The organism is Deinococcus cellulosilyticus NBRC 106333 = KACC 11606 (assembly GCF_007990775.1).
Lineage (GTDB): Bacteria > Deinococcota > Deinococci > Deinococcales > Deinococcaceae > Deinococcus_C > Deinococcus_C cellulosilyticus.
On record NZ_BJXB01000004.1, the window covers coordinates 1 to 56647 of the forward strand.

The 56647-nt window shown below is 57.1% G+C and carries 58 protein-coding genes (1 of these 58 cut by a window edge); 24 read left to right on the forward strand and 34 right to left on the reverse strand.

What is annotated here, in order from left to right; genetic code table 11:
- Positions 1-262: 262 nt before the first annotated feature.
- The 7 genes from trxA to DC3_RS05425 all read left to right on the forward strand — a co-directional run bounded on the left by trxA (position 263) and on the right by DC3_RS05425 (position 3957).
- A complete protein-coding gene (gene trxA, locus DC3_RS05395) occupies positions 263-640 on the forward strand; it encodes a thioredoxin (RefSeq protein ID WP_146882924.1) in 378 nt (125 codons plus the stop codon).
- A 309-nt stretch (positions 641-949) separates the two neighbouring features.
- Positions 950-1312, forward strand: a complete 363-nt coding sequence (locus tag DC3_RS05400) for a hypothetical protein (protein WP_146882925.1) — start codon at positions 950-952, stop codon at positions 1310-1312.
- On the forward strand, positions 1305-1577 hold the full coding sequence (locus DC3_RS30125; protein WP_371863431.1) for an SMI1/KNR4 family protein: 273 nt from the start codon (positions 1305-1307) through the stop codon (positions 1575-1577). Before DC3_RS05400 ends, DC3_RS30125 begins: the two co-directional genes overlap by 8 nt.
- Before the next feature lie 57 nt (positions 1578-1634).
- A complete protein-coding gene (locus DC3_RS05410; RefSeq protein ID WP_146882926.1) occupies positions 1635-1874 on the forward strand; it encodes an antitoxin in 240 nt (79 codons plus the stop codon).
- Positions 1871-2272 (forward strand): type II toxin-antitoxin system tRNA(fMet)-specific endonuclease VapC, encoded by a 402-nt coding sequence (gene vapC / locus DC3_RS05415; RefSeq protein WP_222594699.1) that lies wholly within the window; start codon positions 1871-1873, stop codon positions 2270-2272. Before DC3_RS05410 ends, vapC begins: the two co-directional genes overlap by 4 nt.
- A 324-nt stretch (positions 2273-2596) precedes the next feature.
- The gene (locus DC3_RS05420; RefSeq protein ID WP_146882927.1) at positions 2597-2899 is read left to right on the forward strand and encodes a hypothetical protein; all 303 of its coding nucleotides are present in this window, start codon (positions 2597-2599) and stop codon (positions 2897-2899) included.
- A gap of 239 nt (positions 2900-3138) precedes the next feature.
- On the forward strand, positions 3139-3957 hold the full coding sequence (locus tag DC3_RS05425; protein ID WP_146882928.1) for a hypothetical protein: 819 nt from the start codon (positions 3139-3141) through the stop codon (positions 3955-3957).
- 596 nt (positions 3958-4553) lie between these two features.
- Here the strand turns inward: DC3_RS05425 and DC3_RS05430 are convergent.
- From DC3_RS05430 to DC3_RS05440, 3 genes are read right to left on the reverse strand one after another with little or no spacing between them, the layout of a single operon-like run.
- Positions 4554-5294, reverse strand: a complete 741-nt coding sequence (locus tag DC3_RS05430; RefSeq protein ID WP_146882929.1) for an SMI1/KNR4 family protein — start codon at positions 5292-5294, stop codon at positions 4554-4556.
- 60 nt (positions 5295-5354) lie between these two features.
- Positions 5355-5627 carry a hypothetical protein gene (locus DC3_RS05435; RefSeq protein ID WP_146882930.1) on the reverse strand — a complete coding sequence of 91 codons (273 nt, stop codon included), beginning with the start codon at positions 5625-5627 and terminating at the stop codon, positions 5355-5357.
- Positions 5624-5989, reverse strand: coding sequence for a hypothetical protein (locus DC3_RS05440; protein ID WP_146882931.1), 366 nt, complete (start codon positions 5987-5989; stop codon positions 5624-5626). The genes DC3_RS05435 and DC3_RS05440 overlap by 4 nt, the downstream gene beginning before the upstream one ends.
- A gap of 264 nt (positions 5990-6253) precedes the next feature.
- Between DC3_RS05440 and DC3_RS05445 the strand changes: the two genes are divergently transcribed.
- The 3 genes from DC3_RS05445 (at position 6254) to DC3_RS29690 (ending at position 13287) form a co-directional block, all read left to right on the forward strand.
- A complete protein-coding gene (locus DC3_RS05445; RefSeq protein WP_222594700.1) occupies positions 6254-7666 on the forward strand; it encodes an MFS transporter in 1413 nt (470 codons plus the stop codon).
- 164 nt (positions 7667-7830) lie between these two features.
- Positions 7831-9165, forward strand: coding sequence for an RICIN domain-containing protein (locus DC3_RS05450; RefSeq protein ID WP_186815841.1), 1335 nt, complete (start codon positions 7831-7833; stop codon positions 9163-9165).
- A 588-nt stretch (positions 9166-9753) separates the two neighbouring features.
- Positions 9754-13287, forward strand: coding sequence for a DEAD/DEAH box helicase (locus tag DC3_RS29690; RefSeq protein WP_146882934.1), 3534 nt, complete (start codon positions 9754-9756; stop codon positions 13285-13287).
- A 40-nt stretch (positions 13288-13327) separates the two neighbouring features.
- On the opposite strand, the gene DC3_RS05460 is transcribed toward DC3_RS29690, so the two are convergent.
- The 5 genes from DC3_RS05460 to DC3_RS28970 all read right to left on the reverse strand — a co-directional run bounded on the left by DC3_RS05460 (position 13328) and on the right by DC3_RS28970 (position 16415).
- On the reverse strand, positions 13328-13795 hold the full coding sequence (locus tag DC3_RS05460) for a nuclear transport factor 2 family protein (RefSeq protein ID WP_186815842.1): 468 nt from the start codon (positions 13793-13795) through the stop codon (positions 13328-13330).
- A gap of 201 nt (positions 13796-13996) precedes the next feature.
- Positions 13997-14788, reverse strand: a complete 792-nt coding sequence (locus tag DC3_RS05465) for a MerR family transcriptional regulator (RefSeq protein ID WP_146882936.1) — start codon at positions 14786-14788, stop codon at positions 13997-13999.
- A gap of 58 nt (positions 14789-14846) precedes the next feature.
- Complete coding sequence (locus DC3_RS05470; protein WP_246130561.1) at positions 14847-15266, reverse strand: Rrf2 family transcriptional regulator; 420 nt, start codon at positions 15264-15266, stop codon at positions 14847-14849.
- Positions 15267-15831: 565 nt separating this feature from the next.
- On the reverse strand, positions 15832-16197 hold the full coding sequence (locus DC3_RS05475) for a hypothetical protein (protein ID WP_222594701.1): 366 nt from the start codon (positions 16195-16197) through the stop codon (positions 15832-15834).
- Between the two features lie 77 nt (positions 16198-16274).
- Positions 16275-16415 carry a hypothetical protein gene (locus tag DC3_RS28970; RefSeq protein ID WP_186815843.1) on the reverse strand — a complete coding sequence of 47 codons (141 nt, stop codon included), beginning with the start codon at positions 16413-16415 and terminating at the stop codon, positions 16275-16277.
- A gap of 431 nt (positions 16416-16846) precedes the next feature.
- Here DC3_RS28970 and DC3_RS05480 point away from each other — a divergent pair, with 431 nt between their 5' ends.
- Entirely contained in the window at positions 16847-18064 is a 1218-nt protein-coding gene (locus DC3_RS05480; protein ID WP_186815844.1) for an ROK family protein, read from the forward strand.
- Between the two features lie 130 nt (positions 18065-18194).
- Here the strand turns inward: DC3_RS05480 and DC3_RS05485 are convergent, their stop codons facing one another.
- The 9 genes from DC3_RS05485 to DC3_RS05525 form a co-directional block, all read right to left on the reverse strand.
- Positions 18195-21683 (reverse strand): glycosyl hydrolase, encoded by a 3489-nt coding sequence (locus tag DC3_RS05485; RefSeq protein WP_246130562.1) that lies wholly within the window; start codon positions 21681-21683, stop codon positions 18195-18197.
- Between the two features lie 73 nt (positions 21684-21756).
- The gene (locus DC3_RS05490) at positions 21757-22761 is read right to left on the reverse strand and encodes a LacI family DNA-binding transcriptional regulator (RefSeq protein WP_146882939.1); all 1005 of its coding nucleotides are present in this window, start codon (positions 22759-22761) and stop codon (positions 21757-21759) included.
- A 520-nt stretch (positions 22762-23281) separates the two neighbouring features.
- The gene (locus DC3_RS05495; protein ID WP_146882940.1) at positions 23282-24559 is read right to left on the reverse strand and encodes a glycosyltransferase; all 1278 of its coding nucleotides are present in this window, start codon (positions 24557-24559) and stop codon (positions 23282-23284) included.
- A gap of 11 nt (positions 24560-24570) precedes the next feature.
- Complete coding sequence (locus DC3_RS05500) at positions 24571-25200, reverse strand: TetR/AcrR family transcriptional regulator (RefSeq protein ID WP_186815845.1); 630 nt, start codon at positions 25198-25200, stop codon at positions 24571-24573.
- A 128-nt stretch (positions 25201-25328) separates the two neighbouring features.
- The gene (locus DC3_RS05505; RefSeq protein ID WP_146882942.1) at positions 25329-25976 is read right to left on the reverse strand and encodes a phosphoribosyltransferase; all 648 of its coding nucleotides are present in this window, start codon (positions 25974-25976) and stop codon (positions 25329-25331) included.
- Positions 25977-26067: 91 nt separating this feature from the next.
- A complete protein-coding gene (locus tag DC3_RS05510) occupies positions 26068-27138 on the reverse strand; it encodes an NAD(P)-dependent alcohol dehydrogenase (RefSeq protein WP_146882943.1) in 1071 nt (356 codons plus the stop codon).
- 249 nt (positions 27139-27387) lie between these two features.
- Positions 27388-28404: a competence protein CoiA family protein gene (locus DC3_RS05515; RefSeq protein WP_146882944.1), complete on the reverse strand. Its 1017-nt coding sequence runs from the start codon at positions 28402-28404 to the stop codon at positions 27388-27390.
- A complete protein-coding gene (locus DC3_RS05520; RefSeq protein WP_146882945.1) occupies positions 28404-29975 on the reverse strand; it encodes a UvrD-helicase domain-containing protein in 1572 nt (523 codons plus the stop codon). Before DC3_RS05520 ends, DC3_RS05515 begins: the two co-directional genes overlap by 1 nt.
- Positions 29976-30052: 77 nt before the next feature.
- A complete protein-coding gene (locus tag DC3_RS05525) occupies positions 30053-30397 on the reverse strand; it encodes a hypothetical protein (protein ID WP_146882946.1) in 345 nt (114 codons plus the stop codon).
- Between the two features lie 162 nt (positions 30398-30559).
- Here DC3_RS05525 and DC3_RS28975 point away from each other — a divergent pair, with 162 nt between their 5' ends.
- On the forward strand, positions 30560-30715 hold the full coding sequence (locus tag DC3_RS28975) for a hypothetical protein (protein WP_186815847.1): 156 nt from the start codon (positions 30560-30562) through the stop codon (positions 30713-30715).
- Between the two features lie 104 nt (positions 30716-30819).
- Here the strand turns inward: DC3_RS28975 and DC3_RS05530 are convergent, their stop codons facing one another.
- The 4 genes from DC3_RS05530 to DC3_RS05540 are packed head-to-tail and all read right to left on the reverse strand — an operon-like array spanning position 30820 to position 32009.
- A complete protein-coding gene (locus DC3_RS05530) occupies positions 30820-31152 on the reverse strand; it encodes a YnfA family protein (RefSeq protein ID WP_146882947.1) in 333 nt (110 codons plus the stop codon).
- 28 nt (positions 31153-31180) lie between these two features.
- Positions 31181-31435, reverse strand: a complete 255-nt coding sequence (locus DC3_RS05535) for a hypothetical protein (RefSeq protein WP_146882948.1) — start codon at positions 31433-31435, stop codon at positions 31181-31183.
- Entirely contained in the window at positions 31428-31574 is a 147-nt protein-coding gene (locus DC3_RS28980) for a hypothetical protein (RefSeq protein ID WP_186815848.1), read from the reverse strand. Before DC3_RS28980 ends, DC3_RS05535 begins: the two co-directional genes overlap by 8 nt.
- Before the next feature lie 33 nt (positions 31575-31607).
- Positions 31608-32009, reverse strand: coding sequence for a MerR family transcriptional regulator (locus DC3_RS05540; protein WP_146882949.1), 402 nt, complete (start codon positions 32007-32009; stop codon positions 31608-31610).
- 140 nt (positions 32010-32149) lie between these two features.
- On the opposite strand from DC3_RS05540, the gene DC3_RS05545 reads away from it, so the two are divergent.
- Complete coding sequence (locus tag DC3_RS05545) at positions 32150-33151, forward strand: serine hydrolase domain-containing protein (RefSeq protein ID WP_146882950.1); 1002 nt, start codon at positions 32150-32152, stop codon at positions 33149-33151.
- 109 nt (positions 33152-33260) lie between these two features.
- A complete protein-coding gene (locus DC3_RS05550) occupies positions 33261-33944 on the forward strand; it encodes an HAD family hydrolase (protein WP_146882951.1) in 684 nt (227 codons plus the stop codon).
- Here DC3_RS05550 and DC3_RS05555 read toward each other — a convergent pair.
- The 4 genes from DC3_RS05555 to DC3_RS05570 all read right to left on the reverse strand — a co-directional run bounded on the left by DC3_RS05555 (position 33929) and on the right by DC3_RS05570 (position 38500).
- The gene (locus tag DC3_RS05555) at positions 33929-35956 is read right to left on the reverse strand and encodes a PAS domain-containing sensor histidine kinase (RefSeq protein ID WP_146882952.1); all 2028 of its coding nucleotides are present in this window, start codon (positions 35954-35956) and stop codon (positions 33929-33931) included. The genes DC3_RS05550 and DC3_RS05555 overlap by 16 nt on opposite strands.
- A gap of 130 nt (positions 35957-36086) precedes the next feature.
- Positions 36087-37085, reverse strand: coding sequence for a hypothetical protein (locus DC3_RS05560; protein WP_146882953.1), 999 nt, complete (start codon positions 37083-37085; stop codon positions 36087-36089).
- A gap of 121 nt (positions 37086-37206) precedes the next feature.
- A complete protein-coding gene (locus DC3_RS05565) occupies positions 37207-38016 on the reverse strand; it encodes an alpha/beta fold hydrolase (protein WP_146882954.1) in 810 nt (269 codons plus the stop codon).
- A 61-nt stretch (positions 38017-38077) separates the two neighbouring features.
- The gene (locus DC3_RS05570) at positions 38078-38500 is read right to left on the reverse strand and encodes a MarR family winged helix-turn-helix transcriptional regulator (protein WP_146882955.1); all 423 of its coding nucleotides are present in this window, start codon (positions 38498-38500) and stop codon (positions 38078-38080) included.
- Positions 38501-38689: 189 nt separating this feature from the next.
- On the opposite strand from DC3_RS05570, the gene DC3_RS05575 reads away from it, so the two are divergent.
- Positions 38690-39931 carry a PQQ-dependent sugar dehydrogenase gene (locus tag DC3_RS05575; protein ID WP_146882956.1) on the forward strand — a complete coding sequence of 414 codons (1242 nt, stop codon included), beginning with the start codon at positions 38690-38692 and terminating at the stop codon, positions 39929-39931.
- On the forward strand, positions 39928-41319 hold the full coding sequence (locus DC3_RS05580; RefSeq protein ID WP_146882957.1) for a superoxide dismutase family protein: 1392 nt from the start codon (positions 39928-39930) through the stop codon (positions 41317-41319). The genes DC3_RS05575 and DC3_RS05580 overlap by 4 nt, the downstream gene beginning before the upstream one ends.
- Before the next feature lie 48 nt (positions 41320-41367).
- On the opposite strand, the gene DC3_RS05585 is transcribed toward DC3_RS05580, so the two are convergent.
- Positions 41368-41838 carry a VOC family protein gene (locus tag DC3_RS05585; protein ID WP_246130564.1) on the reverse strand — a complete coding sequence of 157 codons (471 nt, stop codon included), beginning with the start codon at positions 41836-41838 and terminating at the stop codon, positions 41368-41370.
- Positions 41839-41938: 100 nt separating this feature from the next.
- Here DC3_RS05585 and DC3_RS05590 point away from each other — a divergent pair, with 100 nt between their 5' ends.
- The gene (locus DC3_RS05590; RefSeq protein WP_146882958.1) at positions 41939-42685 is read left to right on the forward strand and encodes an APH(3') family aminoglycoside O-phosphotransferase; all 747 of its coding nucleotides are present in this window, start codon (positions 41939-41941) and stop codon (positions 42683-42685) included.
- 4 nt (positions 42686-42689) lie between these two features.
- Here the strand turns inward: DC3_RS05590 and DC3_RS05595 are convergent, their stop codons facing one another.
- The 5 genes from DC3_RS05595 to DC3_RS05615 all read right to left on the reverse strand — a co-directional run bounded on the left by DC3_RS05595 (position 42690) and on the right by DC3_RS05615 (position 48620).
- On the reverse strand, positions 42690-44303 hold the full coding sequence (locus tag DC3_RS05595) for an FAD-dependent oxidoreductase (protein WP_146882959.1): 1614 nt from the start codon (positions 44301-44303) through the stop codon (positions 42690-42692).
- Between the two features lie 175 nt (positions 44304-44478).
- A complete protein-coding gene (locus DC3_RS05600; protein ID WP_222594702.1) occupies positions 44479-45330 on the reverse strand; it encodes a carbohydrate ABC transporter permease in 852 nt (283 codons plus the stop codon).
- Positions 45320-46237, reverse strand: a complete 918-nt coding sequence (locus tag DC3_RS05605) for a carbohydrate ABC transporter permease (protein ID WP_146882960.1) — start codon at positions 46235-46237, stop codon at positions 45320-45322. The genes DC3_RS05600 and DC3_RS05605 overlap by 11 nt, the downstream gene beginning before the upstream one ends.
- A 26-nt stretch (positions 46238-46263) precedes the next feature.
- Positions 46264-47511 carry an ABC transporter substrate-binding protein gene (locus DC3_RS05610; RefSeq protein WP_146882961.1) on the reverse strand — a complete coding sequence of 416 codons (1248 nt, stop codon included), beginning with the start codon at positions 47509-47511 and terminating at the stop codon, positions 46264-46266.
- Positions 47512-47618: 107 nt separating this feature from the next.
- Complete coding sequence (locus DC3_RS05615; RefSeq protein WP_146882962.1) at positions 47619-48620, reverse strand: LacI family DNA-binding transcriptional regulator; 1002 nt, start codon at positions 48618-48620, stop codon at positions 47619-47621.
- A gap of 27 nt (positions 48621-48647) precedes the next feature.
- Here DC3_RS05615 and DC3_RS05620 point away from each other — a divergent pair, with 27 nt between their 5' ends.
- From DC3_RS05620 to DC3_RS05640, 5 genes are all read left to right on the forward strand, one after another.
- Positions 48648-48887: a hypothetical protein gene (locus tag DC3_RS05620; protein ID WP_146882963.1), complete on the forward strand. Its 240-nt coding sequence runs from the start codon at positions 48648-48650 to the stop codon at positions 48885-48887.
- Between the two features lie 161 nt (positions 48888-49048).
- Positions 49049-50137 carry a glycoside hydrolase family protein gene (locus tag DC3_RS05625; protein WP_146882964.1) on the forward strand — a complete coding sequence of 363 codons (1089 nt, stop codon included), beginning with the start codon at positions 49049-49051 and terminating at the stop codon, positions 50135-50137.
- Positions 50138-50196: 59 nt separating this feature from the next.
- Entirely contained in the window at positions 50197-51159 is a 963-nt protein-coding gene (locus tag DC3_RS05630; protein WP_146882965.1) for an acetylxylan esterase, read from the forward strand.
- Between the two features lie 153 nt (positions 51160-51312).
- Complete coding sequence (locus DC3_RS05635) at positions 51313-52254, forward strand: ABC transporter substrate-binding protein (protein ID WP_146882966.1); 942 nt, start codon at positions 51313-51315, stop codon at positions 52252-52254.
- Complete coding sequence (locus tag DC3_RS05640; protein WP_186815849.1) at positions 52254-53249, forward strand: ferredoxin family protein; 996 nt, start codon at positions 52254-52256, stop codon at positions 53247-53249. Before DC3_RS05635 ends, DC3_RS05640 begins: the two co-directional genes overlap by 1 nt.
- A gap of 43 nt (positions 53250-53292) precedes the next feature.
- On the opposite strand, the gene DC3_RS05645 is transcribed toward DC3_RS05640, so the two are convergent.
- Positions 53293-53481 (reverse strand): hypothetical protein, encoded by a 189-nt coding sequence (locus DC3_RS05645; RefSeq protein WP_146882968.1) that lies wholly within the window; start codon positions 53479-53481, stop codon positions 53293-53295.
- Between the two features lie 160 nt (positions 53482-53641).
- On the opposite strand from DC3_RS05645, the gene DC3_RS05650 reads away from it, so the two are divergent.
- Entirely contained in the window at positions 53642-54466 is an 825-nt protein-coding gene (locus DC3_RS05650; protein ID WP_146882969.1) for a hypothetical protein, read from the forward strand.
- 111 nt (positions 54467-54577) lie between these two features.
- Here DC3_RS05650 and DC3_RS05655 read toward each other — a convergent pair whose 3' ends face one another.
- Positions 54578-55177, reverse strand: a complete 600-nt coding sequence (locus DC3_RS05655; RefSeq protein WP_186815850.1) for a CGNR zinc finger domain-containing protein — start codon at positions 55175-55177, stop codon at positions 54578-54580.
- A 125-nt stretch (positions 55178-55302) separates the two neighbouring features.
- Here DC3_RS05655 and DC3_RS05660 point away from each other — a divergent pair, with 125 nt between their 5' ends.
- Entirely contained in the window at positions 55303-56055 is a 753-nt protein-coding gene (locus DC3_RS05660) for an MBL fold metallo-hydrolase (RefSeq protein ID WP_186815851.1), read from the forward strand.
- Between the two features lie 66 nt (positions 56056-56121).
- Here the strand turns inward: DC3_RS05660 and DC3_RS05665 are convergent, their stop codons facing one another.
- Positions 56122-56647 carry the 3' portion of a phosphoenolpyruvate carboxykinase (GTP) gene (locus DC3_RS05665; protein ID WP_146882972.1) on the reverse strand. Its footprint extends 1325 nt past the window's final position, so 526 of the gene's 1851 nt are visible here — the last part of the coding sequence; the start codon falls outside the window, past its right edge — the gene reads right to left on this strand; its stop codon occupies positions 56122-56124.

Sequence of the window (56647 nt, forward strand, 5' to 3'; positions counted from 1 at the left end):
TTATTCATGGAAGCGTCACATTCAACAGCGCGGAAGGGCTTTAGGATACAGGTTGGATGCAACCATTTGATTCCCACTGCCCGTTTCACAAAGAAAGCAAACAGGCAAGAGGGGGCACCCCACAAACTTTTGGGACCATGCCTTTGCTGCAACTGCAGCAGTAAAAGAGAGCAGTTCCGCCCCGGCTTTCAATTCCAGAATCATGTTCGGGGGCAAGGAGCCCGGTGTTGTTCCCCCGCACCCGCCATAAAAGGAGAAAACCATGCCCACCCGTGAACTCACATTCTCGACCTTTCAGGAAGCCATTTCATCTGACGGCATTGTGCTTGTGGACTTCTGGGCCTCATGGTGCGGTCCTTGCCGCACCTTTGCCCCGGTCTTCGAAGCAGCTTCCAATGAGCATCCAGACATTGTCTTTGCCAAGGTGGACACTGAAGCAAACCAGGAACTTGCCCAGGCCGCAGGAATCATGTCGATTCCCACCCTGATGGTGTTTCGGGAGGGCATCTTGCTGTTCAATCAGGCAGGTGCTCTGCCAATGCACGTTTTGCGTGACCTGATTGCTCAGGTGCGGTCACTCGACATGGACGAGGTGCGCAAGCATGTCACACAAGCTCAGGGCAGTCAGGCCCAGCCTTAAACTTTGTCGCTTTACGGCCCCTGTTTCAGTGCGACAGGTCAGTCAGATGATGTTCCCAGTGAGGAACTGGTTCACACCCTGATGGGTGTGGACCTTGGAGACCTCAGGCAGGTGGCTGATTGCTGGCCGAACGTGGATCTGACAGACGAAACAGTGCATCAGACTGTCTGGAGCGTGCTGGGAAACATCACCGGGTATCCCCATGGCCGCATGAGCCAATGGCCCAGATGAATCACCTTCAGTGTGGAGTACGTCACTGAAACGGCTGAGAAATTCCGGGCCCTGTACCTGATGTGACACACTGAAGCCATGCCCGATTTGCTTGCCCATCAGCAACAGTACCCAGGGAAATGGCAACCAGAAGCAGGACCTGACGGCAAGGCATCCTTCTGGCTGCCCATCTGGGTCCAGGGTGAGCGCCAACCCGATCTGGGGCTGGATGACCTGGGCAACTGGGTGGTGCCCACGGGGGATGGGTTGATCCCTGCCCAGTTGAGGTCAGTGTTGCTGTTGCCTTTGCTGCATCTTGAACGGGATGCTTTTGAAAAACAGCTCTCGGCCAGACTGGAGGCGCTGAAACTGCCTGTATTGCCGCTTGTGGGGACCCCGGGATTTTCTGGAGTCTTAAGGGTCGCTTCTGATCGGAGGTCAGTGGCTTTTTGGCATTGTTGATGCAGACTTTGAAGGAACCATGGTTTGTGATGGGGTGCGGTCCACCCGCCCTGCCCGCGAGGTTGTTGACTTTCCCAGACACCTGTTTCTCATCATGGATGACGAGGGAAAGGAAAACCATTGCCTGGATTGCTCCGAAAGGACTGGAGGGTCCGTGGTTGTGTGGGACACCCATGAACAGAAAGTCCCCCGCGAGCTCGCTGGGGGTTTTTCTGCTTACCTGGAAGATGTGGTGAACCGGGTTTTGGAACGAAAAGGCTTCTGAATCCACATCTTTGGCACCAGAAAGTATATACTGAAAAGTACATACGGAGGTGAAACCATGACCAGAGGGAAAGTCTTCACCTCGGGGGGCAGTCAGGCTGTGAGGATCCCCCGAGAGTTCAGAATCGACACCACTGAAGTCACCATTGAAAGAATTGGGGCAAGCCTGATCATCACCCCAGTCAAGCCAGAGGCACAACGGCACACGTGGCTCAGCTGGTATGAAGACCTCGGGGAAGGGGAGAGCACCATAGAACGTGAACAGCCCGAGGAGCAGGAAAGGAACTGGGAGCTTTGAGCCTGGAAGTCCTGCTGGACACCAACACCTGCATTTTCATCCTGAACCACCGACCTCCCCAGGTTGCGGAGAGATTTGCGGAGCACCCGATTGGGAGCATTGGGGTGTCTTCGATCACAGCTGCTGAACTCTCATTCGGGATGCACAAGTCGGGTTCTGAAAAAAACCTGGAGCGCCTGAAGCACTTCCTGACTCCACTGGCTGTTCTGCCTTTTGATGATGAGGCGGCCAGGGTGTACGGACGGGTGCGGGCGGAACTGCAGGCCAGAGGCACCCCCATTGGACCCCTGGACACCCTGATTGGAGCGCATGCTCTGGCTTTGGGAGCGACCCTGGTGACGAACAACACCCGTGAATTCAAGCGGATCTCTGGTCTGGCTCTGGAAGACTGGTTGTAGGTGGGTAGAAACCCTTCAGGTGGAGCTGGAGGGCTATCACTGGTCATTCCGTGCATCGATTGCCTTTTCACTGTCCAGAACATTCTTTTTTGAAGATTGATTTGGAGCATTGGACACGGGTTCATTTTACCCCTGGTTGCGTATGGCTCTGGAAAACACTTTTGGGAATTTCATTATAGGTAATAATTTCACAAGCTTAAAGTCCCCCCTCCCGATTCACAATCCTTCCTGAGTTGTCGTATGGGGTGCCCGTCCTGTTTTTTTCCTTGCGGTGGTTGAAAGTGTGAAGCAAGAGCGAAAGCCCGGAGGGTTTTAAGCTGACCTATGACCGCAGTGAAAGTGCTTTCCTTCCCCCAGAAACTCCGTCAACATCTGGGTTACCTGCCCACAGTGGTCCTTGCCAGTGTCTGGGTGTTTCAGCCCCTGCTTGTCTTCTGGGCCTGGACGAACCTCACCCACGCCACCGGGTTCTACCCGGGCCTCAGTGCCTCAAGTCTGCTCTGCCCCCTCACCTCACTGGCCTTCACCGTGACCACCTGGCGCAAAAGGGGCTTCCACTGGACGTTCCTCCTCTACCCTGTCCCGCTGGTGGGAGGGCTGGGTTTCCTTTACCTCAACCTCAGGTGAATCAGAATTGACAGGGCTTGCTCAACCAGCGGAACAGGAATTTTCGGTTTTAAGTTTACAGTTTACTGAAAGTCCCCGATTTACTGGCTTTTTTCATGTAAAGTTGCAGCAAGTTTTTAAGTTTGCCCACTCGAAACTGCCTGCATCCCACAATTGGGGTTTAAAAAGTGCATGGTCTTGCTTGAGACCCCTCGGGTTTGGACCCACCAGATGCTTTCAGCCCCAGCTAAAATGAATGGGTGCAACGATTTCAAATCTCTTTTGAACACCGCAAAACCGTGAACTTGCCGGACCGGGCCACCCCAACAGATGCCCAGGCCACAGGCGAATACATCCCAGCCAGCCTCCGCATCATCAACCGCTTTGAAATGGTGTTGGAGCGGCACCACATGTACACCCCAGAAACCACCCTCAGGGGCATCCTGAGGTACTTCGACCAGAATGTGCTGGCTTACCTGTTCGGAGCACAAAAAATCCATTACTGGTCCAGAACACGGCAGACAGCAGGTGGTGTGTACATCAACATGGGGCCGGAGTGGTATGGCTTTCTGGACTTCTTTCGGGAAAAAACCGGTAAGAAGCTGCACCATGAAGCGGACCAGAGTGCGTTGACCGAATCGGATCAGGAACTGGCCCAACTGGTGGCCGACCTGTCGGATGAATACTTCACCTGGCTGGAGAGCCTCGAGCCGAATGACCTGCATCCTTTTGATCCTCACTCCCGCCGCCACACCATTGCTGTTTTCGAAGGGGACATCAACACGCTGGTCCTCAAGCACCCTTACTCGTTCACCCTGACCGGTTCATTTCCAGAAGCTTTTGCTTTTCTGGAGGGCATCAACTCAGATCGGGATGACGAAAATATCCCTCACTGGGTCAAGAGGTGGTGGGCTTTTGAGCGGGGACTGAAGGTCAAACCCCGCACTTTTGATGGCATCCGGGATTTTGCGGTGCACCTCTATCAGACCCTTGGGGATCAGGGGGCGCTGGCAGAACTCTTGCACCTGTACCAGACATTTGAGCCTACTGATTGGGAAGGAAATCCCTTCTCACCCTGATCCAAATCCATTCCAGGGCGTTGGGGCAAAAGCTGTGGGTGGGTGAACTTTATCTTTAAAAAAGCGAACAATAAACTTGAAAAAGAAACTTTAAACTTAAAACTGACAGTTTTCATCAGTACGTCCAGCAGCAAAAGTCGAAGCTTCAGGCCTGAGGGACGCCCCGGGTTTCCAGGTGGATTTTCCGCCCCCGGTGTTTTGCCGGGGTGCTGTTCACCCTGAGCTGAGGCAGGGGCAAAGGCAGGGAGGGGAAAAGAGCAGGGAAGGGGAGAAGGAAACCGGAGGGGGGAGGGAAAAGCAAGGATTGTGGGGGGAGGTGGTCTGGCCGCAAATGTGAAAAATTTATCTTATTCTATTCTGTTGAAGTTTCTCTGTTTCTCCGAAAACACATGCTTTTTCCCAGGTCATTGACATCAGCATACGCACACAACATAATCAAGCAAGATGTACACCCTCCAGAGAATCCGCAGGCACCCATCCTTCCTGGGCCAATACCCCAGCTTTGATGAAGCAGCCCACTCTGCCCTCCAAAGGGTTAAAGGACCGTAGCTGTCACCGGGTATCATGCAGCCTTTTTTTATTGATCAGCACATCATTTATGACTTTAACAGATGAATCAACTGTCTTTTCTCAAAAATTTCCAGTAGCCTTTCTCGAGGACTCCAGCCTGCTTCAGGCTCTTCTACCACTTGTGGCCAGCTTAACATTTCCAATGCACGTTCCTGAGGCCACAACTGCAAAGCCAGATCAACATAGAATCTGCTTCTGGCAGCGTTCCCAGCTTGACTCTCTAATTCAGCTCTCGCCAGGCAATCGAGGGCTACCTGAGCATCATCACCCAGTGGACCAGACGTTGCTGGATGGTCCAAAAACAGTTCATAAGTGAATGCTTGAGAATCCGTTTGGATGTTCTGCCAGGCGGCAGCAAAACGGTGGAGATTCAAAAACCACAGCTCCACCACTTCGCTGAGCATCGGCCACAAAGCCACACGTTCACCCAGGGTTGCATCCGAGAACAGCACCAGAAAGTCCCCTTCGTCGACTTCCAGAACAGGTAGACCCAGACCACTGAGTTCCAGCACTTCACCTGACTCCAGCACCTCATCCATCTGGTCGAGGGCTGAGATGATCTCCTGAGTTCCCAGAGGTCTGATGGGCACAAACTGGTCTGCTGGCCATCCAGAACGATCCAGACCATCGTGTTCTCGCAGCAAAGTGGTGAGCGTGGCAGGCAAAGGCTGACCCCACCTGTCTTCCAAGCGTCGCAGGTCTTCTTCAGAGGCACCCGGTTTCAAAGGAAGATGGAGGTTTTGACAGGTGGACCAGAGCATTTCCATGCCCCATGTTAAATCAAAAGTCTGCCTTTACTTCTTCTGATACATGCTTTTGATGGTCTCTCAGACAGAAGGAGACATCCGCTCATCCCGGTACTCCGGGTCTTCAGAGTCCCAGATCAGTCTGAACTTCAAACCCGTCAGCTGATGCTGTTCCACCTGATGTTTAAAATCCAATGTGGCAAACATCCGGTTCAGTTGTGGGACTGTAAAAATGCCTCTGTCTGGCAAAAGGTCTGGCAGGAAAGCATCAAGCCCGGGGTCGTGATATGCCGTTCCAAGTGGTCCTGTGACGGTCTCCACCGTGTTCTCCAGGCCCAGGGCGTCTACAGTCACCGTGGAACGCCAGTGGTGCAGAGTCCTGCTGCATCCAACACCACATGCTGGGCACAGTCCCCCAATGGACCCGAGAGAACCTTCATCTGGTGTGCTGCAGTGACAAAAGCTTTAAAGCCTTCAGTCAGGAACAGGTCGGCAACGGGTTTCCGACTGAAGGCCTTCTTGACCTTTGCTGGCAGGGTGCTGTTCTGCAAGTAGGTGGGGTGGTCTTCTGCTTCCACCATGGGAATGGGCCCTGTGATGAACTGACCCCTGTGGGCTTCAAACAGTTGATGGATGGTTTGCCGATCTGCTTCGGTTTTGGTGATGTATCCAGGACGGTACTTGTGGGTGGTGTTTTCCAGTGTGGTATGGACCATTTGATAAATCTGCATAACGTTTCTAGCCTTTCATTGAAGTGCTTTGACGTCATTTTGAGCCATCTTGCCCTGAAAAAGTCCGGGCCTCCTCTGAGGAGTGGCATGAAAAGCCAGAGGGACTTTGAGGTGGCGTCACGTGCACGGATAAAGTGCAAATGCAGCGTCTTCCGCAACACCACCTGATGTTTTATGCTGCAGGTGTTCTCAGGCATTCACACCCTGTCTCCTGTCTGGGACCATTCTCACATCACAATGGAGGTTCTTTTGAAGCCCACCGTTTCCCTGGACGATGTGGCCGCCCCTGCCCCTCTGTTTTCATGGGCCCTGGTTGGTCTGTCCCTTTCCACGCTGCTGTCCTCGCTGGGCACCAGCATTGCCAATGTTGCCCTTCCCACACTGGAGGTGGTGTTTCATGCCTCTTTTCAGCAGGTTCAGTGGGTGGTTCTGGCCTATTTGCTGGTCATCACTTGCCTGAGCGTCAGTGCTGGACGCCTGGGAGATCTGGTTGGACAAAAACGCCTGCTGCTGATGGGGCTCGGTGTGTTCACTGTGGCTTCCCTGTGGTGTGGGCTCTCCAGCAACCTGGGCATGCTGATTGCAGCCCGGGGCTTGCAGGGTCTGGGGGCGGCCATCATGATGGCCCTCACCCTGGCCCTGGTGGGGACAACCTTTCCAAAAACAAAAATGGGAGGTGCTGTGGGTCTGCTTGGAACGATGTCCGCAGTGGGCACAGCCCTGGGTCCCTCCCTGGGAGGGGTGCTTTTGCAGGCCTCGGATTGGCCTGCACTGTTTTTCATGCAAGTTCCCCTCGGGATCAGCGCCCTGTGGTTGCTTCACCGTTTTCTGCCTGCAGACCAGGTGAAGTCTGATCTTTCATGCGCCCGTCTGGACCCACTGGGCACTGGAATTCTGGCAGTTACCCTGGCCTGCTACGCCCTCTCGATGACCCTTGAGCACGGCCACTCAGGGCAGGCCAATGGGGTTCTGTTGTGTGTTGCCCTTGCAGGACTGCTTGCTTTCATCTGGCTGGAAAATCGAGCACCTTCACCCCTTGTGGACCTGCGAACCCTCAAACAGCCTCTGCTGGGAGCAGGTTTCGTCCTGAACTTGCTGGTCACCACGGTGGTGATGGCCACCCTGGTGGTGGGGCCTTTCTACCTGTCTGGTGGCCTGAACCTGAACGCTGCACAGGTGGGGCTGGTGATGACCTGTGGACCGCTGGTCTCTGCCCTGACAGGTGTTCCCGCAGGTCGTCTGGTGGATCGTTCTGGTGCCCTGAAGATGACCACCGTGGGACTGGTGGCCATGCTCACCGGCTCCCTTGTTCTGGCTCTGGTCTCCTCCAGATTGGGAGTGGTGGGGTACATTGTGCCTCTGGTGCTCCTGACCTCCGGGTATGCCCTTTTCCAGGCCGCAAACAACACTGCCGTCCTGAAGGGTGTCTCCCCGGAGCGTCGGGGGGTGATGTCGGGCCTGCTCAGCCTGTCTCGCAACCTGGGCCTGATCTCGGGCGCTTCGATGATGGGAAAAGTGTTCATTCTGGGGTTGGGACCTTCCAGAGACGTGGGGACCGGGATGGAGGTTGTTTTTGGCGTGTCTGTGGGTCTGGTGGGGGTGGCGTTGCTCGTTTTGCGGGCCAGTTCCAGGGCGAGCCAGCGCAACGCAGAAAGCAATTAGCAGTTTGCCTTGAAAATTGACCCTGTGGAACTCAGAATCACAGGGTTTTTTCAGGTTTTTTCAGGTCAGAGATTTACCGTTAAATGAAGCCTGCTTTTTTGTGCTCCGTCTCCTGGCCCAGTTCAAGTGGGGCAAGTGCAACCTTGCCTGCCCAAAGGAGCTTTATGATGCGAAACCCCTCTTTTCCCGGTCTGTTGGCTTTGCTGCTCACCCTCTCTGCTTGCAGCAACAGCCCAACCGCACCTGCCCAGTTCAACCCTCAGGCCCAGCATTCTGGAGGCGGTGCGGACATCGGCGACGGCAAAATTGTCCGCCTGCAGGCCGTGCACAGCGGAAAGTGCCTGGATGTCTCGGGCATCAGCCAGAACAATGATGCGAATGTGGTGCAGTGGGACTGTGTCGACAACAATCCCAATTTCAACCAGGATTTCAAGCTGAAACGGGTGAGTGCAGGAGGCGTGTACTACCAGATCATCGCGCAGCACTCCCAGAAGTGCCTGGATGTGGTCGGGTTCAGTCAGCAAAACGGTGGGAGGGTCGCCCAGTGGGATTGCCATGCGAATCCGGATGACCCGAACCTCAGAAATCAGCTTTTTGCCCTGTGGAGTCTCGGGAATGACACCTTTCATCTGGTGGCGAAACACAGCGACAAATGCCTGGACATTGCCGGAATCAGCCAGCACAGTGGGGCCCAGTTGACCCAGTGGTCGTGCGTACAGGGGGCAAACCAGAAATTTCGCCTGATGCCCACCTCGCATGGTTCTGGGCCTGGACCTTCACCGGAAAAAGAGTACTGCGATGACTTCCACACCATCCTGGTGGGTCCCTACAAGTATGTGAACAACACCTGGGGCAGCAACAAGACCAACGGGCAGCCTTACCGTCAATGCCTGCAGGAACGCACGTTGAATGGGGTCAAGCAGTACGGCTGGAACTGGAACTGGCCCGGTTTTGAGCCCACCGTGTACGCCTACCCTGAAATCATCTTCGGCTGGAAACCCTGGGATGGGGGAGCGTCCACCGATGCCCGCTTTCCCATGCAGGTCGGGGGCATGCCGAATGTGATCCTGAATTACGAGGTGGAAGGCACCCGCAGTGGTCACTTCGATTTTGCTCCAGAAATCTGGCTGACCCGCTCTCCAGGGGCAGGTGCAGCGAGACCCTGGGACATCGCCACCGAGATCATGGTCTGGCTGGATTACAACGATGGGGCGTATCCTGCAGGTTCCAGAGTGGCTTCAACCACCATCGATGGGGTGCCTTATGACCTGTACAAGGCCCGCATTTCCACCGGGGAGGCCTCCTGGGATTACCTGACCTACTATGGCCCAAAAGGACGCAACCGGGCCACCCTGAATTTCAAGAACTTCATTCAGGATGCGGTGTGGAGGGGTTACGCCAGCAGCAGCCATCACCTGACTGGGATTGAATTCGGGGATGAATCGTCTGGAGGCACAGGCAACATCTGGGTGAAGCAGTTCTCCGTTGCTGTGCAGTGATCTTGCAACAGGCCAAAAAGGCCAGCGGAATTCCGCTGGCCTTTTTGGCTTTCATTGCTTTTGATCCCATTCCCCTGATTTTGCGCTTCTGATCCGATGAATGTGTGCCGTAGGGTGTGAATCTGTCCTGCAATCTGCTAAAATTTGCTTCTGATCCAGGTGGCAGGACAGCACGGTCCTGCAAGCCAGCCCCGCAGGTTCCTGATGCATGTCAGGAGCACGCCCGTGCCCTGGGAGGGGTGGCTGTCCACTGGAGGATGAAGGTGCCCGGATTCACCTGCTCAAGCCTGTCTTGCTGAGCAGCACTCTGGACACCACCACACTTGCACATTCAACTCTCGGCTGCCACAGCAGTTGCACCAGGGGAAACCACCATCGCCATGAGCATCAAGCTGCACGAGCTGCACCACCATCATCTTGCACATTCAACTGCAGGGGCACAGTGAACCTGACACCTTGCGCCACGACCTGTGCCTGTCAAATCTGCACGGACGGGCCCTTTGAGGGCTGTTCTTTGCTTTCTCGCTTTCATCTGCCTTCTTGCATGCATCCGGAACTCCTGTCAGCTCCGTCAGAAAGGATTTTTTCATGAGCAGGTCTTCTGGCTCCACCAACCTTCCAGAGCTTCCCCTCCCAACCGAAGTGGACTGGGAGGCCCAGTTTGAGGCTGCCGACTGGCAGACCGCCCGGCAATTGATGCACAGCGGTGGGGTCATGGCCTGCACCGAAACCAGCGGTCTGCTGGATGGCAAGGTTCGAGATGGCGTGCAGGTGTTCCGGGTGAAAGTCTGGCTGGATGCGCCCGTGGAGGGTGTGTGCGGTTGCCGCAGGGCGCGGGGAAAGACCACCTGTTCCCACATGGCCGCCGTGTTGCAATGCTGGTTGGCTCCTGAAGCGGACCCTGCCCCGGTCATCCCGCAGCTTTCTTTTCTGGACCAGCAGCAACTGCACCGCATCGGGCAGGATTACCTCGCCCTGCACACCCTCAATGAGGCCAGCGAACTGAAACTGCAGGCCCTGTACCGCAGGGCTCCGGCAGCGGTGGAGGCACAATTGCAGCGTGAGGGTCTCACCGAACTCCTGAACCTGGCCCAGCCCCACCAGGACGTGGAAGAAATGGAGGAGGCGCAGGTGCAGGTTGCGGCTGAATCCCTGCCTTCTCAGCCGGTGCAGGAGGTTCTGGAGGTGGGTTCCCTCACCCTGTCCTTGCCTCGCCCTGTGCCTGCTGCAAAAGCCCAGCATCCTTCCCAGCGTCCGGTGCGGGCCACAAGACAGGAACAGCTGATTTTTGGTCTGGATCTGGGACGGGCACGCCCACACAACATCCACCCCCGCCTGATCCCTCTGGTGGCCGATGTGCAGCAGGGGTCTGCTTACCGCCCACGGCCTTACGCGGATGCCAGAGGTGCATTTGTGCCCTCTGCAAGGGAAGTGCTTTTGCTGGAACGGGTGATGGATGCCCGGGCCCACCAGCGGCTCAGACACACCGAAACCACAGACCAGCTCTTGCACGAGCTGCTCTCCGAACGCCGCCTGTATGTGAATGAGCAGTGGCAGCGTCCCCTCCAGCTTGCCGAGGAACGCACCAGTGAGGCCCACTGGGAAGCGGACCCCCAGGGCAACCAGCACCCGGTGTTTCAGGTGGTGCCCTCGGCGCGCGCCCTGGTGCTGCACTCCATCTGGTACGTGGACCTGCTGAATTTGCAGATGGGTGCAGTGAAGACCATCGTGCAACCCCACCAGCTCACCTATTTCATGACCTTGCCTCCGGTCACCCCCGATCAGGTGGCGGCCACCCGTCTGGCTTTGCGGAACCTCGCTGGAAACCATTTGCCTTTCCCGGAAGAGGTCCCGTTCGAGGAAATCCACGCCAAACCCGTACCACACCTGCTGGTCTCAGCGCAGGACTGGGTGATCGGGTCCCTCAGGGCACCTGTGCCTTACGCCTCCCTGACCCTGCACTATGGGGATGAGGCCGTGCCCATCAAGATGCTGCCCAACCTGTCCAAATCCGTGAAGGCCCTGCCCTCTCTGCGCAGCACCGAAGAAGGCCGGCTCAGGGTCATGCACCGGGACCTCGCCGCAGAGCAGGGGGTCCTCAGACGCTTGCAGGCGCTGGATTTTCATCCGGTGAAAAGCAACCGGGACGACACCCTGCACTACCGTTTTGGCAGCAAGGGACAGTTCGTTCCAGAGCACATGTGGCTGCACCTGCTCAAGCACCTCTTTCCGGAGCTTCGCAGCGAAGGCTGGCAGGTGAAGCTAGACCCCTCTTTCCCCTTCAAGGTGGTGCCTTCGAAATTGGAGGCCCGCGTGCTGGACGAGGAAGGCTGGTTCACCCTGGACCTCGGGGTGGAGGTGAATGGCGAAACGGTGTCTTTGTTGCCGATGCTGCTCGCCTGGATGGAAAGCCACCCGGAGGAGGTCAAGGAACTCCTCGATGGCGAAGATGCCGAGCGCACCGAATACCTTCCCATTGCACCCAACACTTTTGTTCCGGTGGAATTGCACCGCCTGCGTTCCATTCTGCGCCTCCTGATGGAATTTTACGGTCCCAGAGAAGAGCCCGGCCTCAGGCTTCCCCGCATGGCTGCAGGTCTGCTTGGCGATCTGGAAGGCCACCCCGAGCTCACCTGGCAGGGGGGACAGGAGGTGCTGGCCCTCGCCCGCAACCTCGGGCAACTCGGGCCCACCAGGCGGCCCAGACTGCCAAAAGCCCTCAAGGCGGAACTGCGCCCCTACCAGCGTGAAGGGGTGGGCTGGCTGCAGCTGCTGAGAAAAACCGACTGCAACGGCATCCTGGCCGATGACATGGGCCTCGGGAAAACCCTGCAGACCCTGACGCACCTGCTGATCGAAAAAGAGGGCCGCAGGCTGAAGAAACCCGCCCTGATTGTGGCCCCCACCTCCTTGATGCGCAACTGGATTGCAGAAGCCGAAAAGTTCACCCCGACCCTGAAAACCCTGCTTTTGCACGGTCCAAACCGCAAGCGTCACTTTGATGAAATCACGAAGGCCGATGTGGTCTTCACCACCTACGCCCTGTTGCACCGCGACCTGGAGGTCCTGAAGCAGCATGAGTATCACACCATCATTCTGGATGAGGCCCAGTACATCAAAAACCACCGCAACCAGACCAGCCAGGCCCTGCTGGAACTGCAAAGCGACCACCGGTTGTGCCTCACCGGAACCCCGATGGAAAACCACCTGGGGGAACTGTGGTCCCTGTTCCGCTTCCTGATGCCTGGCCTCCTGCCCAAAGAATCCGAGTTCAGGACGCTGTTCCGTGCACCCATTGAGAAAGAGGGGGACACGGTCAAACAGGCCCGCCTGTCTCGCATGGTCAAACCCCTGATGCTGAGGCGCACCAAGCAGCAGGTCGCCACCGAACTCCCTGCCAAAACCGAGATCACCGTCAAACTTGATCTTGAAGGGGCACAGCGGGACGTGTATGAGACCATCCGGGTGGCCATGCAGGACCGCCTGAAGAAAGAAATTGCAGACCGGGGCATTGCTCGCAGCCAGATCCATGTGCTTGATGCATTGCTGAAACTCCGGCAGGTGTGCTGTGATCCCAGGCTCCTGAACATGGAAGAGGCAAGGCGGGTGAAGACCTCGGTGAAACTGCAGTGGCTGAAAGACACTGTGCCGGGCATGCTCGAAGAGGGAAGAACCATCCTGATCTTCTCGCAGTTCACCACCCTGCTGTCCCTGCTCGGGATTGCCCTGAAGGAGCTCGGGATCGACCACGCCCTGCTGACCGGACAGACCGGAGACCGGGAACATGAAATCCAGCGTTTCCAGTCGGGCGAGGTGAAAGTCTTTCTGATCAGCCTGAAAGCGGGCGGGGTGGGTCTGAACCTGACGGCAGCAGACACGGTGATCCATTACGACCCCTGGTGGAACCCTGCCGCCGAAAACCAGGCCACAGACCGCGCTTACCGCATCGGGCAGGACAAACCGGTCTTTGTGTACAAACTGGTGACTGCAGACACCATTGAGGAGAAAATCCTGGGAATGCAACGCTTCAAGGCCGCCCTGGCTTCAGGGGTGCTGGAAGGTTCTCTGGGAGAGGGCCTCAGGATCACCGAGGAGGAACTGGCCGGATTGTTCGCAACTTGATGAAACGAAAAAGGGGACAGGTCGATGTCCCCTTTTTCGTTCAGAACATGGAATTGAGCGGGTTTTCAGGAATGGCCTGGATCACATCCCAGTGCTCGGCAAGTTTGCCATTCTGCAACCGGAAGATGTCCACCACTGCACTCCCACGGTCTGCGGGATTGAATTTGAAGTGGGAATGCACAATCACAAAATCACCGTCTGCATAGATGTGCTTGATCTCGGTGGACATTTTTGCATCTGAGGGCATGCTCTGAAAGAACTGGGGGAAAGCTTCTGTGAAAGCCTTGCGCCCTGTGGGCACGGTGGGATTGTGCTGAATGTAGTTTTCGTCCAGAAAGTCCGGGATGATGCTCAGGTCGTGCTGGTTGAAAAAGCGGTCGTAGAACTCGGTCACGATCTGGAGGTTTTTCTGCTCCTGGGCATTTCGTGCAGGAGCGTCTGCGGTCTGCGCGTGGACCAGTGGGGTGAGGGCCAGCAGGGCCAGGGTGGTGAGGGATGCTTTTTTCATCAGGTTCTCCTTGTGCAAGCTTGTTGTGAACATCCAGAATGGACAGCAAACCAGAAGACACATGTCTGGCAGAGGGAAATTGTCCTGTCCATCAACAATCTAGCATGTAAATAAAATTAATACAAGTATTTCAGCCCAATCCAGCAAAGCCTCCCCGGAACCGGGGAGGAAGGACAGACCAGAAAGCTCATGCACCAGCAATCACTCTTCCAGAAAGAAAGCGATGTCGGTTTCGTACTCTTCAGGGTTCGGGGTGTGCGGAACACTTTTCACGTATATTTCTGCGGTGGCTCCCGTGATTCTCAGGCCTCTGCGCAGGGCTTCTTCCACCACGGTGGTGTAGGCTGCACCTGTTCTGTCATAAGGCCCCACAAACCTCCCGATGAAAGCAGGACGGCTTTCAAAGGTGCGCACCTCAATGCGGCCAGAGCCCTGAACTTCACCCTCCACAGGAATGCACATTTCAAGCAGGTTGTTTCCAGATTCATGCTGGTTGTGGCACACAAAAAAACTGGGGTGGCTGGGACGGTACCCCTGCTGTTTGATGTGGCCCATCAGTTCCTGGAAAGCTTGCGGAATCACCTCATAATGGGGAGGTTCCAGGTGGGTGCGGATGCTGAGGGTTTGCAGGGTGGGCAGGCGCTCGGTTCGGTAATGCATGGTGTCCTCCTGTAGGTCGTGCTGCAAGAGCCACAGGGACTTCTGGTGACGCTCAATTTCCTGCTGCAGTTTTTCCGCGTGGCGGGTGAGGACTTCCTGAATGCACTCAGGATGGTCCAGCAGACTGCGGATGTCTTCGAGCGGAAGGTCGATTTGCCGCCATTTGCGGATTTTGCCCGCCAGAGAAATCTGGGACACCGTGTAATAACGGTATCCAGTGAGGTCGTCCACCCAGGCAGGTTTCAACAGACCGATTTCGTCATAGTACCTGAGGGTTTTGGGTGGGAGACCGGCCAGGAAGGCAAATCTGGAGATGGTCAGTTGCTCTTGCATGCCCCTTTACCGTAAGCGTTCCAGCGATTGGAAAGTCAAGCTTCACTTTTTCGCCTGTTCAGGACATGCGCTGGGTCATGTCCTGCACCACATCTGATAAGGTCAGGCCTTCCAGTGTGGAAAGCATGCCACGGGTGGCCTCGGTGAAGACCCACTCAAGAGAACCCTGAATGTTGCGGCCCACCGGGCAGTTCGGGTTGGGCTGATCGTGCATGGAAAACAGGGTTTTTCCTTCCAGCACAGCCAGAAACACCTCTTTGAGGGTGATCTCTTGCAGGGGCCGGGTGATCTGGGTGCCTGCCACCCCCTGCCGGGTCTGCACCAGTCCTGCTTTCCTGAGTTGACTGAGGGCACTGCGCACCATCACCGGGTGCACCCCGATGCTGCCCGCCATGTCTTCAGAGGACATTGGGGTGTCTGGCGAGAGCGCAATCAGGGTGAGGATGTGTACGGCAACGGCATAGCGGCTGGAAATCATCAGAACCTTCCTGTCAGAAAACAGAATACATGTTCTGGCCTCTGGACATTGTGGCGTGTCGACGTTCAGGCAGCCTGCTAGAAAATGAGAAAAAAATGTGAGCTTACAATCCATTCTGATGCCCCTCAAAACCTTTTTGAATCCTTTGATACCCGTCAGATTTCGAGGGGCTTACAAGCGATTTCAGGAAGCCCTTCTGATGTTTTCGACGATAAGACCTGTTATCGTAAAACATTTTCAGGTGTCTTGTGGATTTGAACCTGTTCAGCCCACAGAACCTCAACAGGCTCTGCTTCATTCGATCACCTTCAGATCAAGAATCTGGCCATCCCAGCCAGCAACAGGTCCAGTCGGTCTTCATCACTGCAAACACTTCCCTGCTGCAAGAATCCCTGGGCTTCATCAGCAGACAGAGCTGTACAGAGGCGGGCCAACTCAGGCTCTCACCACTGCTGGTCTTGTGGGCTGATGCGCTCTCCTCTTGAGAATCGGGGCCTGATCCAGCCACCAGCCTTCAGGGCGGTGCGATGGTGGCTCTGCAGAACACACCACCCAAAAAGCCCCCTCAGGGCATCATCCGGGTTTGCACAGGCCGCCAGGCCTTGAGGCCGCCATGCAGTCGTCTTGCATGCTGGTCTCCCCGTTGATGCTGTCCCTGCCTGAGGGCAAGCAACAACAGGCTTTTGTGCAACTTGATCCGGTGGAAGTCGTGGCCCACAGTTTCGCAAATCTGCAACGCTTCTTCCAGAGGGGCCCGTGCCTGCTCCAGATCCCCCAGGTACAGGGCGGCCGCGCCCGCAAAAGACAGCAACAGCATGAGCACCAGTCCAGGTTCTCCCGGCTCCCGTTGTTCGGGAATCATCTGCTGGGCTTTGTGCTGCACCTGAAGGAGTATTCCCTGGGCAAGCTGTGCTTCCAGCAGGGTCACCATGTGCAGCAGGGCTCCCCAGCGGTTCCCAGTTGCACCATGGAGTGAATGCACTCGGTGATGTGTTGCTCTCTGTCCATTCAGGTCACAGGTGCGGCCCAGGCCCACTCTTCCTGATGTTTGACCTGCAGGGCATGCTGTCGGGCCTCTTCAAAGTGCAATGTGGCCCGCTGGTAATCCCCGACCTGGCTGTGGCTGTCTGCCAGGCCCTGCAGCGCCATGGATTGACCATGAAAGTCCTGCACTTCCTGAATAAGGCTGAGGCTCCTGGAAAAAAGGGCCTGCACTTCAGTCCCTCATCCTGGGAAAGCCAGCCCAGGCCCAGCAGGGCATGTGCCTGCCCGGGTTTGAAGTCGGCAGCAGGCAAGGAGGCTTGATCCAGCCAGCGCAGAAGCTTTTTCTCCAGCGCTGGAGAATATTTCAGTGGTCTGATGCAAATGACATGCACTGTGTTGCGGCACCCCTCAAAACATGGTAATATGTACCGGTAAATCCAATCAATTCAAGATCATTTTTCATTGAATCGATTCAATGATGCAGTCTCTTTGCGAAAAAAACACAACCCCCTCCAGATGGACATCAAGAAATGCACACGGAGAGCAGAAGGGCTCCTTTGATGATTTCCCAGACATCACAGCAGAGGAAACCAGTCATGCAGCACAGTGAGATCTCACCCAGCACAGAAGAACTTCTGGTGCTCGAACACACCTTCTGGCATGGGCCTGTCTCCAGAAACCAGTTGATGACGCTCACCGGATTTTCCAAGACCAAAGTGGCTGGCCTGATCACCCACCTCACAGCAGCTGGACTTTTGAAAGAAGACCATTCTTTGCAATCCAGTGGAGGCAGGAGGTCCATGGGAATCACTCTGAATCCCACATGGGGATACCTCATTGGGATTGCCATCGGGGATGCTCAGGTGAAAATCACCCTTGCGGACATGAATTTTCAGTTTCTGGACAGCCACCACCATCCCCTGCACATCAACTCTGAGCCTGTTGATGTGCTGCAGCAAATCCTGGGCGGTGTTGATCGGTTGCTCAAAATGCATCACCTCAAACCCCAACAGGTGCTTGGAACTGGCATGGGACTGCCTGGAACGGTAAATCCCAGAACTGGACCCCTGATGCATTCCAGCCAGTTGCCCAGCTGGCAGGGGATCAACATCCCTGATTTTTTTGCCACCAAAGGGATTTCAGGGGTGTTGGTGGAAAGCGATGTCAACCTGATGGCCCTGGGAGAACTCTGGCATCACAGAAACCACCATTCGGGCAGCCAGAATGAAACCTTCCTGGTGGTCAAGCTGGCCACTGAAATCCGTGCAGGCATTGTGACCCAGGGCAAACTCTTCAGAGGGGTCCACGGAACAACGGGAAATGCAGGTCACTTTTGCATTGATCCAGACGGCCCTTCCTGCTCCTGCGGAAGTTCAGGCTGCCTTGAGGTTTACGCTGGTGCCCCGGCCCTGTTGAAAACTGCCCGGGACAATGCTTTGCGACATGACCATGTCTTCTTCAAAAAATGCCTTGAAGACCACACCCAGATCACCCTCGAAGACCTCATGCAAGCCTGCCAGAATGGGGACACCACAGCCAACCAGATCGTGCAAATGGCAGGGCACCGGGTCGGACACATGGTGGCAGCCCTGGTGAATTTCTTCAATCCCTCCCACATCCTGATCGGGGGAAAGGTGGCCCACATCAGCCCTCGAATGCTGACCAGCATCTGCCAGGGTGTTTATGTGCACGGCCTGCCCCAGTCAACGCGCAATCTTCGAATCGATTATACAAATCTGGGCGAACGCGCCGTGACTTATGGTGCCTTTGCACTGGCCCTGCTGGGTGTCCTGCGCAAGGGAGAAATTCATTGAGAGGCCACAGCGTCTGGTTTTTGTTGTAGGGGTTGGGACTTCTGCCTTTCGCCTTCTGCCTTCTGCAGCGCAACCAAAAAACCTCCCCTCCAGATGCCGCCGGAGGGGAGTGGGCAGGGGGAGAGAGGACTCAGTAGGTCTGGGTTTCGAGTTTGCCGATGGAGACGTTCGCAGAGGTGGCAGTGATGGTCAGGGTCTTGACCCCTGCACCCACACCAGGGAAGTCAATGGGCACCGTCTGTCCTGCGTTGATGGAGAGGGGGATGGTGGTGCCGTTGAAGTTCACGGTGAAGCTGGTGCTGTTGAAGGTGCTGTTGCTGGTGATCAGGATGCGCACGTTGCTGGTGGTGGGCACGTTCAGGCTGAAGGTCTTGTTGGTGCCGTTGGGAATGGCTCCCACGTTGGTGCTCACCACGCCAGGAACGTCGGTGACAGGAGGGTTGGTGGTGACATTCAGGTCTGCGGTGAAGGCCGAGAGGTTGCCTTTGGCATCTTTGGCACGGACTTTGAAGAGGTAGCTGGTGTTGGCGGTCAGGCCCGTGATGCTGGTACTGGTTCCGCTGGTTACGGTGGTCTTCAGCGTGCCGTTCTGGTAGACCTCGTAGGCGGTCACGCCACAGTTGTCACTGGAAGCACTCCAGGAGAGGTTGACACTGCTGCTGGTCTTGCTGGGGGAGGTCAGACCTGCAGGCACAGTGGGGGCCTGGGTGTCGGTGTCACAGGGGTTGCCTCCGGTCAGGTTGGTGCCAGTGATGCTGCCAATGACCACGCTGTCAGACTTGGCGGTGATCACGATGGTTTTGGCTCCAGTGCCGACATTGGGGAAATCTGCAATCACCGTCTGTCCAGCGTCTGAGGCAAGGTCATAGTTGATGCCGTTGAAGCTCACGTTGATGAGCCTGCTGTTGAGGGTGCTGCTGTTCTGGATGGACAGGCGGTAGGTGCCAGCACTGGTGACATTCACAGGGAAGGACTTGCTGGTCCCGTTGGCGATGGCTCCACCACTGGTGGTCACGGTGCCAGGAATGTTGACTGCACCGGGATCGGTGGTGACGTTCAGGTCGGCAGTGAAGGCGGACAGGTTGTTGGCTGCATCTCTGGCACGGACCTTGAAGGCGTAAGTGGTGTTGGGGGTCAGACCTGTGATGCTGGTGCTGGTTCCGCTGGTCACGGTGGTCTTCAGCGTGCCGTTCTGGTAGACCTCATAGGCGGTCACGCCACAGTTGTCACTGGAAGCTGTCCAGGAGAGGTTCACGCTGCTGCTGGTCTTGCTCGGAGAGATCAGTCCTGCGGGGATGCTGGGGGCCTGGGTGTCGGTTCCGCAACTGGGGCCTCCCAGCGAAGAAACCACCTGTCTGGCAGGGACAGAGAGGGTCTTGCCATCGGAGAAGTTGACGGTGATGGGGCTCGCGGTGGGGTTGAAAGCCACGTAGGTTTTGACCCCTGCTTTGTTGAACACGCTGTAGGTGGGGATGTTGGCGGTGACGGAGGTGTCCACCTGTCCCATGGCGTTGATGCTGTGCAGGAACTGGTAGGTGTGGGCTTTGGTCTCTCCATCTTCGGGGGCGTAGGTGGAAGCCTGGGCATTGAACTTGCCGAGGGCTCCTGCAGCGTCGTACATGCTGTAAGAGGACCAGAAAATGTCTTTCCAGCTGTTGGGTTCACGGCCCAGGAAGTCGTAGTTGGTTTTCAGGTAGTTGGGGTTTCTGCCCAGGTAGGTGCTGCCTGCGGTGATGGGCAGCAGGTTGATGCCCAGGATGGCTTCTCTTTCACCAGAGAACCAGGTGGAGAAGGAGCCACCATCGCCCCACACCATGCCCACTGCGGGATAATTGTAGTTGGCGGGGAACACGGTGCCAGGACCGGACTGGTTGAACCAGTACTGCTCGATGGCTGCAGTTTCGTTGGTGTACAGGAAGATCCCCATGTCACGGATGGCAGTGTTGCCGGTGACTGCACCCCAGTTGATCAGGGCCGTGGCAAAGTTCATGTCTTCGCTGCTGGACTCCTGGTTGTTGCCAGATGCGAAGGCAGCGTGACCTGCAGCCCAGGAGTGTCCGGCGTAAGGATCGAAGCTTCTGAGCCTGGGGAACTGGGTGGTGGTGTTGGTCCAGTTGGAAGCGTCCATGATCAGGTCGTTGATGCTGGCCCCCCACGTCTTGCCGCCAGGAGTGGTGCCACTGGCCCAGGTGGGGCGGTACTTGGCGAGAAGTGCTGCAGCCTTGATGAAGTAACCCCAGTGGAAGTGGTGGTCGTTGAGTTCTTCTTCACTGCCGTAACCGTGTGGATAGCCAATCAGGGTGCCCCAGGTGGGGTTGTAGTAGAAGTAGTTGGGACCCTGACCATCGAGCCAGTCCTGCAGGACACGCTGGATGGCGTCCAGGAAGGCGGTCTGTGCAGCGGTGTTTCCAACCTGCTCTGCGAGGGGCACCAGTTCTGCCAGTTTGCCCAGGCCTTTACCGACCCAGTAGGAGTCTCCGGTGGGGTTCAGGGTGGCAGAGGTGTTGGCCTGGTTCACGTAGTTGGCCAGTTCGGTCTTGTTGAGGGTGTTGGCACTGCCGTTGTCCGGGAAGTAAGGCAAGACCCCCTGGAATTTCTGGTTCATGGAGAAGCTGGTTCCCCGATGCACCTTCATCTGACCTCTGGGGGACACGTAGGTGTAAGCGGTGTTGGGGCTGCCGCTCATCCACTGGTGACGGTACAGGGACATCAGGGTGCCTGTTGCAGTCCCTTCCTTGGCCGTGAACGTCAGGTTGAAGTTGGTGGTCATGGTCGCCGTGGAAGCGTTGTAGCTCCAGGTGGTGTTGCTGCCCGTGACGAAGTTATAGGCGTAGGTCTTGTAGTCGTTCAGGGTGTTGACAGAGTTGTCTGGAAGGACCGCAACAGAGTAGTAATCCTTGCCTGCCAGACTGGAGGTGGCGATGCTGCCACTCACGTTCCAGGTGGCTCCAGCGGGTGCGAAGATGCCGTAGTGCTTGCCATTGACGGTCACGCCGAGCACATTGCCCTGGTTGCTCCACACGGTGGGGGTGGCGACAAAAGTGACCTGGGCGTTTCCTCCGGTCTTGGTGGCGTACACAAAGGGCAGGCCGTGCCCGAAGGTGGTGCGCAGGGAGTTGGCACCGTCACTCCAGTAACTGGTGACGGTCCAGTCGCCGTAGTCGTCCACTTTGGTGTCAGGGCTGTTCAGGCCAGAGACCCCGAGGGTGAGGTCAGGGCTGTAGGTGTACTCGTACTTCTGCAGTCCAGCGGCACCCACGATCTGCACGTTGGTGGGGTAACTGATTTCCAGTCCGCTGTTTTTGGCTTTCATGGCCAGCGGGTGAGCGAACATGTTCTCTGAATAGTTGTTCCCGGCGTTGCGTTTGAAGATCAGAGAGGACCAGAATTCGTTGGTGGGGGCTTTCCCTTTGGCTGCACCGTTGGTGGTCAGGGCCGGGCTGAGAATGGCTCCCGAAGTGTTGGTGGGGCCGCCTTTGGCTCCTGCAGGAGGGGTGGTGCCCCAGTCCTGGGCGGTCACTTCTGAGGTGCCTGCCTGGGGAACGACGCTTCCGCAACTGGCGAGCAGGAGACTGAGGCTGAGGAGCAGGGTGGTGGTGGATCTGCCTTTTTTGAACATGAAATACCTCCAGCCAGGAGCACACGCCACTGGCTTGAAAACGTTTGCAGCTGAGGGCTTAAAAAACAGGGGGTTACCTTCTGTGGTAACAGGTGGACTCACGGACGTTCAGGGTCACAGCGACATCGGGCACCTCGGAGTCAGGTGTATGCAGGCGTCTTAAAAGGGTCTGGGCGGCAAGTTCCCCCATCTCAAACAGGGGCTGTCGCACCGTGGTCAGCGGAGGCAGCGAGAAATGGGAAGCGGGAAGGTCGTCGTAGCCGACCAGTGAGACATCCTCGGGAACCCGGATGCCCCGGCGGTACAGGGCCAGTCTTGCCCCATAGGCCATCTGGTCGTTTGCCGCAAAGATGGCTGAGAAATGAATGCCCTGCGCCAGCCAGGATTCCACAGCCAGAATGCCGGAGGGTTCATCAAATTCGCCTTCGTAGACCAGCTCAGGGTGGAACTCCAGACCTGCTTCTGCCAGGGCCAGACGATAGCCTTCCAGACGGTCCGCTGCATCCTTGTGGGAGGAAATGCCTGCAATGTGGGCAATGCGCCTGTGGCCCAGCTCAATCAGGTGGCGGGTGGCCAGTCGTGCCCCATGAACATGGTCCACCCGCAGACAGCAGTGGGACAGTTCAGGGACAAAACGCCCGACCATCAGCAAGGGAAAGCGTTTGCTCAGGGCATGGAGCTGGGCTTCAGGCAGGCGGCCTCCCAGCACAATCAGCCCATCCACCTGACGGCGGGTGAGGGCCAGTACCGCTGTGACCTCATCTTGCGCATCCCAGTGACCGTTGACAAAGATGGGCTGGTAGCCACTCCCGGAGAATCCTGCATCGATGCCACGGGTGATTTCGTCGTAAAAGGGGCTGGCGATGTCCTGGGTCAGCACCCCGATGGTCATGGACTTGCCACGCACCAGTCCCTGGGCACTGGCGTTGGGTTCGTAACCCGTGCGTCCAATGACTTCCAGAACTCTCTGGCGTTTCTCGGGGGTGACCAGTGGCGCGTTGTTCAATGTGCGCGAAACCGTGCTGATCGACACACCAGCCTCTTTGGCGATGTCTTTGATGGTGACATTTCTGCTCATGGGTTTCCTGTGTTGGCATGGAGGTGACCACCATGCTGTGCGGTTGGAGTGTGGTTGGGATGTAAAGACACTGTAACGCGTCAAGCAAACGTTGTCAATAGCTTTACCGCTAAAAATGAGAAAGCTTTCTCCCAGACCAATTTTTGTGTTTCTGCTCCCAGATAGGTTTTTTGAAAAACCACTTTGATCTTTTTTGATACAAAGTTTTTAAATGTGTAAATGATGTGAAACTGTTTCCACCGTTCGGCCTGCACGGTCAAATTAAAAACATCGCCTGAAACGGCTGGTTTACAGGCGGAATTGACAGACGTTTTCAAAACAAAGCAGGTGAAGCAGCCAGAATGAGAGCCTTCCCCCTGGAGACTGCATCAGGTCTGGAATCAGACCTCACTGTTTTCGAAGTGAATCCAGGTGTTTTTCTCGGAGTCGGTGCACCATGCCTCCTGAAGGGAAACAGAACCACTTCCAGAAAACAATGCTACAGTGCATGGGTTTGTGGCTGGAGGGTCACCCTGGGCAATCAGTGAAGTTGCGCTGACTCTGCGACATGCTGCTCAATGATCGCCACTGCGTCCATGGGTCCATTTTCTGTTTGAATGACCTGACCCAGCGTCACAGCTTTCTGCTGCATGGCCACATCCGACACCATGCGCTGAATGGAATCCGCGAGCTTCTGGGCAGTGAGGTTTTTGCGTGGAATGGGAGCAGGTCCAACCCCAAGCATTTGCACGCGGTTCCCCCAGAAAGGCTGATCTCCAAAGAAAGGCACCACCTGCGAGGGCACCCCTGCACCCAGGCCTGCAGCAGTTGTTCCTGCTCCCCCGTGATGCACCACCGCCCGCATTCTTGGAAAGAGCCAGCTGTGGGGCACGCTGCCACTCAGGTGAACGAAATCCGGGAGGTCTCCCCGGACCATGCCTCCCCAGCCTTTCAGCAAAACGGCCCGCTGGCCGCTGGTTTGCAGGGCTTCGAGCACCAGATCAGCAGTCTGTTCAGGGTCCCGGTTGCCCATGCTGCCAAAACCCACATAAATGGGGGTCGGACCGCTGTCCAGAAAATTTTGGAGCTCTGCAGGGGGTTGCCACGATGGAGCATCCAGAAACCAGAACCCGGTCATGTGGATGTGGGAAGGCCAGTCTGCAGGCCGGGGCAGCACGTGTGGGCTGATGCCGTAAAGCACCGGAGGCTGCGGATGCCTCTTCTGGGGTTTTGGACCGAAAAAAGGTGCAGCTGGAAGCTTCAGGACACTCTGACGCATTTTCTGGTCTGCAGAGCGGAAAGACTGCCACATCACCTGCTGCACCAGGTGGTGACTGAGCAGGTTGACGGTGCCCCCCAGTCGGGGACCTCCTGCTGGCAAGAGCACTCCGGGAAATGCACGGGTCGGGGTCATGGGAACCACGTGGGCCTCAATGAAAGGCACATTCAGCTTTTCGGAGAGGGCGCGGGCCAGTGATCCGCCCCCCATCCCTGCCATCAGCAGGTCTGCACCCTCACAGGCGTTCAGGCTGTCTCTGGCCCATCCCAGCACAACTTCCTCCATCAGCCTGGAGGTGTAGCGGTTGATCTCCAGCATGTTGCCTTTCTGCAGCAACTTGCGCATTTCTTCCGACTCGGCCACCTCCTGCACGTTTCCCTCCACAGGCCAGACTTCGAAACCCAGAGCACTTGCCTGCTGCTGGTAATTGGTGTGGGTGATCAGGCGCACGGTGTGCCCCTGCTGAATCAGGGCAGAACCCAGGGCGAGGTATGGCTGGACGTCCCCCTGGGTGCCCAGGGCGAAGATGGCAATGATCATGTGGGGTCTCCTCAGGGCATGGGGGGATTCAGGTCTGACACCAGAAATCCAGGGAGCAACAGGTCGGTGACAACATCGGGAAGGTCATTCCAGACAGAAGTCAGCACGGGATCTTCCATGACCCGCTGGATCAGAAGGCCCAGAATCAGGCTGGAGAGGATGCGCATGTTGAGGGTGTCGTGCTGCAATTTCAAACCACGTTTTGTGGCCCACTGTTGGGCAAAAAGCTCTGCCCCTTCGATCATCGGCTGGAGCACTTCCTGCTTGAAGCGTTCCCTGAGGGGGGCGCTCACCATGACCTCGGAAAAAACGGCCTGAAACAGATCGATGTTGTGGTCCTGCACGGCAGACAGGGCGTGATGCAGGTACATCCTGATGAAATCCCGCAGGTCGAGGCTCATGAGTTGTGTGGGGTCAAGGTCCTGTCTGGCGGTTTCGGTCAGCTGAGAGAAGAGTCCGAGCAGCAGGGCTGCTTTGTTCTCGAAGTGGTAGTAGAGGGTTCCATCTCCGATCCCTGCCCGCTGGGCCACATCCCGGATGGTGGTGGCATGAAAGCCCTTCTCAGCAAAGACCTGCGCTGCAGCTTCCAGAATGTGTTTTCTCCGGGTTGCCCGGGTCTTTTCGTTGAGGTTCTGGGTCACGGTGCCTCTTTTCGAACAGGCATTCAAATTTTCGAATGTCTGTTCGAATCTTAAGCTGCACACTGCCAGGAGTCAAGTCTGGACCCCGATCAGGATGCCGAATTTATCGTTTTCAAGAGAATCAAGCTTCAAGACTGCCCTGGTGCCTCTGCAAGAAGCGCCCTCACCTCGTCATCCCCAACCTCACTGAAGTCCAGATACCACCTGCCCACAGCCTCATAAGGATCAGGGACCTGCAGGCAGATCACTTCATCTGCCTGTACCTGCAAAGCCTCAAGGGCCTCTCTGGAACTGTGGGGAACAGCAACCACCACCCGCGCCGCACCCAGTTGTTTTGCCAGCAGAACAGCAGCTTGCATGGTCGCTCCGGTGGCCACCCCATCATCCACCAGAAAAACGGTGGAACCCTCCAGGTTCAGTTGAGGTCGGTTGCCACGGTAAAGCCTTTCCCTGCGCTGCAACTCCTGCAACTCACGCTGTCGCACCGGTTCCAGACCAACATCTGTCAGGTGAAAGTGATCCACGATGTCCCGGTTGAGGACCTCCACCCCTCCTGATCCGATGGCCCCGGCAGCCAGTTCCTCCCATCCGGGCACCCCGAGTTTGCGCACCACCAGCACATCCAGCGGAACCTTCAGGCTGTGGGCGATGGGGGCAGCCACGGGGACTCCCCCTCTGGGCAGGGCCAGGACCAGCCCCTTCCGGTCTGTGGATTGCAGGCAGATGGTCTCTGCAAGTGCCTCCCCTGCTTTCTGACGGTCCGCAAATCGCTTCATGGCTCACCTCGCTTGCTTCAGCATCCCTGATTGCGGGTGTACCTTCAGTCCAGAACCGCACAAAGTGCATTTGAGGGTGTGGCCTTGCCGATCAGACATCCACCATGACTTTCATGGAGACATGCTTGAATTCATCTGCGAAAGACAGTGCCTCACCGGCCTGATCCAGAGGGTAACGGTGGGTGACCATGCGGTCCAGATTCACCCGGCCTTCTTCCACCAGACGCAGGGCTGCAGGGTAACAGTTGGCGTATCGGAAGATGCCCCGGATGTCCACCTCGCGGGAGGCTGCCGCCACCAGATCAAGCTCCACCTGAGGATTGGGCGGCAACCCGACCAGCACCACCACCCCTCCGGGCCGGGCAGCAAGCATGCTCTGCTGGCAGGTCCTTAAGTTCCCTGCGGTTTCAAAGACCACATCTGCCCCACTGTGGGATTCGGGCAGGTTCCGCCGGGTGATCTCCCTGATGCGTGCCAGAACATCTTCATGGCGTGCGTTGATGGTGTGGGTGGCCCCGAGTTCCCGGATCAGGTCCAGACGGTACTCCTCCAGATCCACGGCAATCAGGGTGGTGGCCCCGGCAGTTTTCGCGGCCTGCAGGGTGGTGCACCCGATGGGCCCTGCCCCATAAACCACGATGGCATCTCCGGGCTTCACCCCACCACGCTGCACCGACCACACCCCGACCGCCAGCGGCTCGATCAGGGCAGCGGCATCATCTGAAACGCTGTCGGGAACTCTGAAGACAAAATCTGCAGGCCACTCCAGGTGTTCCACAAAAGCACCATTCACTGGAGGGGTCGCCATGAAGGTCATCTCCGGGCACAGGTTGTAACGGCCCGATTTGCAGCATTCACAGGTTCTGCAGGGGTATCCTGGCTCCAGCGTCACCCGGTCTCCTGGCTGAAGGTGTTTTACCCCCTCTCCAATGTCTTCAATCACGCCCATCGATTCATGGCCCAGAATGATCGGAGATTCGACCACAAAAGGTCCGATGCGCCCGTGTGTGAAGTAGTGCACATCCGACCCGCACACGCCCACCGTGCGAATCCGCACCCGCACATGACCGGGCCGCACGGGTGGAATGGGTCTCTCTTCGATCCTTACATCTCGGATGGCGTGCAGCACAGCAGCTTTCATGGTGTGGGGTGTGGTTGTCATTTTCGTGTCTCCTGGAAGAAATGAACTGCCCTCCTGAACAGCAGGAAGGGGGTTGAACCCCGCCCCCTGCTTCAGGACACATTGACATGGGATTGATCTGTGATCTGACAGAAAAATCCTGATTTACAGTACGATGGACTCGTGTCCATAGTAAAGCACACCCGCTCTTGAGTTGTCCAGTGGTCGCAGGTGCCCTTTTCCAGCAGACCAGGCAGCCCACCTGTTCCAGACCTCCCAGGCGTCGCACAATCACACCTTCTGCCCCAGGTTCTTCTGCCAGCTTTCCCAGAACCACTCTTCGGTATGAAATCCTCCACACTTTGAGCACACATGCACATGGCGCTTCTGGCCCGGCACCCAGGTCACCAGAGGGCCCAGCAGGCCTTTCAGGTTTCTGACCCTTTCAGGTTTGCTGGTGGCAAAAACCACTTCCTCTCCACAATAACGACAGGCCACCAGCAGCATCACCATCTGCTGGTCCTTCAGGTCCCGGTAATTCAGACCCAGTGCACGCAAATGCTGCACAGCACGTTCTCTGGGGGTGCGTTCCAGTTCCGCAGTGAGCTGATCCACTGCACTTTTTGAAGTGAGGGCACGCCACTCCTGCACCACCCTGCTCCAGGCCGAATCTGAAACAGGACGCTGATCATTCTCATCCTGCAATGCTGCTTCTTCAGGAACCTGCGCACAGTCAGGGCAGAGGGTTTTGCCTGCGGTCATCCCTGCAGGAACCAGGGGTTTGTCCTCCAGAATGTCCTGCATGCTCAGGGAAAAGGAACGGATGGCAGATGTTCCTGGCAGCAGATCAGAGCGTGTGCTCTGAATCAGGAACCCGGCCAGCACCTTTTCTTCGTGCAGCAGGGCAACATCAAACGGGCGCTGCTGGGAATCTGGCACCTGAACGTCTTCTTTCACCTCTGTCCAGGCTTTGACCTTCAGCAGGGTTTCCACCCCTGCCTGTTCAGCACACCTCCCCTCCACACCTGGACACGGTCTTCCCAGACGGAGGCCTCCAAAAGCCTGCAGATCCTGCAGGAGCCTCAGACGCAATTTTCTGCGGGCAGCCACAAAAAGCACATCTTGAGGAGGGGCAGCACAGGTGCCTCCTGCAAGATGGACAAAGTGCGCTGGGAAATGGGGCTCGTCCTGCCCAGGCCGTCTGGCTTTGACAGGCTTACCGCAAACCAGACAGGTGCAAATCTGGTTCTTTCTGGCGGTCAGGGCCGCCACCACCCGACCTTTGTCGTCCAGTGCAAAAGGGAGCATCAGCGCAGCACCCCGGCAAGGCTTTCATGGAGGGGTTCCTCCACCAGATACAGGGCGTCTTTTGACCGGGTGAGGGCCACAAACTGCACGCACTGCTCCCCTTTCAGGGCTTCCGGGGTGAGGGCGTATGCGGCAGTCATCTTCTCTGGGTGCAGCAAAAAGACCCTGTTGGCTTCCAGGCCTTTGGCAGAATGCACCGTGCTGAGCGTGATGAAATTGCGGTCCACGGAAACCATGCTCTGCAGGTAAGTTCTGGCTGCAGCCAGCGAGTGGTGGCCCTGCTCAAAAGCCGTGATGGCCAGGTGCATCACCGAATCAATGCGGTCCCGGAGTTCCAGGGTCTTCTTGAGGGTCACTTTCGGGTCAAGCCTCGCCATCCTCAGACGCCTTTCCTCCTGCACCCTGAACGCATCCCCCTTCTGGCGGATGTTTTCTGGGTGAAACGCAGTATCTGCAAAAAGCTGATCCAGCATCCTGAGGAGCTGGTCGGTGAAATCCCCCTTGCGCAGCCTGGGCCGCTTGCCCATCTGGATGAGCTCGTGGTACATGCTCGCCAGTGGAGCGTTGTACCTGCAAAGCACCAGATCCCCCTCTGCCACCGACCTCAGGAAATAAGGTTCGGTGACGTGCTTCACGGTGCCCATTTTCGCTCCGGGCTGTGCCCGCATCTGGGGGGAGAAGTGGCGGGCCAGCTTCACATGCAACTGTGGACAGCGGTAACTGGTGTTCAGGGGGAGGACCGTGGCCTTCAGGATCTGCTGCACGTGCTTCAGGGAATGGCTGTCTGCCCCGGCGAAACCATAGATCGCCTGACGGTCATCTCCCACAAAGATGCTGCGGCCCCCTTCGTGGATCAGTCCCAGCGCAAAACGCAACTGCAATGGGCTGAGGTCCTGCGCCTCATCCACCAGCAGAAAGTCCACCCGACGGTAATCCAGCTTTGTCGCCACCGGAACGTACAGCATGTCCTCGAAGTCCACCCATCCGCGACCTTCCACCTTGCGGATGCCCTCTTTGAGGAGCAACGGAAGCCGCCACAAACACCATTTCGTCACCTCCTCCGAGTCGGGTTCACGCAGGTCAAAACGGGCTCCCGCCCGCCGGACCTGCATGGGATCTTCGGGTGGGGTGAAAGTCATGCGAACCACCCGCTGCAAACCCACCAGGTACTCGGTGGCCTGGTAGGTGTCCTCCCGGGTGAAAAAAACGGGCACCCCCTCTTTCTCCTGCATGGACCGGGTGAGCAGCGTGCGGTACTTCTGGCTGTCTGGACGGTGCTGCGTCGCCTGAGGGTAAAAAGTCTTGATCACCTGATACCCCAGGCTGTGCAGGGTCGCGACCTTCACATGATCGGGAAGCCTTCCGGTCAACTCCTCCACAATGGCCTTGCTGAACGCACAGTACTGGATTTCCAGATCAGGGGGCAGAACCCTGGCGATCATTTCCAGCGTGGTGGTTTTGCCGCTTCCTGCTGTTGCCCGCACCACCCCATGCCCCATGCCGGAACGCACCCAGGAAAGGATGCGTTCTTGTTCAGGACTCGGGCGCAGGGTCATCTGAGGGCTCATCATACAGACAGCACAGCGGTCAGTGAAACCAGTGTACTGCGGAACTCTGAGCAGCACACTTGAGTGGTTCACAGTGCGGATCAACCCGCAGCACTGCCCGAAACATCAAGCATCCTGAAATGAAGCCTCAGGAGGCACCCATGGGCCAGACGAATGTCCTCTGGTCCACTGCTTTTTTGCAGGTGCTGGTGGGCCCTCGCCACCTGGGTGAGCACCTCATCGCGGCGGAAATGAAACAGGATCACCGACCAGCGCTCCCACCGTCTCAGGTGCGATTGATCGATTTTCGGTTGCAGGTCCATCAAAAGCCGATGGCTGGTTTCCAGGCGGCAGTGCACTTCACTCAGGGTCAAGGTGGGGTCATCACGGGTGAGCAGGTGCAGCACATGTTTCAGGTGCCTTCGGACCCAGAAGAGTTTCAGCACCCTTTCAGTGTACCCAGTGTCCCTGACGGGGTTCTGACCACCGATCAGCTTTTGGTCAGCTTTCTCATTTTCAGTTCAGTGCGTCTCAGACGCATTTCAGTCCGAGGGTGTACTTTGAAACCAGGAAAGGTGCAAGGGTCTGACCCCAGGAGGTGATGCAAAGTGCTGTTCTTGATTTCCCTTCTCATTGGATTGATTCTCGGATGTCTCATTGGTGGCGTGGTCCTGCTCATGGCCAGAAGCATCACCCCCAGCCTTCACACAGGAGATGCACTGGAACTGGAGCCCCGGAAGCAGACCACACCCAGCTGGATTTGAAACGCTGTTTTTGAAGTCTCAGACATCCGCAAAGTCAAACTTGCGGATTTTTTCTGGCTTCATGGAACCCCAGGAGCCAGAAAGGCTATGCAACCCGTGGTCCTTCAGGCGGCTCTGGGCCACCAGGCGATCACAGCAGCACCCATGAGGGCAATGCATGCTCCCACCAGGCTGGGCGTGTCCGGGGTTTTCCCATCCACCATCCAGCCCCACAGGAGGGACAGCACGATGAACAGGCCACCGTAGGCGGCATACACCCGGCCAAAATCCAGCACGGTGGGCTGCAAGGTGGGCAAAATCCCGTACAGGATCAGGATCAGGCCACCCAGCAGACCGACCCACACCGGTTTGCCTTCGCGCAGCCAGATCCAGACCAGGTACCCTCCACCAATCTCAGCAAGGCCTGCCAGCAGGAACAAAAGAATCGACTTGAACATCCGTTCTTTATATCAGGTGACGGGACATTCAGGTCCGTTGTCTGCGGGACCTCCACCACAAGGCAAAGAGCACCACCACCACCCCGATGAACAGCAGCACCAGGTCGTATTTCCTGCCCCATGCGAGGAGGCTGCTCAAACCGAATCCTGCTCCTGCTGCAAACAGGACCGGGGCCAGGCCACAGCACAGGATGCCACACGCACCCACCCCCAGAATCCCCAGCCACCCAAGAAGTTTGCCCGGTTTGTGGGGTGGAACTTTGCATGCGGGACCTTCATTCATCCTGGGCCTCCGGGAGGGTGCACAGGGCGGTGCTGTTTTCGCAGCACACCAGGGGGGTGTTGCCCGGGCAGGATCTGGGTGGTTGCACCTCCATGACAGGGGCCGCTGTGGTTTCCTTCTCGTTCATGTTTCGTTCCATGCCCCACTTTGCACCCTCCCCTCAGGGGGAGAGTCAAGCCTCCGTCAGCAGAATCACGCAACACGGACTGCTGCAATTCAGAGACTCCTGCTCTCTGGCCCAGTCCAGTCGCTTCTGGAGGTCCCCTTTGAGCTTCTGGATCTGTTGAATCTGCCGTTCGGCTTCCAGAATGTGCCGTTCCAGTTCTGAGATGACGGTGCTGCATTCACCCTCTCCCGAACAACCCTGCTGCAGGATGGTTTTGATGTCGTGCAGAGACCAGCCAAGTTTCTGGGCCTGCCGGATGAACTGCACTTCCTCGAGTGCCTGCATGGTGTACTGGCGGTACTGGCTTTCTGACACTGTGTGGGTGAGCAGGCCCTGGTTGGACCAGAACCGCAGGGTTTTGATGGATTCTCCTGTGCTTCTGGAAAGCTGACCAATGGTGAAGGACATGGCAACAGTTTAATTCCCTCGAAGCAAAGAAGGCAGACAGGCGCTTTCAAGAACAGGATGCTGGAACACTTCAGGGGTGGCGCAACAACACCCTGACCCCTGGTGTGGAACTTCTGACTCCAGAAGGTCATCCAAGGGGCATGATTCGCAAAACACTGGTCCCTTTTCTGCTGCTGTGGTCCTCTGCGCACGCTCTGGACATGAAAGACCTGGAGAACGCAGCCCGCTATTCCGAAACCCACCGTGGGAGTGCCCTGCTGGTCCTGCAAGACGGCAGGGAGGTTTATGCCCGTGCCCAGAACGGTTTTTTGCTGGAGCGCACCCATTTCCTGGCGAGTGGCAGCAAGAGCTTTTCCTGTGCCATTGCCGTGGCGCTTCAGGCCGAGGGGAAACTGAATCTGGATGAACCGGTCATCCAGACCCTGACCGAATGGAAAATCGATCCCCAGAAAGCCAGCATCACCGCCAGGCAGCTTCTGGGCTTCACCAGTGGACTCCCTGGCTTCATTGGCCCGAGTCTGGTGCAGTTGAACCGCGACATGTATGGCGCTGCCCTGAATGCCCCACTGCAGTTTCCTCCAGGAGAGCACTACACTTATGGAAATGCCCATCTGGCGGTGTTTGGGGCACTTATCGAGCGCAAAACAGGTCAGGATGCTGCCGTGTACCTGCAAAAGCGTGTGCTTGATCCCATCGGGGTGCAGGCGGTGTGGCAGAGGGACCAGTCCGGGCATCCGAACCTGGCAGGAAGTGCCAGCATGACCGCCAGAGGGTGGGCAAAATATGGTCAGTTGATCCTCCAGAAAGGCCAGTGGGAAGGCAAAACCATTCTGCCTGCAAAAACCCTGGAAGCCTGCTTCCAGGGAAGTTCTGCCCTCTCCGCCTATGGCCTCACCTGGTGGCTGAATGTGCCCTTTCAGGGCACCCTCGACGAGGGAGATGAGGTCCCGGTGGGCATTTCCCGTGTGGCAGGAAACCAGCAGCAGATTGCTCCCAGTGCCCCGAAAAATCTGGTGATGGCCGCAGGAGCCTTCAACCAGAGACTTTACATTCTCCCAGACGAGAAACTGGTGGTGGTGCGCTTTGGAGAAGGTGGGGAATGGAGCGATGAGACGTTTTTGAAGCTGCTCCTTGGGAAGTGACGGAAGGTCATCCATAGGGCTCTGAACTGAATCCAGATTTCTTTTGCTGTTCCCGTTATGCTGATTTCCAACCCATTGACACGGCATGTGCAATTGAAATGGAGACCCAATGCTGAAACCCAAGATAGACCCCACGAAGATCAGGGCTGTTGCTTTTGATGTGTATGGAACCCTGGTGGACATCCAGAACGACACTGAGATGTTTGATGTCCTGCGCGCTGTGTTTGGTGAGCACGGCAGAAACCTGACCTTTGAGGACCGCGATGCCATGATGCGCCAGCCTCTGGAACTCCGGGACCTGCCTGATTTTCTGGGGGTTCAGGTTCCCACGGAGGCCATCGGGCGGCTTGAGCAGCAACTGGCCACCGAGGTGGCCTCCATTGCTCCTTTCAAGGATGCCACAGAGACCCTGAGCCGTCTTCGCAAAGCAGGATACCGGGTGGCCCTGTGCTCGAACCTTTCTCTGTCCTATGCTCCGCCCATCCTGGAGTTGTTTGATGGGCTGGCTGATGTTTTCATCTGGAGTTTTGAGGTGGGAGCCGTGAAACCCGAACCTGAAATTTACCGGAAGCTCTGTGAAAAGCTGGGCTGTGAAGCCCATGAGGTGCTGATGGTGGGGGACTCCCTGAAATCAGATCATGCAGGTCCAAGAAAGGCTGGCCTGCATGGTTTTCACCTGCTGCGCTCTGGTGAACCGGTGGTGCCCGAAACATTCCGGTCCCTGACCGAGGTGGCAGACTGGCTGACCGGACCTCAGGTGCAGCAACCCCTGCAGGGTCAGCGGCCCGATTGAAGCAGGGAATCCGGGTCCTGAGGGGGCAGGTGGGATTCCGTGCCTGAATTTGCCTGTTCGGCCTGGAAGTCATCGAGGGGAAGGTGCACAATGGCCTGCGTGCCCCTGCCGGGTTCGGATTCCAGCCAGATGTGTCCGCCGTGGCCTTCGGTGATCCAGCGGGCAATGGGAAGTCCGAGCCCTGTTCCTCCGGGGTCTTCTCCCCTGTGGCGGCTCTGGTCCGCCCGATAGAACCGCTCAAAGACCCGGGGCAGGTCTTCAGGACCAATGCCCACTCCGGTGTCGGTCACGCGGATTTCGACGTGGGTGGCATGGCGGGTCATGGATAGTCCGACCTGTCCTCCTCCCGGGGTGTATTTGAGGGCATTTTCCAGCAGGATCAACACCAGTTGCTTCAGGCGGTCCCGGTCTCCGGTGAGCACCACCTGCGGCAATCGGGCAAGGTCCAGCTGGTGACCGCTGTGCATGCGCTGAATTTCCCGCCACACCTCCTGCACCACCTGGGTGAGGTTGACCTCCTCCTCCTGAAATTCGATTCCCGCGTCCCCTCTGGCGAGGGTCAGCATGTCGTGCACCAGACGGCCCAGTCGGGTGGCTTCCCGCTGCACGTCCGAGAGGATTTCTTTGCGGTCTGCTTCTGGAATGTTCTTGTAGCGCATCAGGATGTCGAGGTTCCCCTGAATGGCGGTCAGGGGGGTTCTGAGCTCGTGGGCAGCGTCTGCAACGAAACGTTTTTGCACATGCATCAGTTCCCTGAGCTGGCCTTCCTGTTGTTCCAGGCGTTCCAGGGCCAGTTTGCGGTCATGGATGTCAATGCACGCCCCGGTGAACCCCACAAATTCCCCATCGATGCCGTACCTGGGAATGCCCCGGTCCAGCACCCAGCGGTACGCTCCGTCAGAACGCCTCAGGCGGTACTCCATCTCGAATTCCTGCTGGCTTTCATGGTGTTTCACGAAGACCCTCTGGCTGTGCTCCAGGTCCTCAGGGTGGATGCTTTCCAGCCAGCCGTGGTCCCGCTCCTCTTCATGGGTGCGTCCGGTGAAATCCAGCCACACCTGATTGAAAAAGTAACTCCGGCCATCCGGGTGGCTCATCCAGATCATCACGGGGGCACTGTCGGCGACCATCTTGAAGCGGGCCTCGCTCTCGCGGAGCAGTTTCTCCTGACGCACCTGCAGGGTGATGTCCCGGGCAATGGAGATGATGTTTCCGTCTCCTTCATCCGAGGTGTTCCAGGAGAGGTACACCACACTGCCATTCTTGTGCAGGTAGCGGTTGCGGTAATCGCGCACCATGCGTCCCTGCAGGATGTGGTCATTCACTTCGCGGGTGGAGGGCAGGTCATCGGGGTGCAGAAAATCGGTGAGGGGCCGCCCAATCATCTCTTCTGGGGTGTACCCGAGAATGTCAAAGCAGGCCCGGTTCACGGTGTTGATGGTGAATCCCGTGCGGGTGATGATCATGTCGGGGGTGCGGTCCAGAATTTGCTCCAGACGCCTTTCCACCTTCTGTGCCTTTTCCTTGAGCATCTGGCGGTGAAGTCCGATGGTCAGGGACTGGGCCACCTGCGCTGCCTGAATGATGCGTCCCATTTCTGGCTCGAAAGGCTCACTGGTCGCTGAATAAATCAGGCCCAGCGTGTCATCAGGGAGCCTGAGGGCGCAGCAGAACAGGGTGTCCAGCCTGTAGACTTCCATGAGGTGCCGCTCGACGGAGCCCATGTCGGATCTGCGGCGCGTCCACAGCACCTGAATCAGTTCTTCGGTCTGTGCCCAGTGTCCCAGCGAGGGCTCAGACAGGTCAATGCGGGCCTGCTCCAGCAGGGGGAGTTCACTGTCGGTCAGGCCATACACGCCCACAGGCCGCAGGAGGCCCTTGGGTTCTGAGGGGTCCTGCAGCCACACAGCGGCTTTGCTTCCTCTCAGCGCCCGGGCAAAGAGTTCAGCAAATTGGTTCTCTGCGTGGTCGGGCCAGCGCAGGGCAAGATCAGGAGGTTGTAGTGTGGTCATGCTGGGCTCCAGTCACAGGTCTCAAAGAGATTGTAGCTGGATGGATCTAAAAAGCAGTGTGATCCCTTCTGTTGTCAGCGGGAAAAGCCTTACAATCGAGTGCCAGGCTGCATTCCCGGGCCAGATTCCTTCACTGCATCTTGACAAAACCCAGGCGTTTCACCACAGTCAACACTTCCTGCTGGATGGTCTCAATGGAGGTGTCCAGAATCCACTGTTCGAAGGGCTCCCGGGTGTGGCGCAGCTCCATCATCACCTCTCCGAGTTGCTGGCCTTCCACTCCGGTCCAGTCGCGCACCATGTTGCCGTTGAATTTCTGGTGGGCGGCCCGTTTGATTTCCAGAAAACGGAACGTGTCCTGCAGGGCCTCTTCAAAGCCAGGAAAAGTCTCAATGGCCCTTTGCAGTTGCTCTTCACGGGAAGAGACTGGTCTGGGGATGCGTTCAAAGGACCCTTCTTTTTCCAGGAACTCCAGAAATCCCTGATAGGTGGGCCTTTTGCGGTCTCGCTGTCGGTTTTTGCTGTTCTGGTTTTCCATCAGGTAGCAGCCAGGGTAGAAGAAAGGGGTGGAGCACACGTAACCGTAGACCTCCCCGAGCGTGTCAAAGCCCTTTCTGAAACGCTCTGGATCATATCCGAGGAACTCCAGGCCCTTCAGGTAATCCGAGGTGAGTTTCAGCACCCGCACGGTGTTGTTCCCCTCCATCACCTTGTACTGCAGCCCTCTGTGCCCCAGCATGAAACCCAGATGGTGGGCCAGTTTCCCGATCAGGTTTCCCAGATCGTTGAAGCTCAGGTAATTGAGCGTGTGCTCGAACTCTTCGCTGGTGGCCTTGATCAGGTCGATCTGCAGGTCTTTGAATTCAAAAGTGAAGGTGTCTCCGTTGTTGTAAGAGTCTCTGGAGGAGAAGCGTTCCATCACTGCCGAAGTCCAGTTGTGGGGCAGGTGGTCGGACTCGACCACAATGTCCATGTCACCATGGGTTTCCTTGCTGCTGTAGAAGGGAACGAGTGCAACCCGGCCCTGCACGATGTCTTGCAGGACAGGTTCAACCTCTCGGTACAATTCCAGATATTCCTTTGTGTGGTATCTGCGGGTGGGATGGTTTTTCAGTGCATTTCCGCCCATGGAGCACCTCCTCTTTCAATCGAAATGTTCTGTTCATTGTGCCCCATGTGGATGTTGCAGACCATGGCTCAGGTGGCGTAGTGGAGCCCACAAACCCTAGGCGAAACGCACACAAGCTCCTTCAGAAGTGTCTGTCAAGCCAGTCCAGCACGGCATCTGCGCCCTCTCTGTACCTCTGCCCCACGAGCAAACCTGTGTGGGTGGTGTTCCACAGTCCGACGTGCTCTGCGCGGTACAATTCGGCCATTTTTGCACCTCGCTGGTGGTCCTGCTCACTGTTGTTGGCATGGATCACCAGTGTGGGGCATGTGATGGCCTGGGCATTCACAGAGATTCCATTGGACTGTGCCGAGAACACGAAAGCTGCAAAGGCCTGTCCGGCTTCCATGCTCAGGTATTTCCTCTGGAAAAGAATGTCCTCCGGGCTTTCGTCCATGCTGCGTTCTTCCTCACGGGCAGGGGCAGGCACGACCCCTCCAAAGGTTCTGCTGTCCAGGGCTGGATAGGGCACCAGCTCATGCACTTCCCTGCTGATCACCGGGTCGATCAGCACCAGACCTGAGAGGGGGTGTTTTTCTGCAATTTTCTGGCCCAGAATTCCGCCCATGCTGAAACCGATCAGGACAGGAGGGGTTTCACAGATGGAGAGCACTTCCTGAATGTCTTGAAGGTAATCTTCGAAGGTGATGCGGGTCAGATCCATGGAGCGGCTTTTGTAATGGCTGCGCAGGTTCATGGCCATGCAGGTCCAGCCTGCCTGGATGAAGTGGGGGAGGTATTTGCTCCACATCCAGCTTCCGGTGAAGGCCCCGTGCACAAAAAGCAGTGGAGGTCTCTTCTGGTCTGTTCCCGGATACACTTCCAGAAAGAGGTCGTTTTCGCCCATCCACAGCTGGGTGTGAGGGGGCAGGTCTCTGGTGAAGTCTCGCATGATGTCTCCTTTGATGATTTGTTGTCCAACTGTTTGATAGCAAACTTTCTGGGCAAAAAAATCAGAAATTGCTGTGGATCTTTTTGAGGATGCCAAGCAGGTTCTCTCGCTCCTGATCCGAGATGTTGAGGTAAAACCTCTCCAGCACATCCCTGGAGATCTCTTCAAACACCGGTTCCAGGTCCTTTCCTTTCTGGGTCAGTTCCAGGTAAACCACCCGACTGTCCCCGGTGTCCCGTTCACGAACGAGGTAACCCAGACGGGCCAGTTTGTCCACCAGAGAGGTGACCGTGGATTTGTCCTTGCCAATGCGTTGTGCCACCTCTGCCATGGTCAGGCGGGTGGACCTGAAAAGGGCGTAAAGGATGTCACCATGTGAAGTGCCCAGGCCTTCCATTCCCGCTTCTGCCATCTCTGACACAATGAACTGGTTGACCTTTCCCCTGATTCTGGAGATCAGCGAGATCGCATCCCGGGCTTCCACCCCCCGAGTATAGTTTGACACCAAACAAAATTCAAGCTGCTGCTCTGGTGAGTTGCCTGGTGCTCTCTGATTCAAATCAGGGATTTCCCTTATCTTGCACAGACCACAGTCTTAAAGGGTGCTGTATGTTCCCACGCAGTCTGGTTCAACCTTGAACTTTACAGTTGCGAATGGAGGCACAACAAAATCATGCACAGGAACTTACTCTCTACCCTGACCTTATTGCTTTCCGTCGCCTTTGCACAACAACCCCAGGACCCACCCACCCCTCGCCCGATTCCCCCAGCAGAGCCACCTGCAACCGTGACCGCCACCCGCAACGAGGTCACTGCGCTGGAATTCACCTCCGACCGCCTCTCTTTGATCAAACTTCCAGCAGGCTTCCAGGTGAAGGTGATGGCCACCGGACTGGGCAACGCCCGCATGCTGCATGTGATGCCTGACGGATCGATTTATTTGACCCGCAGGCAGTCCAATGATGTGATGCTCCTGAAAGACCAGAACGGGGACGGCTTCATTGACAGCAATGAACGCAGGCAGGTCGCCCAGAACCTGAAGCTCGCCCACGGCATCGATGTCAAGGACGGCAAGATGTACATCTTTGCCGACACCACCATCTGGGTGGCGACCATCAAGAGTGATGGCACCCTGACCACCCCCAGAATCTTTGCCGACCAGTTCCCGGACAGCGGCCAGCACTCTGCCCGCACATTGCACTGGGGCACGGATGGGTACCTGTACGGAGGGGTAGGCAGCCCCAACAATGACACTCCTGTGCCCAACCCGGAGGCTGCCACCATCGTCCGAATTGCACCAGACGGCAAATCCCGCGAGGTCTTCGCCAAAGGGCTGCGTCACACCATCGGCTTCCGCTGGCATCCCCAGACAGGAGCCCTGTGGGGATTCGATCAGGGGTCCGACTGGCACGGGGACAACATCCCCCCCGAAGAACTCAACCTGCTGCAAAGGGGCAAGAATTACGGCTGGCCCTTCTGTTACGGGGCCAAAGAACCTGATCCTTACGTGAACGTGGGTCAGATTCCCGGCAAGATCCCCAAAGCAGAATACTGCCAGATGACCGAACCCAGCACCCTCAATTACACTGCTCATGCCGCAGCCATTGAAATGATCTTCTACACCGGAGACCAATTCCCTGCATCCTTCAAAAACGATGCTTTCGTGGCGTTCCGGGGCTCCTGGAACCGCACAGAACCTTCCGGATACGAACTGGCCCATGTGGACTTCAACGATCAGGGCCAGCCGGTTTCCATCACACCTTTCATGACCGGATTTGTCTTTAAAGACGGCGACCAGTGGAATCAATTTGCTCGCCTTGCTGGCGTGGCCCAGTTCATTGATGGCTCCCTGCTCGTCACCGATGACCAGAGCGGGGTTCTCTTCCAGATCACCTACACCGGAGGTGCACAATGAAACGGCTTTTCTGGGCCTCTCTGCCCTTCGTGCTCGGGCTTGCACTGGGGCAATCCATCCCGGCCAGTACCCCTCTGGGTGCCACAGCGAGCATCATCACCCCTGAAGGCCAGGCGGTGGGCACAGCAACCTTCACCCAGGTTGAGGGTGGGGTGCAGATCAAAGTGCAAGTCTCTGGTCTGACTCCGGGCAACCACGGCATGCACGTGCACGAATTTGGACGATGCGTTCCCGGCATTGACCCGGCCACCAACACCATCGTGCCTTTTGGTGGGGCAGGAGGACACTTCGATCCTGGCATGACCGGCAACCACGATGCTCCCACCACAGACAACATGCACGGGCACGGAGGCGACCTGCCCATGCTGGTGGTTGGAGCAGACGGCAATGGCAGTGCAGAGGTCACCACCACCAAGATCAGCCTGATGGGAGAAAACGGGGTGCTGAACCGCTCCCTGGTGATTCACGCCCAGCCAGACGATTTCGTGTCTGATCCTTCGGGCAAGACCGGTCCCCGTCAGCAGTGCGGGGTGATCCAGCGGGACAACTTTGAAACCCGCGATTACCCCCTCCCTGGCCCTCAGGACTTCCCGGAAGGTGTGACCTATGATGCCAGCAAGGACGTGCTGTACACCGGAAGCGCGGCCAACGGCACCATCTATCAGGTGGATGCCAAAACCGGCAATGTCACCAAATTCAGTGAAGGGGGCAGCAAGGGCCGCACCAGTGCTCTGGGCATGAAGGTGGACAGTCAGGGCCGATTGTGGGTGGCTGGAGGGGCTTCCGGCAGCATCAGCATCCTGAATCCTGATGGATCTCCTTTCAAGATCCTGATGACCCCGAAAACCCCGCTGCCTTTCATCAACGATCTGGTGCCCCTGCCGGATGGTTCGGTCATCGTGACCGATTCCTCCAGGCCCGTGCTGTTTCAGGTGACCCCTGAACTGAGGGTGCGCAAATGGCTGGACCTCAGGGACACCCCCATCGAGTACCAGCCTGGCACCAACCTGAACGGCATCGTGGTGACCCCGGACGGCACCGCACTGCTGGTGGTCCAGACCAACACTGGCATCCTGTGGCGCATTGACGTTGTAAGTCAGGAGGTCAGTCAGGTGATGGATGGCCTCTCCAACGGTGACGGCCTCGTGCTGAACGGCCAGACGCTTTATGTGGTGCGCAACAAAGACGGACTGGTCAGCAAGGTCACCCTGGCCGCAGACTTCCGATCTGGAACCCTCACCATCAATGAACCCCTGAAAGGACTCAAATTCCCTGCCACAGCCGTGCAGGTCGGACAGGATCTGGTGGTCACCCAGGCACAGCTCGACAAGCAACAGAAAGGGGCTCCAGAACCTCCTTTCCGTCTGACCCGCACGAAACTGTTTTGAATCTAGAAGTGGAGATTCCAGACCTCAGGTGTCACAGCCTGAGGTTTTTCAATCCTGCTGCAGGGCCTCCCAGGCTTCCAGAGAGATCACGCCCAGCTCAGGTCTGGGCTGGCCTTCGAGCATGGTGATGAATTCCAGCGAATGCCCATCGGGGTCCCGGAAATACAGGGCGAGTGCGGGCATCCAGCCAAAAACCATCGGAACATCGGTGCCATCTCCCAGGAAGTTGTACCCGGTCAGCTGGCGTTCCCGCAGGTAAGCTGCAGCAAGGTGCAGTTTTTCCAGCGAGGTGCGAAAGGCAAAATGCTGGGTGGCCACCTCTTCAGGAGGGGTCTCCCACAGGCCCAGCATGGCCTGACCTCTGCCCCCAATCCAGTAGAACGCAATGCGCCTCTGTTCTTCCAGATGGGCCAATTCCAGACCCAGCACCTGTCCATAAAAATCCATGGACTGCTCCAGGTTGCGCACATTGATGTGGGTTTCAAAGAGGCCTTCAATGATCGGGTGTGCAGAGGTCATGCACCTGATTTTAAGGTTTCGGTCTGTTCACAGGTCTGTGTTTGTGCTGAGGGCAATTTTGCGGATGGTCAAAACCCTCCTTTTCCCATAGCCTGAAAGCATGCCTCTTCCCCGTCCCCTTCCGGAAAGCTTGCAGACCTTTCAGGATGCCCACTGGCAACAAAATGACATCGGCAGATCACAGGCCATGGTTTATTTCACCGACCGGTGGTTTCTGAAAATCCAGCCCCAGGCATCCCCTGAAACCCTGAGGCAGGACCTTCAGGCACTGAAGTGGCTGCAACAGCATGTTCCGGTGCCAGAAGTGCTCGGACACGCAGAGCAGGATGGGCAGGAATTCCTGATCACCTCCAGAATTCAGGGCAGGGACCTTTCACTGCTTGCCCAGGAAGACCGGGAAAAAGCGGTAATGCACTTTGCCCGAGGGCTGCGCCTGTGGCATGGGCAGCCCACGCAGGATTGCCCCCTCGACCGTTCACTGGATTTCAGGCTGGTTGAGGCCCGTCAGCGCCTTGAGCAGGGACAGATCGCCCTGGAAGCTTTCACAGATGAGTCCCCCGAAGATGTTCTGAACTGGCTGCACAACAACAAACCCGACGAGGATCTGGTCCTGACCCACGGGGATTACTGCTTCCCCAACGTGCTGGTGGATCAGGACCGGATCTGTGGTTTTGTGGATGTGGGACGGGCCGGGATCAGTGACCGTTACACGGACCTGACCCTGGCCCTGTGGAGCACCGAATACAACTGTGGATCAGGATGGAAACACGTGTTCTTACAGGCTTACGGTCATGATCTGGATCAAGAAAAACTGCACTATTACAGCCTGCTGGACCGGTTTTCCTGAAAGCTCAAAAACCCGGAGATGCCAGCATCCTGAAAGCCTCAGGCCACTGCAACTCAAATCCCAGGCTGAGGGTGAGCATGCTCTGGAAATCAGTCAGATGGGCTCTGGAATTTCGCACTTCACGGGGTTTCAGGCCTTTTTCCAGACAATAGGCGGCCAGGGCTCCTGCAGCCTCCCCGATGTTCCACTCGACAGGGTGCAGGCGGTAACAGCCGTTGGTGATGTGGGTGGTCCCGAGGTTCTTGCAGGCCGGCAGGAGGTTCTCCACCCGCACCGGAATCAGGGCTCCCAGAGGAATCTGGAACGGGTAACTCTCCACATCAATGTAACTGCGTCCCGCTGTGGAGGGGTGCAAATCGATGCGGTACTGTCCGATGCCCACACTGTCATGGAAGGTTTCTGCTCCGGTCAGGCCTTTGCGGGCTTCCACCCCGACATGCTGTTCCAGCACGGTGAACTCGGACTGAATTCTGCGGGATTCCCGCACGTACACGCTTTTGGCGAGTCCATGCTCAGTTCCGGTGATGTCTCCACGCAGGCTCAGGCCAGGATAACCGTAACCTTTGCCATCGTGTCTGGGGGCTTCGGTCTGCATCCAGTACAGCATCGACAGGCTGAGCTGTTTTGCCCCCTCCAGATGCCTTTGCTTCTCCTCTTCGCTGACCCCGATGATGGGACCCAGCCAGTAATCGATCTGCGGCCAGTTCACCAGGGTGATGTCGCTGGGATAGAGGCCATCCTCGTAATGCCCCTTGTAGAAAATCCGGCGGTAATGCCAGAAATCCCCCTTGTGAAGCTGCACCACCGGATCACTGAACAGGTCACGGAACCTGGGCTTTAACGTGATGGGATGCAGGTCGTTCCAGGAAAGCTGCCTGTTGGGCCAGAACGGGGCCTGATACTGGTGCCAGAAGTCGTACTGGGCAGGTTTTTCAATGGTGTGGTCTTCGCCTTCTCTATGGTCAATGGCAAAACACCAGCTGATCGCCTGCTGGTCCAGCGGGTTGGCCTCCCCTTCCAGCGCATGCAGTTCTCCGGTCTGAAGCTGGGATTCCGCGCCAATCACGTGTTCCACGCCAGCGAGTTCCAGCAGGTCTCCGAGTTCGGTGGCGTCCAGCACATAATCCGCCGTCACCACCCGCAGGTCTCCAGAGGTCAAGCTCTTGAAGGTGACAGCAAGAACAGTGTCCCCATCGGTGGTGGCTGCCACAGGCACATGCTGCATCCACACCTCAAGCTGCCTGGAAGCCCGGTAAGGGGCCAGCATCTGCTCCAGAACCGCCACCCCCACACGGGGCTCAAAGCACAGCCGGGACACATTTCCCAGACCGGGATTCAGAAAGGGGTCCTGGGCCACTTCGGGCTTCAGGGGGTAATGCTCCCGGTAGTAATGCCGGACCAGCTCACGGAAGGTGCGGTAACTCGCGGTGGCACCGGATTCTTCAATCCACCACGCCTCATCGGGGGGCACGGCCTGACTGGTGAGTTGCCCACCCAGCCAGTCGGTTTCTTCGGTCAAAATCACCTTCCTGCCGAGCTGCAGTGCGGCCAGTGCTGCGGCCACACCTCCCAGTCCGCCTCCGGCAATCAGGATGTCTGTGTGGTGTTCATGGGTCATGGGGGGTCTCCTGGGGGATCATGGTGGTTGAGTGGTTATAGCGCCAGGCATGTGGTTCCCGATGCCGAGAGCCGAGAGCCGAGAGCATAAGGTGTTTTGGCTAAAGCAAACTGTCAAGAGCAAAAAGCACAAGCAAAAGCATTCAGATTTGCCCTGGGCCCTCGGCATCAAGCCTTTATCCTTTGACACTGCTCCCCACCATCGACTGCACAAACTGCTTCTGGGCAACCAGAAAGGCCAGCAAGAGAGGCAGGGTGGATAAGGTTGAGGCCGCCAGAGTCAGGTTCCAGAACACGCCGCCCAGAGGATCGGTGAAGGTCTGGAGGCCGAGAGGCAGGGTGTATTGCTCGCTGGAGTTGAGGTATACGAGAGGGTTGAAGTAGTCGTTCCAGGAATTCAGGAAGGCGAAGATGCCCACTGCGACAAGAACTGGACGGGCGAGGGGGAGCATGATCCGCCAGAAGATGCCCCAGCGATCGAGGCCATCCATCAGGGCGGCTTCGTCCAGTTCTCGTGGCAGGGTCAGGAAGTGCTGGCGCATCATGAAGACCGCAAGCGCCCCTGTGCCGCCGAAGATTTGCAAGAGGATGATGGGCAGGTGGGTGTTGTTGATGCCCAGAAACTTGAAGAGGGCGAACTGGGGGATGGAAAGGGCTTCACTGGGCAGCATCATCGCGGACAGGCACAGGATGAACATCAGGTCCTTGCCAGGGAAGTTCAGCCTGGCGAAGCCATATCCAGCCAGTGCTCCGATGATCAGGGTCAGTGCGGTGACCACCACGGCGATGTAGACGCTGTTGACGTATTGGGCAGCAAAGGGGTAGTCGTGGAAGATGCGGGTGAAGTTGTCCCAGCTGATCGACTGGGGAATCAGGGCCAGCGGATTCTGGAAAATCTCCTGATCGCTTTTCAGGGAGGCGGTGAGCATCCACAGGGTTGGGAAGAGGAAGGGAATCGCCAGGACGATCATCACCAGGTAATACATGCTGCTGGAAAGCAATCTCAGCCTTGGGAAATCAAGATTCATAGAACACCCACCGTTTGCGAAGCTGCCATTGCAGGAATGTGAGGGTCAGCATGGCGAGGAAGATCAGCCAGGAGAGGGCCGAGGCGTAACCGAAATCGAAGTACTTGAAGCCCTGTTTCCACATCTGCACCATCAGCACGCTCGCTGCGTCGTTGCCTCCTGTGAGCACGTAAATGGGTGCGAAGGATTTCAGTGCCCCGATGATGGTGACGATGACAGTCAAGAAGACCGTGGGAGACATCAGGGGCAGGGTGACTTTGAAGAAGATCTGTCGGGAGTTCGCCCCGTCGATCTTCGCGGCCTCGTGCACTTCTGCAGGCACGTTCTGGAGGGCACCCAGGAAGATCAGCATGTTCATCCCGACGTGTTCAATCACCAGACAGATCACCACGGCAATCAGTGCCCACGGGGCTTCATACAGCCAGTTGGGTCCCTGGATGCCCAGCTTCCCGAGCAGCACGTTGACCAGACCGAAATCGGGTTGCAGCACGAATCTCCAGACCAGCGCCCAGGCGACCAGCGGAACCACCACGGGTGAGAAGAGGGCCATGCGGAAGAAGCCTGCAGCTCTGGTTTTGATGTTCAGAAGAAGGGCCAGACCCAGTGCCAGGATGATGTTGGTGGGGACCAGCATCACCACAAAAAGCACGGTGATCCACACTGAGTGGGTAACTTCGCGGTCGGTGGTCATGCGGGTGTAATTGCCCAGCCCGGTCCATTCAGGAAGGCGGGGAAGCACCCACTCAAAGAGGGACATGATCGGCACGGCCAGAATCGGGCCGATGAAGAACACGGTAAGGCCCAGCATGAAGGGCAGCACGAAAAGCAGGCCCACCCACTGGGATTCCCAGCCCCCTTTGCGGGGGCGGGACTGGGATCTGGGGACGGGAGGGGTTTTGGTGGTCATCTCTTCACCTGTTTTCGAGTGGGGTTTCACCGGAGGAGGGGGTTGATGTCGTTGCAGACCTGGTTCAGTTCGTCTTTGACGTTGGCAGAGGGCCTGAAGATGCGGTCCATGTTGCGCACCACCACGTCATTGACCTGCGCCCAGTTGGCCGGAACGATCAGGGCTTTTGCTCCACTGACCTGTTTGAGCACGGCCTGACGCAGGCTTGCCGCAGGAATCAGGGGGTTGGAGTTCAGGTAGGCGTCGCTGTTCAGGATGCTGCGGCGGGGTGGGGGGAAGAACTGCGCGGTGCGTTTCATGACCGCAGGACTGGACAGGAAGGCCACAAACTGAATGGCTTCTTTCTGGTGTTTGGACCCGCTGAACACCGCGTATCCAGCCTGACCGAGCAGGGTTTTCTGGCCTTTGGGTCCGCTGGGCATCGGCACGATGTCCCATTTGAATTTCACGTTGCTGAGTTGCCCGGAGTAGGACACCTGATCCGCGTACATCCCCAGGTTTCCGCTGGCAAAGGTGACCTGTTCCCCGAGTTTGGGGGCACTGCCCTCTTTGATCATGCGTTGCATCATCTCGAAGGCCTGCACGGTGCCTGCACTGTTCATGGTGCAGCTTGAGAGGTCTTTGTTGAAGATGTCTCCCCCACTGGAATACATGGCGGCCAGGATGCCTGCGGCCCAGTTGGTGGGGTCCAGCCTGAGGAGGGTTCCACCGTAAGCATTGGGAGCGGCTTTTTTGATTGCGGCGGCACTGGCTTCAAATGCGGCGTAATTCCACTTCTTCTGAGCGAGGAGTTCAGATGGGGTGGGGATGCCTGCTTTCTGGAACAGGTCCTTGTTGTAGTACATGAAGATGGGCGAGAAGGAAAAAGGAAGGCCGTAAATCCCCTCCCCTTTCTTCCAGAGGGTCATGGAAGCTGGGGCGTAATCGCTGATTCGCATGGAAGAATTGGATTTGATGTAAGGGTTCAGGTCCACCAGGGACTTGCTGGACATGTAAGCAGGGGCAGAGCGCTCTGCAACCCAGCCCACGTCTGGACTGGTCCCTCCAGCCATCTGCACAGTCAGTTTCTGGTCGTAACTGGCGAAAGGAATGGACTCCACTTCCACATTGATGCTGGGGTTTTTCTTTGTGAATTCAGTGGCGAGGGTCTGAAGCAGTTTCAGGCCGTCCCCTCCGGCCCAGGTGGTGAACCTGAGGGTCACTTTTTCCTGCGCAGAGGCAGTGGAGAGGCTGAGCAGGGTGAGAAGCATCAGGTTTCTGCGGGCATGTTTCATGGACGTTTCCTCCTGACCCGACGGGTCAATGAAAATCGGGGGTTTGCGGGGGTGGATTTTGAAGGGGTGTTGCTAAAAAGGGGGTGAGGGGCCATAAGAGGAGAATTTCATGAATCGGGCACCCCTCCGCAGGAAGACCGGATCACCAGACGGGGTGGAACGGTGACGTGCAAATTGGGCTCTGCCCGACCTGTCAGCAGGTCATCCAGAAGTCTGGCAGCCGTGCGTCCCAGCCGTCTTCTGGGCACATGCACGGTGGTCAGTGGCGGATCACTCAAGGAAGCCATGTGAATGTCGGAATACCCAACCACTGCAACATCTTCGGGAACACGAATGCCCTGCTGTTTCAGCACCCTCAGGACCCCAAGGGCCATCAGGTCCTCTGCAGCGAACACGGCATCAAACGGAATGCCTTCACTGAGGGCGTTCTGCATGGCTTCCATGCCTCCTTCGATGGTGCGCTGGGCATGGAGCATCGGTCCTGGTTGCAGACCCTGTTCCCGGTGTGCCCTCAGGAACCCTTCCACCCGGTCCTGAGAGACCACCGCTTCGTGCGGGTCCCCACTGATGAACAGGATCTTGCGGCGTCCAAGCTTCAACAGATGTTCAGTGGCGAGGGCTGCCCCTGCCGGATTGTCCGTAAGGGCGGCATTCAGGTGAAGGTGGTTCGGGTAACGCCCGATGAACACACTGGGCAGGGTCATGGCCCGCACCTGCTCGATCAGACTCGGAGAAATGGGGGCACCCCCGATGATGAAACCATGCACCCGGCGTTCGCGGGCCAGTCTGGGGAGGGTCTTCCCATCAAAAGCACTGACACTCACCGTGTGCCCGAAACGCTCGGATTCCTCTGTCACCCCATGCATGACTTCCCCGAAGAAGTGATCCGCTGTGGGATGCACTCCGGGATTCGCCAGCAACACCCCGATGTGATGCGTGTCCGAGGGGGTGTGCAGGCTGGTGCGGGCGAGGTATCCCAGTTCACTCGCGGCTTCGAGCACCGATTTGCGGGTCTGGTCGCTGATTCTGGGATCATCCCTCAGCACCAGGCAGACGGTGGAGATGGAGACCCTGGCCCTCAGGGCCACGTCTTTCTGCGTTACGGTCATGGTGCATTCAGGTTAAAGGAGGTCTCTGTGCAATTCAAATTTTATTCAATTTTTGAAATGAATTTGAAGGAACAGGCCTGTTCTCCAGGACAAAAGCATGGGAAATCGGCCTCCACACAGCACACCTCAAAAGGATCAGGCCTTGGCACTCGCATGCATTTTCAGCTCCAGAAGGGAGCCGATCCACCCACCTCAGGTGAAAACGCATGTTCAAATCCACAGGATTTTCCATTCAAACCCGTGGGAATCCGTTCAAATTTTGAATGAAAATTGAGTTTCCCCTCTTCCGTGAATTACAGTGTTTCCACACACCTCATTCAAAACCTTCAGAACAGGAAGCTGGCTGCTGAGGCCCTCTGCTGTGCAACACCCATGCCCTTCAGCCCGGTGTGGCTCGCTTCCATTCCCCCACAGGAGAACCCTGCGCCATGAACCTGAAAAAAATGCTGCTTTCCTGCTCCCTTTTCGCCCTGATCGGGATGGGCCTGCTCGCTGGCTGCAACAAGGCCGCCGAAGTGGAGGCCCCTTCCACCCAGACCTCTGAAGTTCAGAAGAACGAACTGCCGGGCTTCCCCGATTTCACCTACCAGAAGGTCATTGCGGACACCACCATTTTCCCTCCCAGAAATGACCCCGAGCACACCTACAAGGAACTGATTTTCCCAAGTGTCATCAAGGCCAGCGATTACTTTGCGAACCCTCTGGGAACGTACTACATGTACTACGCCCCACATGATGCACCTGCAGGAATTTATCTGGCTTATTCCAACAGCCCCACTGGACCCTGGACCCGTTACTCGGACATTCCGATCATCACCAGAAGGTGGGTCACCCAGGTCACCGGAAGCAGCAGCCTGATCAGTCATATTTCCTCTCCCCATGCCATCTGGGTGCCTGAGGAAACCACCGACAAGAAACTCTACCTGTACTTCCACGGGGAGAACACCGACACCCGTCTGGCAAAATCCCATGACGGCATCCACTTCACCTATGACAAGACGGTGGTGTCCACAGCAGGCACCTACAAGAAAATTGATGGTCTGTCTGAGGTGTCCTATGCCAGGGTCTACCGTTACACCATGCCCAGCAAAGGCAACAAATACACCATGGTGATCATGGGCAACAACGGAGGCACCCGCAAAATCTACCTGTGCTGGTCCGGTGAGGCCAGAAACTGGCGTTGTCAGAACAATGCACTGATCACTCCCAACAGTTCTGAAAGTGGCGGACAGTTTGGAGGGCCTCAGGCCGCAGGTCCAGTGTATTTCCCCTGGAAAGGCAAGCATTACGTGGTGTTCAATGCAGGCAGTGGAAACCTGCACATTGCAGAAGTGGGGGCAGATTTCAATCTGGAAAACCACCTCGGGGTCTTCTATGATTCCCTGACCACCGCCCCGGAAAATGGACGTGTGGGTGCCTCCACCTTCCTGACCATCGGCAGCACCATGTACATGTTCTACGAAGTGGGGCAGCGTGGAGCCACCAAGATCGCACTGGCCACTGCGCCCATCCAGTAAACCCCATCATCTTCAAGGAGGAGAGCCTGTGCTCTCCTCCCCTTCTTGTGAGGTACATCATGGCTTTTTTTGACCTGCCCCTGGAACAGCTGAAGACCTACCGTCCTGAAATCCGCTGCCCAGCAGACTTTGACGCTTTCTGGCAGCAGACTTTGCAGGAAGCTGCACAGCATCCCCTGAATGCCCGTTTTGATGAGGTGAAGACACCACTCCAGACCCTCAGGGTTTTTGATGTCACCTTTGCAGGATTTGGGGGCCATGAGATCAAGGGGTGGTTGATGGTTCCGCACAACCTGGAGGGTCCTTTTCCCTGTGTGGTGGAATTCATCGGTTATGGCGGAGGACGGGGAGAGCCTGTGGACCACCTGACCTACGCCAGTGCAGGTCACGCCCATCTGGTCATGGACACCCGGGGCCAGGGCAGCGGATGGCGCAAGGGGGATACCCCTGATCCGGTGGGTTCCGGGCCTCAGCACCCAGGCTTCATGACCCGTGGGATCGAAACCCCAGAGGCCTATTATTACCGCCGGGTGTTCACCGATGGGGTGAGGGCCGTGCAGGCGGCACAGGCCTCTGAACTGGTGGACCCACAGCGCATTGCTGTTGCCGGAGAAAGCCAGGGGGGCGGGATTGCCCTTGCAGTTGCTGCTTTGAGCCATCAGGTGAAACTCCTGATGTCCGATGTGCCTTTTTTGTGTCACTTTGAGAGGGCCATCACCCTCACGGACAGCATTCCCTATGTGGAAATCGCAAACCACTTGCGGGTGCATCGGGACAGGTGGGAGCAGGTTCTGGGAACACTGGCTTATTTTGATGGAATGAATTTTGCCTCACTGTGTAAAGTCCCAGCCCTGTTATCGGTGGCCCTGATGGACCAGACCTGCCCTCCGAGCACGGTCTTTGCTGCTTTCAATCATTTTGCAGGTCCAAAAGAAATCTGTGTTTATCCATTCAACAGACATGAGGGAGGACAGACTGCACAATTGCTCCAGCGGCTGAAATTTTTACAGCAGCACTGGTGAGCGGGCAAGCACCTGAGATCAAGGCAGACCTCTTCTCTTAATCCAATACTTGACATATCAGCTCGGATTTGTCAGTTTTATAGAAGCCAGAGAAATTCCCCTGTCAGGTGGACTTCTCTGTACTTTCACGGCCCCATTTTGTAAAGGAACCCCATGAAACACCTCTTGATCCTCAGCCTGCTGCTGGGAACCGCCTCCGCCCAGACCACCGTGCAGACCCAGATGGGCAAAGTGGCCCTGAAAACCACCCCCAGGAAAATCGCTGTGCTCAGCCCTTATGCCCTGGACCTGCTGCTGAGCCTGGAAATGCAACCTGCAGGCTACGCCGAAGTGGGAAATTTCAAACTGGGCAACATTGGTCAGACCTTTGAGCAGAGCAACATCCCCTACCTTGGGAAGTTTGTGAAGAGCAACCCGGTGTACCTCGGCACCCGCGAAGCGCCCAACCTGGAGTCCATTCTGGCCCTGAAACCCGACCTGATTGTGGGACAGGCCAGTTACCACGAGCAGATCTACAGCCAGCTTTCCAGCATCGCCCCCACTGTACTGCTGGACGGCAACGACTTCAACAACGGGATCAGCAACATGTGGCGCAAGGACCTGAAACCCCTTGCTGAGATCTTCAAGAAGCAGAAACGTGCTGAACAGGTGATCGTCAACTTCGAGAAAAAACTGCAGACGGCCAAAACCCTGCTGAAACCTGTGGCAAAACGCACCCCCAGAGCCCTCTTGATTGGTTTCCCACGCATGAATGGTGGCATCACCCCCACCCTGGTTTCCAACGCCAACGTCAGTGGACGCCTGATCACCGAACTGGGATTCCAGCTGTCCCAGCCTGCCAATGCCAAAGAGGGCAGCATCACCCTGGAAGCCATTCCTGCGATTCCAGCAGATTTCGTGTTCGCCATTGCCAACAACGACAACACCCCTGACAATGCCCAGAAGGAATGGTTTGCCCATCCCCTCCTGAAGAGCCTCCCCGTCAGCAAAAAGAACCGGGTGTTCTTCGCAGACAACCAGCAGTGGAACCGCATTCGTGGCCCTCTGGCTGTGACCCAGGTGCTGCAGAGCATCCAGGAGACCCTGAACCGCTGATGGCCGACACCGACACCTGCCAGCTCAGGGAGTTCTGCAATGTGTTTGCCAGAAGGGCCGGAGAGGACCCCATCGGCAGTGCCACCATGCCTTTGCGCCTCCTGATGGTCAGCACCCCTGCCCCTTGGGGCAACAAGGCAACACCAGATGTGCTGTCTGAGCTGCTGGGAAGCACTTTGCAGCAGGCAGCGGATCAGGGCCACCGGGTGCGCCTGCAGGCCATCATGCCCGAAGCAGAAGACCAGGGGCTGGTGCGTGTCCTGTGGTACGACCGTGCTGAGACCTCTGACAGCTTTCAGTCCATGGACCATCTGGTGCCCCAGTCCGAGGTGTCAGGTCTGGTGGAGGCCCTGGTGTCCGGCTGTGACCTGACCCGCTGGGAAGCCTTCCGCTGCCATCAGGTGCACCGCGACTGGTTCATCTGCACCCACGGCAGTGTCGATTCTGCCTGCGGGAAATTTGGAATCCCGCTGTACCAGCACCTCAGGAAACAGGCCCTCCCAGGGGTACGGATTTTCAGGACCAGCCATTTTGGAGGGCACCGGTTTGCCCCCACGGTGATTGATTTGCCCGAAGGCCGCATGTGGGCCCATCTGGAGCTGGATCATGCAAAAGGCATTTTGCAACAGACCCTGGACCCCAGCGAGGTGAAAATGAACTTGCGGGGCTGGATGGGTGCAGGGCACTTTGAGCAGATTCTGGAACGCGAAGCCCTCTTGCACTTCGGCTGGGACTGGCTGACCTTCCAGCGAGAAGTGACCCTGCTTGAAGTGACGGGTGGGGATGAGGAGGGGCATCAGGACCCCAAATTTGCTGCGTGTCCTCCCACAAAGGCACAGGTCAGATTGAAGTACAGAACACCAGATGGACACACAGGCGAGGTGTCCGGCCAGGTGGTGTTCTCCCATGTGCTGGAAAGCCTGGGAGGAACCGGAAGCATCAACGAGAAAATCCAGGTCAACCAGTTTACGGTGCAAAACCTGGTCATCCGGTAAGCAACAGGCTTTACCCCGGGTCTGACCTCTCAAGGTGGGTCTGTCAGCTCGGGGTTTCGTCACTCTGGTGGCCGTTGCCGCCGATGTCGGCGTCGTTGTTGCCTGGGGCACCCTGCTCTCCAGCCTGATCTCCGTGGGCCGACTGGGTGGGTTCGTAATGGCGGGTGTAGACGGGGCCAGTTTCTTCAGGGACAGGAGGGTTCTTGCGGGCAGAGGAATTGCTGTTGATCATGGGGGTCACCTGTCTAGATGTTATCAGCTTTTGGGGTTGTGCATTGTGTTCCCTCAAGCAACCTGAAGGGGATCTAAAGGCAGCAGAGGAACAGGATGTGCCGCACCTCCACCTTTTGGAGGATCACCCCGTGACCCTTGCCAGTTAGAGTGGAAACACCATGAAAACCACCATTCGCAAAACATTGATCCGCAGCGGAGTGCTGCTGGTGGGTACCGCTGGCGTGCTGGCCCTCTGGCAGACCGTGTACCTCGGAGGGACGGCAAAAACCATTGAAGGAACCCCGCACACCCTGCAGACCCAGCCCGGGGTTCCCGCAGGTCACGAAGAGCTGATCGCCACTGCCCTGCAAGATGCGCAGAAGTATTTCCAGGACGTTCTGAAAACAGAGGTCCCTCAACCTGTACGGGTTCAGCTTGCCTCCATTTCTCCGTGTGTGCCCCTGCAGGCTCTGGGTCAGCCAGCGACAGCGGTGGCGAACAAAAACAGCATCTGCATCAACAGCACCAGAAGCCTCTGGAAGAAAGTCCTGAAGAACGAACCAACCCTGGGCCTCACCATCGTGGCCCACGAGCATTTTCACAACCTGCAAGGGCAGCTGGGTTGCCTTCCAAAAGGCAACGCCCACGAATACCGCTGGTGGGTCGAAGGCACTGCAACCTACGTGGGGTGGCAAACCGAAGTGCATGCAGGTCGGGTCACCCCTGATGAGGTGGAACAGGAAATGCGCAGCTGGGGAGCCATGCGCCCCGACCTGAAACCCCTGAAGGCCTACGAAACCAGCATGCCAGGAGACCCGGAATATGCGCTGGCTTACCGGGCAGTGGACCGTCTGGTCAAACGTGCAGGTGCAGCATCTCTGGGGCAGTTCTGCCAGCAGGTGGGTCAAAAACTCCCCTGGAAAACTGCTTTTGAAAAAGCCTTTGGGGTTTCTGTGGAAGATTTTTACCAGCGATTTGAAGCAGACCGAAAAACACACTTCTGAACCAGCCACACAAAACTTTCAAGGGCATCGGTCTGCACTGTTTGCTCCACCGACAGACCAATCATGCCTTGACCGAAGCAAAAACAGTGCCGCCCTGTTGAACTGCTGCACTCAACTTGCCCCTCGCCCCCTGGTTTTGCGTTCATAAAATGCCTGGGCCTTGGCCCGATTGCCGCACCCGCTCATGCTGCACCACCTGCGGGAGTTGTTCCTGCTGGTGTCCAGAAAGTACCGGATGCAGAGGTGGTTTTCACATTTTTTGATTCTGCCCGTCAAATCCAGGGTGAGCAGGTCTGCTGCCTGTGCTGCCAGCAGACCCAGCAAGCCCTCTGGATGGGTGAGATCATGCTGCACTGACCGTTGCAGTGGGGGATTCTCTCCTTTCAGGACGGGATGACCCGGGTGCTGCTGGAGGATCTGGTTGAGGTGGTCAAGAAAGGAAGAAGGCACAGGCTGACCTGCAACAAAGCCTTCCAGCACGGCTCGCAAGTCATCCCGAAAGGCTTTCACCTCCTGGAGCACTTTTGTGCTCTCCGGGAGTGTTTTGACCTGTTCGGTCTGTGCAAGGTCCAGCAGACCAGACTGCACCACCCAGTCTCGCAGGTCCTGAAAATCCTCAAGCCTGTCCCAGCGTGCTCCCTCTTTCATCCGCACGGTGTTGATGAGGTCCACGGCCACATGGTTGGCATCAAAATCAAAAGTCTGGTTCATGGGCTCACCTTTTCTAACCATCATTCTATCACTTGACAGGTTAGAAGACCAGGCATAGCATGGCGGTACAGGGAAAAGCAGAGGCACCTGACAGGTGTCTGGGATGGCTTTTGCCGGAAAGGACCATGCACATGCAGATTCAACGGCTTCACTGGGCAGGCGTTCAACTGACCGCCAGGGACACCACCCTCTTCATTGACACCATTACCCCACCAGAAGCAGAACTTGATCCCGAGGTGACCACCACCCATCGACATGCCCTCCTGACCCATCACCACGCAGATCACGCAGATCTGGGGTACATTCACAAATGGATCGGTGGCACTGGAACACTGGTCACCCACCATGATGTGCTCCCTTTCCTGAACGTGGGATCACTCAAAGTGCGAACAGTGGGACTTCATCAGCCCCTGATTTTGCCCCACAGCACCGCAGACTTTGTGGTGCATGCTGTTCCCGCTTCAGATGGTCTGGGAGATCCGCAGGTGTCCTGGGTGGTGGAAGCGGGCGGAAAACGCATCCTGCATGCAGGAGACACCCTCTGGCATGGGCACTGGTGGAGCATTGCCCGCCTGTATGGGCCTTTTGATGTGGTGTTCTTGCCCATGAATGCACCCCGCATCAACATCGGGCGTTTTCAGGACAGTGGCATTCCCATTGTGATGACCCCGGAGCAGGCCGTTGCTGCTGCACGCATTCTGGCTCCAGAGCTCGTGGTCCCCATTCATTATGGTCGACATGAGCCAGGACGCTATGTGGAAACCCCAGATGCCCTGAATACCTTCCTGAAGCTGGCTCAGGAGGCTGGGCTGAAAGTGAATGCCATGCAGCCTGGAGAGGGTTTTGATTTGAAACCTCAGGCAGCTGTTCCAATCTGATCATGACAAAAAGCAACCGGAGGCCTTTCAGGGCCTCCGGTTCCAGCGAGAGAAGGAGTCTGGAATTTATTCGTGGAACAGTTCCCAGTGTTCGGGAGCGCGCCACAGGCTCGACAGAATCAGTTCCTTGATGAAGATGAACTCTTTGGGGAGCTTGTCGTACAGCTTCATGAACAGCTCGTCGTGTCCTGCGATTTCTTTCTGCCAGACGTCGCGGTCCACGCTCATGATGTCGTAGAACTGCTGTTCAGAGAAGTCCAGGCCGCGCCAGTCGATGTCTTCGTAGCGGGGCACCCAGCCGAGGGGGCTTTCCAGACTGGAGGCGTGTCCGCGTGCACGTTCCACGATCCACTTGAGGATGCGCATGTTTTCGCCGAATCCGGGCCACACAAACTTGCCGTTTTCGTCTTTGCGGAACCAGTTCACGTTGAAGATCCGAGGGGGGTTGGCAATGCTGCGTCCGAAGTTCAGCCAGTGGTTGAAGTAGTCGGCCATGTGGTAGCCCACGAAGGGGAGCATGGCGAAGGGATCGCGGCGCACCTCTCCGAGTTGCCCGAAGGCAGCAGCGGTCATTTCACTGCCCATGGTGGCG

Bases quoted from the DNA above. Each gene is read 5' to 3' on its own strand.
- trxA (WP_146882924.1), top strand. From the start codon at position 263: ATGCCCACCCGTGAACTCACATTCTCGACCTTTCAGGAAGCCATTTCA.
- DC3_RS05400 (WP_146882925.1), top strand. From the start codon at position 950: ATGCCCGATTTGCTTGCCCATCAGCAACAGTACCCAGGGAAATGGCAA.
- DC3_RS05410 (WP_146882926.1), top strand. From the start codon at position 1,635: ATGACCAGAGGGAAAGTCTTCACCTCGGGGGGCAGTCAGGCTGTGAGG.
- DC3_RS05420 (WP_146882927.1), top strand. From the start codon at position 2,597: ATGACCGCAGTGAAAGTGCTTTCCTTCCCCCAGAAACTCCGTCAACAT.
- DC3_RS05430 (WP_146882929.1), bottom strand. From the start codon at position 5,294: ATGGAAATGCTCTGGTCCACCTGTCAAAACCTCCATCTTCCTTTGAAA.
- DC3_RS05440 (WP_146882931.1), bottom strand. From the start codon at position 5,989: ATGGTCCATACCACACTGGAAAACACCACCCACAAGTACCGTCCTGGA.
- DC3_RS05450 (WP_186815841.1), top strand. From the start codon at position 7,831: ATGATGCGAAACCCCTCTTTTCCCGGTCTGTTGGCTTTGCTGCTCACC.
- DC3_RS29690 (WP_146882934.1), top strand. From the start codon at position 9,754: ATGAGCAGGTCTTCTGGCTCCACCAACCTTCCAGAGCTTCCCCTCCCA.
- DC3_RS05460 (WP_186815842.1), bottom strand. From the start codon at position 13,795: ATGAAAAAAGCATCCCTCACCACCCTGGCCCTGCTGGCCCTCACCCCA.
- DC3_RS05465 (WP_146882936.1), bottom strand. From the start codon at position 14,788: ATGCAAGAGCAACTGACCATCTCCAGATTTGCCTTCCTGGCCGGTCTC.
- DC3_RS05470 (WP_246130561.1), bottom strand. From the start codon at position 15,266: ATGATTTCCAGCCGCTATGCCGTTGCCGTACACATCCTCACCCTGATT.
- DC3_RS05475 (WP_222594701.1), bottom strand. From the start codon at position 16,197: ATGGTGACCCTGCTGGAAGCACAGCTTGCCCAGGGAATACTCCTTCAG.
- DC3_RS28970 (WP_186815843.1), bottom strand. From the start codon at position 16,415: ATGGCGCTGCAGGGCCTGGCAGACAGCCACAGCCAGGTCGGGGATTAC.
- DC3_RS05480 (WP_186815844.1), top strand. From the start codon at position 16,847: ATGCAGCACAGTGAGATCTCACCCAGCACAGAAGAACTTCTGGTGCTC.
- DC3_RS05485 (WP_246130562.1), bottom strand. From the start codon at position 21,683: ATGTTCAAAAAAGGCAGATCCACCACCACCCTGCTCCTCAGCCTCAGT.
- DC3_RS05490 (WP_146882939.1), bottom strand. From the start codon at position 22,761: ATGAGCAGAAATGTCACCATCAAAGACATCGCCAAAGAGGCTGGTGTG.
- DC3_RS05495 (WP_146882940.1), bottom strand. From the start codon at position 24,559: ATGATCATTGCCATCTTCGCCCTGGGCACCCAGGGGGACGTCCAGCCA.
- DC3_RS05505 (WP_146882942.1), bottom strand. From the start codon at position 25,976: ATGAAGCGATTTGCGGACCGTCAGAAAGCAGGGGAGGCACTTGCAGAG.
- DC3_RS05510 (WP_146882943.1), bottom strand. From the start codon at position 27,138: ATGACAACCACACCCCACACCATGAAAGCTGCTGTGCTGCACGCCATC.
- DC3_RS05515 (WP_146882944.1), bottom strand. From the start codon at position 28,404: ATGCTCCCTTTTGCACTGGACGACAAAGGTCGGGTGGTGGCGGCCCTG.
- DC3_RS05520 (WP_146882945.1), bottom strand. From the start codon at position 29,975: ATGATGAGCCCTCAGATGACCCTGCGCCCGAGTCCTGAACAAGAACGC.
- DC3_RS05530 (WP_146882947.1), bottom strand. From the start codon at position 31,152: ATGTTCAAGTCGATTCTTTTGTTCCTGCTGGCAGGCCTTGCTGAGATT.
- DC3_RS05535 (WP_146882948.1), bottom strand. From the start codon at position 31,435: ATGAATGAAGGTCCCGCATGCAAAGTTCCACCCCACAAACCGGGCAAA.
- DC3_RS28980 (WP_186815848.1), bottom strand. From the start codon at position 31,574: ATGGAACGAAACATGAACGAGAAGGAAACCACAGCGGCCCCTGTCATG.
- DC3_RS05540 (WP_146882949.1), bottom strand. From the start codon at position 32,009: ATGTCCTTCACCATTGGTCAGCTTTCCAGAAGCACAGGAGAATCCATC.
- DC3_RS05545 (WP_146882950.1), top strand. From the start codon at position 32,150: ATGATTCGCAAAACACTGGTCCCTTTTCTGCTGCTGTGGTCCTCTGCG.
- DC3_RS05550 (WP_146882951.1), top strand. From the start codon at position 33,261: ATGCTGAAACCCAAGATAGACCCCACGAAGATCAGGGCTGTTGCTTTT.
- DC3_RS05555 (WP_146882952.1), bottom strand. From the start codon at position 35,956: ATGACCACACTACAACCTCCTGATCTTGCCCTGCGCTGGCCCGACCAC.
- DC3_RS05560 (WP_146882953.1), bottom strand. From the start codon at position 37,085: ATGGGCGGAAATGCACTGAAAAACCATCCCACCCGCAGATACCACACA.
- DC3_RS05565 (WP_146882954.1), bottom strand. From the start codon at position 38,016: ATGCGAGACTTCACCAGAGACCTGCCCCCTCACACCCAGCTGTGGATG.
- DC3_RS05575 (WP_146882956.1), top strand. From the start codon at position 38,690: ATGCACAGGAACTTACTCTCTACCCTGACCTTATTGCTTTCCGTCGCC.
- DC3_RS05580 (WP_146882957.1), top strand. From the start codon at position 39,928: ATGAAACGGCTTTTCTGGGCCTCTCTGCCCTTCGTGCTCGGGCTTGCA.
- DC3_RS05585 (WP_246130564.1), bottom strand. From the start codon at position 41,838: ATGACCTCTGCACACCCGATCATTGAAGGCCTCTTTGAAACCCACATC.
- DC3_RS05590 (WP_146882958.1), top strand. From the start codon at position 41,939: ATGCCTCTTCCCCGTCCCCTTCCGGAAAGCTTGCAGACCTTTCAGGAT.
- DC3_RS05595 (WP_146882959.1), bottom strand. From the start codon at position 44,303: ATGACCCATGAACACCACACAGACATCCTGATTGCCGGAGGCGGACTG.
- DC3_RS05600 (WP_222594702.1), bottom strand. From the start codon at position 45,330: ATGAATCTTGATTTCCCAAGGCTGAGATTGCTTTCCAGCAGCATGTAT.
- DC3_RS05605 (WP_146882960.1), bottom strand. From the start codon at position 46,237: ATGACCACCAAAACCCCTCCCGTCCCCAGATCCCAGTCCCGCCCCCGC.
- DC3_RS05610 (WP_146882961.1), bottom strand. From the start codon at position 47,511: ATGAAACATGCCCGCAGAAACCTGATGCTTCTCACCCTGCTCAGCCTC.
- DC3_RS05615 (WP_146882962.1), bottom strand. From the start codon at position 48,620: ATGACCGTAACGCAGAAAGACGTGGCCCTGAGGGCCAGGGTCTCCATC.
- DC3_RS05625 (WP_146882964.1), top strand. From the start codon at position 49,049: ATGAACCTGAAAAAAATGCTGCTTTCCTGCTCCCTTTTCGCCCTGATC.
- DC3_RS05630 (WP_146882965.1), top strand. From the start codon at position 50,197: ATGGCTTTTTTTGACCTGCCCCTGGAACAGCTGAAGACCTACCGTCCT.
- DC3_RS05635 (WP_146882966.1), top strand. From the start codon at position 51,313: ATGAAACACCTCTTGATCCTCAGCCTGCTGCTGGGAACCGCCTCCGCC.
- DC3_RS05640 (WP_186815849.1), top strand. From the start codon at position 52,254: ATGGCCGACACCGACACCTGCCAGCTCAGGGAGTTCTGCAATGTGTTT.
- DC3_RS05645 (WP_146882968.1), bottom strand. From the start codon at position 53,481: ATGATCAACAGCAATTCCTCTGCCCGCAAGAACCCTCCTGTCCCTGAA.
- DC3_RS05650 (WP_146882969.1), top strand. From the start codon at position 53,642: ATGAAAACCACCATTCGCAAAACATTGATCCGCAGCGGAGTGCTGCTG.
- DC3_RS05655 (WP_186815850.1), bottom strand. From the start codon at position 55,177: ATGAACCAGACTTTTGATTTTGATGCCAACCATGTGGCCGTGGACCTC.
- DC3_RS05660 (WP_186815851.1), top strand. From the start codon at position 55,303: ATGCACATGCAGATTCAACGGCTTCACTGGGCAGGCGTTCAACTGACC.